Raw genomic sequence first — 55,302 nt, forward strand, 5'->3', positions numbered from 1 at the left:
TCTTGTCGGGATCCTTCACCGGCTCGCCGCGCTTGATCTTGTCGACGTTCTCCATGCCCTCGGTGACCTTACCCCAGACCGTGTACTGGCCGTTGAGGAAGGAGGCGTCGTCGAAACAGATGAAGAACTGGCTGTCGCCGGAATCCGGATTGGCGGCGCGGGCCATCGAGGCGGTCCCGCGGACATGCGGTTCCTTGTTGAACTCGGCCTTCAGCTTCTTGCCGGAGCCGCCCATGCCGGTGCCCTGCGGGCAACCGGTCTGCGCCATGAAGCCGTCGATCACGCGATGGAACACGATGCCGTCGTAGAAGCCTTCGCGCACCAGCTCCTTGATCCGCGCGACGTGACCGGGCGCGAGATCCGGGCGCATTTCGATCGTGACCGGGCCCTGGGTGGTTTCGAGGATCAGAGTATTTTCGGTAGCAGCCATGCTCGCTTCTCCTGGCTTCGGGGTGGATATTTCTTGTTCCGGAACGGGATCGCGAATGGACGACCCGCCACCGCGCCGCCCAGGCTCTCGGTAAATGGCATCGGCGTGCAGCGTTGCAACGCCTCCATCACGGCGACCCGGTACGCGATCCGGTCGTTGTCGGTCGCCTCCTGCGATTCATAGCTGATCCTGGGATGCCCGAGGATCGCGCCCTCACGGTTGAAGCTGACAATGACGGTAATGTCGATCGGAGCGGCCTTGTCCGCCGCCGGCGGCCGCCAGCAGCGATGGATCGCCAGAACAACGTCCCGGATCGTATTGAGTTGCTCCGGCTCCGCCGCCGCCGATCCGGTCAGCGCAAGCCACAGCACCAGCGGCGCGGCGAACCAGGCAAATGGTTTGCTGCGCGCCGCCATCGCCGATCACTTGATGTCGGATGCGACCTGCACCTTCACCATCTTGTCGGGATCGGTGACGGCGCCGCCGGGAGAGCCCGCGGGAGCCTTCTTCAGCTTGTCGACCACGTCCATGCCCGACACCACCTCGCCGACCACGGTGTACTGGCCATTGAGGCTCGATCCGTCGGCGAACATGATGAAGAACTGCGAATTGGCGCTGTCAACACTGTCGCCGCGCCGGGCCATGCCGACGATGCCGCGCTTGAACGGGACCTGCGAGAATTCCTGCTTCAGGTTCGGATATTTCGAGCCGCCGGTGCCGTTGAAGTTCTGGCCGTCGCCGGTCTGCGCCATGAAGCCATCCATCACGCGATGGAACGGCACGTTGTTGTAGAAGCCCTCGCGCGCCAGCTGCTTGATGCGCTCGGCATGCTGGGGCGCGATGTCGGTGCGCAGCTTGATGACGATGCGGCCCTTGGTGGTGTCGATCACGATCGCATTGGCCTTGTCGAGATTGGCAGGCAGCGGCTGCGCGACCGCAGGCACGACGCAGAGCAGCGCGGCAACGAATGCAAGAATGCGGATCATGGAAACTCCGGACCTCTGGACGTTCTGGGTGTGGCAGGCCGCCGGCATCAGCCGGCGAACTTGGCCTTCAGGCTAGCGGCGACTGATGACGGCACGAATGCAGAGAAGTCGCCGCCCATCTGGGCGATTTGGCGCACCAGTGTGGCGGTGATCGGGCGGACCGCGACCGATGCCGGAACGAACACGGTATGCACCTCGGGCGCCATCGCCTCGTTCATGCCGGCGAGCTGCATCTCGTAGTCGAGATCGGTGCCGTCGCGCAGGCCGCGAATCATGATGGTGGCGCCGAGCTTGCGCGCCGCCGTCACCGTCAGATTGTCATAGGTGGTGCAATCGAAGGCGCAGCCCGTCTGCTGGGCGATCGGGCCGCACACCTCGCGCAGCATGTCCAGCCGTTCCTCGGTCGAGAACAGCGGCTTTTTGCCGGCATGAATGGCGACGGCGACGACCAGGCGGTCGCACAGGCCGACGGCCTGCCGGACCACGTCGAGATGGCCGTTGGTGACGGGATCGAAGGAGCCGGGATAGAGCGCGATACGGGACATGGTCCCTCCTAACCCGCCCGGCTCTCCCCGGCAAGCCGCCCGGGTTCCGTCCGTCGCGCGAAATAAATACCTGCTCGTCCAGTGAACGAGTCCTGGGATGCCAGCGTCTACGTGGGTGAATGTTTCGTCGGCCGCTGGCGGACGAAACAAAACCGGCCGGCGATGAAACCATTTTCCACCCTGGCGAAGACACCAGGAAACCTGCGGCCGGTAGACATTGGACAACGAAACGACGGGCCCGGGGGGTCCGATCATATGGGGACCGTCATGATCAAGGCACTTTCCGCCATCGCCGTTGCCGCGTTCATTGCCGCCGCGCTCACCGTTCTGCCGGGCTTTGCGCCGCAGGTCGCAGCCTCCACCCCGCAGCCGCTGGCCAAGAGCGATCGTCTCGACGTCCACCCGGTCGGCAAGGAGTGCTCGCAGCAGGCCTGGCCGAATTTCGAAGCCTCCTGCCTGCGCAGCGCCGGCAACAAGACGGTCGTTCGCGAAGCCCGCCTCGTCACTGCCGACCGCACTCCGTAGGTGATTTGAGGACGGTGGGCACTGGTCCAGGTGCAGACGATGAATCCCGACAACCTGCATGGGGCGTTGCCAAAATATCGAAAACAACCCCATGCAAAGTAGCTGCCCATCGCAGCAACTCGAAGCGATCGCCTTGCCGCTCCGGCGCGATCGGGCCCGAAACCGGCCCGTCAGTTCGGTGTAAGCTCAGTCCGTCACACAAAACCCAATGGTAATTTGCGACGTCCCGTCGCAGACTATCGTCTAAGGCGCCCGACCGGATGACCCGGCGGGCGCAAGCCATCGGGGGATTGCCGTGACCAGTACGCCCGCCATCGTTTCTTCTGGCCATCCTCCAACCAGCCCGATTCCGTTTGCCGTCACGCTCGGTGCCCTGGGTGTCGTCTATGGCGACATCGGCACCAGCCCCCTCTACGCCCTGAAGGAAGCCGCCAAGGCCGCCGCCCATGGCGGGCCACTCAGCCAAACTGCCGTGCTGGGCACGGTCTCGCTGATCCTGTGGGCGCTGATCCTCATCATTTCAGTCAAATACGCCATGCTGATCCTGCGCGCCGACAACCGCGGTGAAGGCGGCATCGTCGCGCTGCTGGCGCTGCTCTCGGCACGCAACGCGGCGCCCGGCACCTGGCGCGCCCATTTGCTGGTCGTCGGCCTGGTCGGCGCTGCCCTGCTCTATGGCGACGGCGCGATCACGCCGGCCATTTCCGTGCTGTCGGCGATCGAAGGCCTGAAGGTCGACGCGCCCTCGCTGGCCCCTGCGGTAGTGCCGCTCACCGTCGTGATCCTGATCGGCCTGTTCTTCATGCAGAAGCAGGGTACGGGCTTCATCGGCAAGATCTTCGGCCCGGTGATGCTGTTCTGGTTCGCGGTGCTCGCAGCGCTCGGCATTCACGGCATCGTCAAGGCGCCCGGCGTGCTGGTCGCACTGAGCCCGTTCTATGCGTTCGATTTCCTGATCCATCAGGATTTCCACGTCAGCTTTGCGATCCTCGGCGCCGCGTTCCTCGCCGTCACCGGCGGTGAGGCGATGTATGCCGACATGGGGCATTTCGGCCGCTTTCCGATCCGGCTCGCCTGGTTCGCGATCTGCCTGCCCGCGCTGGTGCTGAACTATTTTGGCCAGGCAGGTGAACTGATCAACGACCCGGGCTCGATCGACAACCCGTTCTTCCAGCTCGCCCCCGACTGGGCGCATTACCCGCTCGTCCTGCTCGCGACCGTTGCCACCGTGATCGCCTCGCAGGCCATCATCTCCGGTGTGTTCTCGCTGACCCAGCAGTCGATCCAGCTCGGCTTCCTGCCGCGCATGCATATCCGCCACACCACAAGCGATGCGATCGGACAGATCTACGTGCCGCTGGTGAACTGGCTGCTCGCGGCCGCAACGCTCGGCGCCGTGCTCGCCTTCGGCACCTCGGACGCACTCGCCGGCGCCTACGGCATCGCCGTGTCGCTGTTGATGGCGATCACCACGCTGCTCGCTGCGCTGGTCGCGATCCAGTGGGGCTATTCACCGATCATCGTGATCGCGGTGAACGGCTTCTTCTTCATCATCGATGCGATCTTCTTCGCGGCGAACACCGAGAAACTGCTCGAGGGCGGCTGGTTCCCGCTGCTGCTTGCGGCCGCGGTGGCGTTCCTGATGATGACCTGGCGCGGCGGCGTCAAGCTGGTCGAAAGGGCGCGCGGCAAGCTGCGCCAGCCCGAGGAGGATCTGATCGAGACCGCGGTCAACAAGTGCAGCGCCCGCCTGCCCGGCACCGCCGTGTTCCTGGCCTCGGCCCCCAACGGGGTGCCGCTCGCACTGACCCAGTTCGTCAAGCACAATCACGTGCTGCATCAGCGCGTGCTGTTGGTCACCGTGCAGATCGAGGAGCGGCCGCGGATTCCCGACGAGGAACGCGCCGACGTCAACGAGATCAGCCCGGGCATCACCCGCATCATCCTGCACTACGGCTTCATGCAATACCCGACGATCTACGAAGGGCTGCAGCTCGCCTGCCGGCAGGGCAAGCTGCCCGGCGTCGATCTCTCCGACGTGACCTACTATATCGGCCGTGAAACCATCATCCCGCGCGAGGACGTTCCAGGCATGTGGGTGTGGCGGGAATCGCTGTTCGCCTTCCTGCAGCGCAACGCCGAGCGCTCCGCGGCGTTCTTTGGCGTGCCGACCGGTCAGGTGGTGGAGTTCGGCACCGAGATCGAGATTTGATCGAGCGGCTCGCGTAGCCCGGATGTCTCTGCGTTACATTCCGGGCTACGGACGGCAAAGCAAGCCTCGTTTGATTTAGGCCGTTGCTGGCCAACGATCATGCAACATGCGGCGGGGCCGCAAGCACCGTCGCCGGGCTGACGGGCTGGTTCACCACGAGTGTACCTCCATGGCCGTCGCTGGAGGCGACGAAGGTTGACGCAATGTAGTTGCCCAGCAACGCGATGTTCGCAGCATGCGTCCCATCGGTCAAACTGAGCGTCCCGCCCGTGCTGTCGCCCGAATAGCCCGGGACTACCGCCTTCGAAAACGCGATGTCGGCGAAATCGATGGCGTCGCGCCCCGTCATTCCCGCAACCGTTCCGGTGAAGGTCTGGGAGTTGTCCAGTTTCAACGTGCCGCCATCTGACGCAAAGTAAAGATCGGCAGCGCTCGCCGAAGGCAGATCGAGCGTTTGTCCTGGCGCGATCGTCGAGGGGTCCTGAACCGTGAACGGGCTCGACCAGTTTCCCCAGACCGTGCCATCGAACGCGCGAATCCAGAGCGTGTCGCTGCTTGAACCGACCTTGTAGGTCAGCTGCGCGAGTTGAGACGCCGATACATAGTTGTCCTGGTTCGGTGCCAGTGCCACCCCATTGAGGAAGAACGCGCCGCCGCCAACTCCGGTGTCCCATACGTCATACCGCGTTGCCGCGCTCCCGAATGGGTCGGAATAGGTAAAGAGCACCGAGCCGGGATAGATCTGGCCCTGGATGGATGTCACCGTCGGGTTGACCGGCGTGACGACTGGGCCGGTGTCGATCGGCGCGTTGACCGTGAATGCACTGGACCATGCGCCCCAAACCGTCCCGTCATTGGCGCGCACCCAAAGCGTGTCGGTTCCCGATCCCGATTGGTAGGTCAGATACGGAAGCTGTGCTGCAGAAAAAATATTGTCGCCGTTGGGCTGCAGCGCCTGCCCGTTGAAGACGAAATGCCCGCCGCCACCACCGGTGTCCCACACGTCATACTGCGTGGCCGCGCTCCCGAACGGATCGCTGTAGGTAAACAGCGACGATGCGGCGTAGCTTTGCCCATGGGTCGCGTTCAGATTTTGCACGATCTCGACGGGGCCGGGATCGATCGGGGCCGAAATGGTAAAGGCGTTCGACCAGGCTCCCCAGACGGTCCCGTCATTTGCCCGTATCCAGAGCGTGTCGATGCCCGATCCGGATTGATAGGAGAGCGATGAGAGTTGGGCGGCCGTGATGTAGTTGTCCCGGCCAGCCTGAAGCGCGACGCCATTGAGCGAAAAATGGCCGCCGGTGACGCCGCTGTCCCAGACATCGTACGCGACTGCGGCACTTCCGAAGGGATCGCTGTAGGTGAACAGCGACGATACGGCATAGTTCTGGGCATGAACAGCCGCATGGTTGGCGACAGTTTCGACGGGACCGCTGTCAAGCGGGGCAGTCACGGTAAACGCTGCCGACCAGCTACCCCACAAGGTCCCGTCATTGGCACGTACCCACAGCGTATCCGCGCCGGAACCCGACTGATAGACAAGCTGCGAGAGTTGCGCGGCCGTGATTATGTTGTCCGCGTTGGGGTTGAGCGTCACCCCGTTCAGAACGAAATGCCCGCCGCCGGTGCCACTGTCCCAGAAGTCATACTGCGTGGCGCCGACCCCGAACGGATCGCTGTAGCTGAACAGCGTGCTGGCGGCGAAGCTCTGGCCATGGGTCGCCTGGATGGATGCGACGGCCTCCACCGGTCCGGTATCGATCGGGCCGACCACGGTGAAGGCATTCGACCAGGAGCTCCACACGTACCCGTCGAACGCACGGACCCACAGCGTGTCGGAGCCGGAGCCGGCCGTGTACGTCAGGCTGGCGAGCTGGCTCGCATTGATGATGATGTCCTGGCCGCCGGCATAGGGAGCAAGCGCGTCGAGCTGGAAATAGCCGCCGCCAGATCCTGTGTTCCAGAAGTCATATTGCGTGGCGGCGCTGCCCAGCGTGTCGCTGTAACTGAACAACGACGCGGCGCTGAAGATCTGGTTGTGCGTAGCGGTCTTGGCGACCCCCACGACACCAGGCGTATCGACGGGGGCCGTGATCTGAATTGGCTGCCAGGAGCCCGTGACGCTCCCGTAGACGTACTGGACCCAAAACGTGTCGCTGCCGGAGCCCGCAAAATAGGTAGCCTGCGCCAATTGTGCAGCGGTCAGGCCGACCGTCACGCCGTTCGGCTGGACCACCCCGTTGACGGTGACCTTCGCCCCGCCGCTGCCGGTCTCCCAGATATTGTAGAGCGTGATTGTGCCGCTCCCGGATGCTGCTCCCCCGGATACCAGGTTCGCCAGCGGCATGCTGCCCGCGTGCGCGAAACCGAAGGAGGAAACGTTCAGTGATCCGTACGTGTCTGCGTCAAGGATGTTGTAGTACCCGTGTCCGCTCGTCGACGAGGGATCGCCGGACCAGCGGCTGACCGCCGTAAAGCCGCTGACCGTGACGCCCCCGGATGCTCCGTTCACCGCCCAAGTCGTGCTTGCGCCGTTGATGGCGAGTTGCACGATGCCAAAGTCGATCGCGCCCGCAGAAACCGGCTGGCCGTTGAGGAAATAGACCGGCGTGTCCCATTCGGTGGCGATCTGCGACAACACCTGAACCTCGGAGCCAAGCGCCGAGAAGCCTGCATTCGCCAGCTCGGTTGCATCGTTGGCAAGTTGAGAGCCGATCGCGAGCGGGGACTGTCCGTTTGGTTGCAGCAATGCATTGACCAACGGCTCGATCGCATCGAAGGTGTTCTGAACGCTGTAGCCGTTCGCGATGTAGGCGTTCAACGTCGATACGAATTGGACGTTCGCGGCGATCAAGTTATTGTAATAGGCGAATGCGCCGACTTCGAGTGCGACCGTGATGGCGCTGCCCTGGATAGAGCCGAATGGCTTGTATTGGAGGAGCGTAAAGACCCCGTTGGCGCCGGTTTCATTGAGGTAGTCGACATATTCCGGGTCGGGGATGAGAAGCACGCCGGCGATGGCGTTTGTCGAGACCGTGTAACTCTGCACCAGCGTGGGCGAGGCCGAGATCGTCGTCTGCCAGGCAGGGCCGCCATCGGCGGCGATCAGTGTCGGGCTTCCCAGGATTGAATAAGTCTGTACCGCGTTAGATAGTATGATGAGTGCCATGCAACTGTACCTGCCGTCTAAACCGTAGAGGCAATGACAGTGAATTATCAAATGTTGCGGCGAATTGCGAGAGCCCGGATTTCATCTCGCTCCATCCGGGCTACGGGTGCTGTCAGGGAATGTCAGGCGACGCGCCTCTCCAACTGAAGCCACGGCTGCCGGTCTCGATCGACCAGGCGCAAGCGACAGCATTGGGGGCAGCGAGGAAACTCAGCAAAAGTAGAACGCAATCTCTTCGACCAGTCTTGAATCGGCCCCGCTCATCGCACCCGACCGCGCGGCCTCGAACTCAGCCAAGATTCCTTTGGCCGGGACATCATGCATGGCAACCAGCGACAGCAGGTGGGCCTTCGCGATCTGATCTCACACGTAGGTGTCGATCAACTGTCGGAGGTGCGAACGCAATTCATCTACAGTCATTGGGACCAAACATGGCAACAGCGAGCGTAGTGCACGCGGACCCAAGTCTTGTAGCCCGGATGGACCGAAGCGCAATCCGGGATGCGTGATCCCCTACGGCAACGCCCTGCAAAGCGGATGCGCTGGCCGGTCCCAGTAGAGAACTCGAGAATTCCACCGGCCAGGACGTGGCTCATTGACCCAAATCGGACAAGGACATCCAAGGGCCTTTAGGTCTATTTGCCGATCGCGAGACGACGAACGCCGGATGCAGTCAGGCCGAGTTCACCGAGCCGTCGGACCGCGTAGCCGAGACCGACAAGCCGCTCCCCGTGCAATTGGGGAATCTCCCGTTGGGCGTCGCCCTTGCCGACCTCGACCAGGGAGGCGAACTCGTCCGAACTGAGGGCTTGGGTATCATCCGTCATGACGCGGCCTCGTCGGTCCAGACCTTGAACGAAATCAGCTTGTTTGGCCCAAACGTCTGGGTGATCGGAACGTCGGAGGCATCCCGTCCCTGTGCGATCAGAACCCGGCCGATCCTCGGCACGTTGTTGCGCGGATCGAACATATGCCAGCGGCCGCCGATATAGGCCTCGAACCAGCCGGCGAAATCACCAGCCGCCCAAGGCAACGGGGTGCCGATATCGCTGAGATAGCCGGTGCAATAGCGCGCCGGAATGTTCATGCAGCGGCAGAAGGTAATGGCGAGATGCGCGTAGTCGCGGCACACGCCCTTGCCTTCGTTGAAGACCTCCCACGCCGTCATGGTGGCACGGGCGTGCTGGTAGCCGAAAGCGATGTGGCAATGGACGAAGTCGCAAATGGCCTGGACCCGCGGCCAGCCCGGCGGCGTGCCCTCGAACAGCTTCCATGCGATTTCTGAAAGCCGGTCGGTCTCGCAGTAGCGGCTGCCCAGCAGATAGACCAGCGTGTCCGCCGGCAAGTCCTCGACCGCGTGCTGGCCGGCCGAAGCAAACACCGGATCAGGCTCACCGCTGTCGCGCACGACGCCATCGGCCGCCAGGCGCATCGGACCGGCCGGCGCAACGATACGGCTGCACCAATTGCCGAATCCGTCGCGATACGGCGTGATCGGTACCGCGGGGGTGGTGGTCAGGTGGTCGGGGACGATGATATCGGACGCGCGCGTGAAATGCGTGCCCAGCACCATGATCATGGGCGTCGGCTGGGGGAACTCGTAGTGCATTTCGAATCCGACGCGAAGCTTCATTCGAAACACATTCCCTGTTTGTCCTACCGACATGGCGACGATGCGGTCGAATACAAGGTACGATGTGCCTGATCGGACAAATACCCGTATCGCGCGAGAAAGTGCTGGCTATTTGCTGCAATCGCGCGCAGGAACGACGACGCTTGCCGGCTGGCGCGGCTTGCCAGCGCGAGGCGAACCCGACGAATGTTCCAGTCGGATGGTTGAAAGCCTCCCCCGTGCGTTCGAGACAGATTCAAACGCACTCACCGAAAGACCTTCATGCAAAATCTCTCGCCTCGTCACGTCAAGATTGAAGAGTCCGTGCGCCTCGGCGTGACCTCAGGTTGGTATTCCACAAAAGTCAGCGGAACATTCGTGACCGGCCCGCACGACACCGAAGCCGATTGCCTGCGCAAGATCGCCGAGATCAATCCTCCGCCGCCGAGGAAGAAGAAGTAACTCCTGCCGACCAGATTGGGCGCGCTCGCAAGCGGGCCAACCAAGACGCATGTCGGCAAGATGGCCAAACAAACCCGCGTTCGTCTCCTGGAGGTTATCGTGAGTGCGCAGAAAGAGCCCACTCGCTGGAAATGGCATGTTTTCGAAGGCGGTTTGGAGCTCGTGCACGGCTACGCGTCGTCACGTGAAACAGCGCAACGGGACGGCGATAGCGTTCTGTTCACAATGCTATCTGCCCCCCAGGCGCCCTGAACGGGTCGCCCTTCTAACATAGACGCAAGTTCTCGAAGCCCGCCGAAACGACCCACGGGCGCAGCCCTGCGCGCCCGAGCAATCAGGCATCAATCAACTTGGCGGGGCCCCAGTCAACCTGGCGCGGCCCCAACCTCGAGCCGCACGCAACGAACCACGCTCGGGAACGGCCCTACTCGCCGTTCCCGTTCGCGCCGTTCTCTTCCTCCGGAATGTGCTCGACCGAGACGACATGCTCGTCCTCGGCGGTATCGAACACGATCACGCCCTGGGTCGAGCGGCCGGCGACGCGGATGTCGGCCACCGGGCAGCGGATCAGCTGCCCCTTGTCGGTGACCAGCATGATCTGGTCGGCGTCCTCGACCGGGAACGACGCCACCAGATTGCCGTTGCGGTTGTTGACGCTCATCGCGACGATGCCTTTGCCGCCACGGCCGGTGGTGCGGTACTCGTAGGACGAGGTCCGCTTGCCGAAGCCATTCACGGAGACGGTGAGCACCACCTGCTCGGCCGCCGACAGCTCGGCGTAGCGCTCCTGCGACAGCTGGATCGCGTTCGTCGTCTCCTCGCCCTCGGCATCCGCGGGCTCCTCGGCCGTCGCCTCGCCAGCCACCGCGCGACGCATCTTCAGGTAGGCTGAGCGCTCGTCCGAGGTGGTCTCGACATGGCGCAGGATCGCCAGCGAGATCAGCTTGTCGGCCTCGGCCAGCGCGATACCGCGCACGCCCATCGAGGTACGGCCGGTGAAGACGCGCACATCGGTGACCGGGAAGCGGATGCACTGCCCGCCGGCGGCGGTCAGCAGCACGTCGTCGCGCTCGGTGCAGATCTGCACGTCGACGATCGCCTCACCTTCTCCGAGCTTCATGGCGATGATGCCGGAGCGGCGGACGTCGACGAAGTCAGACAGCTTGTTGCGGCGAACGGTGCCGCTGGTGGTCGCGAACATCACGTCGAGATTGCCCCAGGAGGATTCATCCTCCGGCAGCGGCATGATCGTGGTGATGCGCTCGCCCTGCTCCAGCGGCAGGATGTTGATCAGCGCCTTGCCGCGCGCGTTTGGAGCTGCCATCGGCAGCCGCCAGACCTTCTCCTTGTAGACCTGGCCGCGCGACGAGAAGAACAGCACCGGCGTGTGGGTGGAGGCCACGAACAGCCGCGAGACGAAATCCTCGTCGCGGGTCTGCATGCCGGCGCGGCCCTTGCCGCCGCGGCGCTGCGCCCGGTAGGTCGACAGCGGCACGCGCTTGACGTAGCCCGCATGCGACACGGTGACGACCATGTCCTCGCGCTGGATCAGGTCCTCGTCCTCGACCTCGCCTTCCTGCTCGATGATCACGGTCTTGCGCGGGGTTGCGAACTGCTGCTTCACCTCGGCGAGCTCGGTCTTGACGATGCCCTGCACGCGGGCACGCGAGCGCAGGATGTCGAGATAATCGGCGATCTCGGCCGCGAGCTTGTCGAGCTCCTCGGATATTTCGTCCCGCCCCAGCGCGGTCAGGCGCTGCAGCCGGAGATCGAGGATGGCCCTGGCCTGCTCCATCGACAGCCGGAGCGTGCCGTCATCGTTGATGCGATGCCGGGGATCGTCGATCAGCGTTATCATCGCCTCGACGTCGCGCGCCGGCCAGTCGCGCGACATCAGGGCCTCGCGCGCGGTGTTCGGATCGGGCGAGGTTCGGATGACACGGATCATCTCATCGATGTTGGCGACCGCGATCGCAAGGCCGACCAAAATGTGGGCGCGATCGCGGGCCTTGCCGAGCAGGAACTTGGTCCGCCGGGTCACCACCTGCTCGCGGAATGCGACGAAGATGGTGAGCAGGTCCTTCAGATTCATCGTCTGCGGACGGCCGGAATCCAGCGCCAGGATGTTGGCCGGGAAATTCGTCTGCAGCGGCGTGAACCGGTAGAGCTGGTTCAGCACCACGTCGGGCACCGCTTCGCGCTTCAGCTCGATGACGACGCGATAGCCGTCACGATCGGACTCGTCGCGCAGGTCCCCGATGCCCTCGATCTTCTTCTCTTTCACGAGATCGGCGATGCGCTCGACCATCGTCGCCTTGTTCACCTGATAGGGAATCTCGGTGATGATGATCGCTTCGCGATCCTTCCTGATGGTGTCGATCGCCACCTTGCCGCGCATCACGATCGAGCCGCGGCCGAGATGGTAGGCCGAGCGGATGCCCTGGCGGCCCAGAATGATGCCGCCGGTCGGGAAGTCCGGTCCGGGAATGATATCGATCAACTCGTCGATCGTGAGCGCCGGATTGTCGATCAGCGCCACGCAGGCGTCGACGACCTCGCCGAGGTTGTGCGGCGGGATGTTGGTTGCCATGCCGACGGCGATGCCGCCGGCGCCATTGACCAGGAGGTTCGGGAAGCGGGCCGGCAGAACCGCCGGCTCCTTCTCCGAGTTGTCGTAGTTCGGCTGGAAATCGACGGTGTCCATGTCGATGTCGGCCAGAACGGCAAGCGCCGCCTTGGTCAGCCGTGCCTCGGTATATCGATAGGCCGCCGGCGGATCGCCGTCGACCGAGCCGAAATTGCCCTGGCCGTCGATCAGCGGCACCCGCAGCGAGAAGTCCTGCGCCATGCGGACCATCGCGTCGTAAATCGACTGGTCGCCATGCGGATGATATTTACCGATCACGTCGCCGACGACGCGCGCGGACTTGACGTATTTCTTGTCCGGCGTGTGTCCCTGCTCATGCATCGAATAGAGGATGCGCCGGTGCACCGGCTTGAGCCCGTCGCGCGCATCGGGCAACGCACGGGACACGATCACGCTCATCGCGTAATCGAGGTAGGACTTCTTCATCTCGTCGAGAATGGAAACGGGACGAATATCTGAGGGCACCGGCGGCTCGCCGGGCTTGTCGTCTTCGGGTTCGGACAAAGGGGAAATCCGGTCAGTTCTGCTGGGGAATCATATAGACCATCGAGGGCCTGATAACCACCCTTGCGCGGCTCCGGCAAGCCGTTTTTCCCTTCGTTTTTTCATGCACTTACCGGCCGCATTGCAGATTTGCGACGCGCCCGCTTTGCCCGGCGGTTGCGAGGTCGCGAAGACCTGGTGGAACCGGCCTTCGCTACGCCCTGATCGTCCGATTATTGGCCGAAAATCACCGCGTGCATGATCCGCCCGGGCATGAAGGTGAAAAGCCCCGCAATGACCAGCGCGCCGAAGAAAATGCCCATCATCGTGAACTTGTGGCGGCGGACGTTGTGGCTCCGCGCGGCCGTCACGCCGAGCACCAGCATGACCAGCGAGAAGATCGACAGCAGATGGATCGGGCTCCACGGGCCCACCAGCTTGATCTGATGGATCCAGAACGAGCTCCCGGCGACCACCAGCATCAGGATCACCCAGATCCAGCCCAGCGTCCGGTGCGGCAGCGTGCCTTTCGGTGCGGCGAGCTGGATGGAGCCGAGCACGAAGGCAGCCATCGCGGCAAAGGCATGGAGCGGGATCGCAGGCGCAGCGTCGAGCAATGGCGCGAGGCTCATGATGGCAGCCCTCGAGTGAAGCTCACGACCAGACGTCGCTTGCCGCAGGCCAATGTAAATATCATTCACATTGGCCTGTGTCAAAGTCTGGGGAACTCGCGCTGATTGACATCAGATAAGCACGCTACGGCAGTAGGTTATATAGTTATCCTCATAATTCACATGAGAAAATTATCGTGGCAAATCATAGCGCCACTCCGGGAAATGACCTTCACGGAAACGCCGACCGACGGAATAGTCAAAGCTTCGGCCAACCAGTTGCCCAGAAAGCGCTGCTTCCGTACCTATTCCGACCAACCTCACGCAAAGATGCCCGCACTCAAGTTGGCTTCGACAGCACATGACCAACGTCCTATTCGTCTGCAGCGCCAACCGTCTGCGCAGTCCTACTGCAGAGCAGGTCTTTTCGACGTGGCCTGGCGTCGAGACGGACTCGGCTGGCATCTCGTCCGGTGCAAGCGTCCTGCTGTCCTCCGAACAGATCGATTGGGCCGACATCATTTTTGTGATGGAGAAGACCCATCGCAACAAGCTCAGGAGCCGGTTTCGGTCTCACCTGAACAACAAGCGCGTCATCTGTCTCGACATTCCCGACGACTATGAGTTCATGGATCCGGTCTTGGTCCGGATGCTTGAAAATCGTGTCGGTCGCTTCATTGCTCAGGCCGCACCGACCACACGAGACGAGCCGGACGAGCCCGCCCCGTAGGCCGTTTTGCGAAACGAACATCAGAACGGGATGTCGTCGTCCATGTCGCTGTTGCGGCTGCCGCCGCCGGCGGCGACCGCTCGGCGCGGCGCCGAGCTGACCGGACCGGACGAGCCGAAATCGCTGCCGCCGCCATCATCGGCGAAGCTGCCGCCTCCGCCGCTCCGCCCGTCGAGCATGGTGAGGTTGGAGTTGAAGCCCTGCAGCACGACCTCGGTCGAGTACTTCTCGACGCCGCTCTGGTCGGTCCATTTGCGGGTCTGCAACTGACCCTCGATGTACACCTTGGCGCCCTTCTTCAGATACTGCTCGGCGACCTTGCAGAGGCCTTCGTTGAAGATCACGACGCGGTGCCACTCGGTCTTTTCCTTGCGCTCGCCGGTGCCCTTGTCGCGCCAGGTCTCCGAGGTGGCGATGGAAAGATTTGCGATCGGACGGCCGTCCTGCGTCCGCCGGATCTCCGGATCCTTGCCGAGGTTTCCAACCAGGATCACCTTGTTCACGCTTCCTGCCATCGCATCATCTCCACTCAAAAACCGGGCGCCGGACATCGGCAGCCACTCTCAACCATCGCCACTTACTTGCAGGCGTCGCGAATGATCTATACGGCCGGTGCCGGCTCGATGCCCTCGCCGTCGCGCGGTTATCCACGATTATCGAGATATAGCACCGCAGCCGACGCTGTTCCAGTTTTGTTCGCCACAACCAGCCGTAGAAGCGGCCGATGGCCATGGCGTGGCTGCCGATTTCGCTCCCAGTCACCAGCGGGCTCCGACGCCTTACAAAAATGTAAGTTAAATCAAAGCCTTGACTTGCAGATACTTCTTCCGCGAGTGTTGCATTTGGGAGACGGCGTTTGCGGTTGAATCAGCGTATAGCTACCACCTATCAGATGGGCGCTCGCGTCTGAGATCGCGCTTCGGGACCTTTGGAAGCCGATTGGGGAGCTGGGGTTTGATTATGAAGAAGTTTTTGCTCGGTACGGTTGCTCTAATTGCGTTTGCCGCGCCCGCCGCGGCTGCCGATCTCGCGGCGCGCCCCTACACCAAGGCGCCGCCGATGATTGCTGCCGTCTATGACTGGAGCGGCTTCTACATCGGCGCCAACGGCGGCTGGGGCTCGAGCCACAATTGCTGGGACCAGGTCCCGGCCGGCATCTTCATCGGCTCGGATGGTTGCCATGATGCGACCGGCGGCGTTGCCGGTGGCCAGATCGGCTATCGCTGGCAGGCTGGCGCCTGGGTGTTCGGCCTCGAAGCGCAGGGCGACTGGGCTGACCTGAAGGGCAGCAACAACAGCGCGATCTTCCCGGGTCTGTTCACCAACCAGAGCAAGATCGACGCGTTCGGCCTGTTCACCGGCCAGATCGGCTACGCCGTCAACAACGTGCTGCTGTACGCCAAGGGCGGTGCGGCGTTGACCGACAACCGCTTCAGCACCTACTTCACGCCGACCGGCGTACTTGCCGGTCGCGCGAGCGACACGCGCTGGGGCGGCACCATCGGCGCCGGCATCGAAGTCGGCTTCGCGCCGAACTGGACCGCTGGTGTCGAATACGACCATCTGTTCATGCAGGACAAGACCTACAACCTCACCACCCCGACCGGCGCGCTGTTCAGCAGCATCCGCGATCGCCAGGACGTCGACCTCGTCACCGTCCGCGTGAACTACAAGTGGGGTGGCCCGGTGGTTGCGCGCTACTGATCGCGCGACACGGATTTGATCCAGACGAAAGGCCGGCCTCGCGCCGGCCTTTTTTGTTTGCCTGGTCGGCTTGTTTGTGTGGTCGGTGCGCTCCGCCGCAGCTGTGGTTCGTCAACGGCGGCGCCGCCGTCGGCGACATCCTGCATCGCTACAATGCAGGGCTCGCGCCGCCCTCGGTCTCGGCCAGCGACACGCGCTGGGGATGGACCGCCGGCGCCGGCGTCGAATACATGTTCGCCGCCAACTGGTCGGCCAAGCTCGAGTACAACTACATCGATCTCGGCAAGGTCGCGCCGATCCAGTACACGCCCGCGATCAACGATCGCTCGGAGTGGAAGGACACGTTCCACACCGTCAAGCTCGGCATCAATTACCACTTCAAGGCGGCGAGCCCGGTCGTATCAGCAAAATACTGAGCTACCGGCGGCCGCGCGGCGCATCTGCACAGCGAACACAGGAGCCGGCCTTGCGCCGGCTTTTTCGTTGCGTGCAAGCGCGCGCCTCGCGCGGGCCATTTTCCGTGCATTGTGGTTTCACGGATACACAACTTCCAAGATTTCTATGTAGAAACACCTGATCGTCACACGACACTGCTGTGACGTTCCCTTCAATGTTTGAAGGGACAACGAGAAAATGGGACTGGGACTTTGAAAATCAGGAATGCTTTGCTGGCATCGGCCGGCATGTTTGCCCTCAGCGCAATTGCACCGGCAATGGCCGCCGATATGGCGGCCCGCGCGCCTTACGTGAAGGCTCCGCCGCCGGCCGCGATCTACAACTGGACCGGCTTCTACATCGGCGGCTTCGGTGGCTATGCCAGCGAGGAATCCGGCAACCCGAAGATGGAAGGCGGCTTCGCCGGCGGCACCATCGGCTACAACTGGCAGACCAGCAACATCGTGTACGGCCTCGAGGCCGACGGCGCCTGGGCTGACGTCGACGCTTCGGCCAGCACGCTCGGCGTCACTGTGAAGAGCAAGGTCGACGCGCTCGGCACCGCGCGCGGCCGCATCGGCTTCGCCGTCGACAAGGTGCTGTTCTACGGCACCGGCGGCTACGCCTGGGTCGACAACAAGATCAGCGTCAGCGCGCTCGGCGTGACCGCTTCGCAGAGCAACTTCCACTCCGGCTGGACCGTCGGCGCCGGCATCGAGGCGTTCATCGCGCCGCAGTGGTCGGTCAAGGGCGAGTACCTGTATCGCAGCCTCGGCAGCGAGACCTACTTCGGCGTGCCTTCCCCCGACCTCAACCTGCACAGCGTCCAGTTCGGCGTGAACTATCACTTCGGCGGCCCGATCGTCGCCAAGTACTAAGCCAAGTACTAAGTTCGATCTGCGATCAGATCACACGGAAAGGCCGGCCTCGCGCCGGCCTTTTTCCGTCGGAGCGTTTTCGAGCGAAGTGGATCCCGGTTCGCGTAAAAGAAAACGCGTCAAAAGGGCTCTGGCGGAACCGGACCCTGCTGACGGCTGCTGCCATCAGGCAAACTATCCGTTGATGGACGCGACTCAGCACTGGAAATTGTCGGCCGTTCTTCCTACGTTCCAGTCTTCTCACCCATCGGCGCAAGGTCCCGGCAGCACCGGCGATGCGCGCCCAAAAGGCGCCCGATCATGCGCCCGGAAATGTCGCTATGGATGAAGTGCTCAAGGCGAAGCGCCAACAGAACGCCGGCTCCTCATCGCGCGCCATCACGATCCGCGGCGCGCGCGAACACAATCTGAAGAACATCGACGTCGAGATTCCGCGCGACAAGCTCGTGGTGTTCACCGGCCTGTCCGGCTCCGGCAAGTCGTCGCTCGCATTCGACACCATCTATGCCGAGGGCCAGCGCCGCTACGTCGAGTCGCTGTCGGCCTATGCGCGCCAGTTCCTCGAGATGATGCAGAAGCCGGATGTCGACCAGATCGACGGCCTGTCGCCCGCGATCTCGATCGAGCAGAAGACCACGTCGAAGAACCCGCGCTCCACCGTCGGCACCGTCACCGAGATCTACGACTATATGCGCCTGCTGTGGGCGCGCGTCGGCGTGCCCTATTCGCCGGCCACGGGCCTTCCGATCGAGAGCCAGACCGTCTCGCAGATGGTCGACCGCGTGCTGGCGCTGCCGGAAGGCACCCGCCTCTATCTGCTGGCGCCGGTCGTGCGCGGCCGCAAGGGCGAGTACAAGAAGGAGCTCGCCGAGTATCTCAAGAAGGGCTTTCAGCGCGTCAAGATCGACGGCACCTTCCATGAGCTGTCAGAGGCGCCCGCGCTCGACAAGAAATTCCCGCACGACATCGACGTCGTGGTCGACCGCATCGTGGTGCGCCCCGATCTCTCCCAGCGCCTCGCGGAAAGTTTTGAAACCGCGCTGAAGCTCGCCGAGGGCCTCGCCGTGATCGAGTATGCCGATGCGCCGGCGGCGGCACCGGCCGAGGACAAGAAGAAGACCGCAAAAATCCACGACAAGAGCGGGCCCGAGCGCATCCTGTTCTCGGAGAAGTTCGCCTGCCCGGTTTCCGGCTTCACGATCCCCGAGATCGAGCCGCGCCTGTTCTCGTTCAACAACCCCTATGGCGCGTGCCCTGCCTGCGGCGGCCTCGGCGTCGAGCAGCATATCGACGAGGACCTGGTCATCCCCGACAAGGAGCTGACCTTGCGCAAGGGCGCGATCGCGCCGTGGGCGAAATCGTCCTCGCCCTATTACATCCAGACCCTGACCGCGCTCGGCAAGCACTACAAGTTCACGCTCGACACCAAGTGGAAGGACCTGACCAAGAAGGTGCAGGCCGCGCTGCTGCACGGCTCCGGCGACGACGAGATCAAGTTCTCCTATGAGGACGGCGTCCGCTCCTACGACACCAAGAAGCCGTTCGAGGGCGTCGTCACCAACATCAACCGCCGCTACCGCGAAACCGAGAGCGAATGGGCGCGAGAGGAGCTCGGCAAGTATTTCTCCGACGTGCCCTGCGCCGGCTGCAACGGCTATCGGCTGAAGCCGGAGGCGCTGTGCGTCAAGATCGGCGGCAAGCACATCGGCGAGATCTCGGAGCTCTCGGTCAGGCGCGCCGGCGAATGGTTCGAGACCGTGCCGGAGGCGCTGAATGCGCAGCAGAACGAGATCGCGACGCGCATCCTGAAAGAAATCCGCGAGCGCCTGACCTTCCTGCTCGACGTCGGCCTCAACTATCTGACGCTGTCGCGCTCGTCGGGCACGCTGTCCGGCGGCGAGAGCCAGCGCATCCGCCTGGCCTCGCAGATCGGCTCGGGCCTGACCGGCGTGCTCTACGTGCTGGACGAGCCGTCGATCGGCCTGCACCAGCGCGACAACGCCCGCCTGCTCGACACGCTGAAGCGGCTTCGCGACCTCGGCAATACCGTGGTCGTGGTCGAGCATGACGAGGACGCCATCCGCCTCGCCGACTACGTGCTCGATATCGGGCCCGGCGCCGGCATGCATGGCGGCCACATCGTCGCCGAAGGCACGCCCGACCAGATCATGCGCAACCCGAAATCGCTGACCGGCAAATATCTCACCGGCGAGCTTTCGGTGCCCGTGCCCGACCGGCGGCCGCCGAACCACCGGCGCACCATCAAGGTCATCAATGCCCGCGGCAACAATCTGAAGAACGTCTCGGCCGAGATCCCGCTCGGCCTGTTCACCTGCGTGACCGGCGTCTCCGGTGGCGGCAAGTCGACCTTGCTGATCGACACGCTCTACAAGTCGATCGCGCGCAAGCTGAACAACGCCAGCGAAGGCGCGGCCCCGCACGACCGCATCGAGGGCCTCGAGCACATCGACAAGATCATCGACATCGACCAGTCGCCGATCGGCCGCACCCCGCGTTCGAACCCCGCGACCTATACCGGCGCCTTCACGCCGATCCGCGAATGGTTCGCCGGCCTCCCCGAGGCGAAGGCGCGCGGCTACGAGCCCGGGCGCTTCTCCTTCAACGTCAAGGGCGGCCGCTGCGAGGCCTGCCAGGGCGACGGCGTCATCAAGATCGAGATGCACTTCCTGCCCGACGTCTACGTCACCTGCGACACCTGCAAGGGCAAGCGCTACAACCGCGAGACTCTGGAGGTGCTGTTCAAGGGCAAGAGCATCGCCGACGTGCTCGACATGACCGTCGAGGAAGCCGCCGAATTCTTCAAGGCGGTGCCGCGCGTGCGTGAGACCTTCCAGACCCTGCACCGCGTCGGCCTCGACTACATCCATGTCGGCCAGCAGGCCACCACGCTGTCCGGCGGCGAGGCCCAGCGCGTCAAGCTGGCGAAGGAGCTGTCAAAGCGCGCCACCGGCCGCACGCTCTACATCCTGGACGAGCCGACCACCGGCCTGCACTTCCATGACGTGGCAAAACTTCTGGAGGTGCTGCACGAACTGGTCGCCCAGGGTAACACGGTCGTGGTGATCGAGCACAATCTCGAAGTCATCAAGACCGCCGACTGGGTCATCGACCTCGGCCCCGAAGGCGGCGACGGCGGCGGCGAGATCGTCGCCTGGGGCCCGCCGGAGGACATCGTCAAGGCGCCGCGCAGCTACACCGGCAAGTTTCTGGCCCCGGTGCTGAAGAAGGCGAACAGCAAGCCGAGGAAGAGCTCGGCGAGCGAGGCGGCGGAGTAGTTTAGGAAGCCCCCTATTCCGGGGTCAATCGTGGATATCCTCAGTGCGCCAAAGCGTTTTTGACTGGTCTTAGAATGGGCGTCGACTGGTTTCGCAAGCAGTCTTGGTCGCAAGAGGATCAAACCGAATTTTGGCGGCGCTTGAACAGAGCGCGGGAGACAAATCGGGCGCAGTACGTCTTCGTTCAAGGCTTCACTCTGATGGAAATCGGGCAGCGATACGACGCCGATGCGATAGCTCTCTTCAACCACGTGATCGATCGCTACCCTAATTCCATTACCGTCGTGCAAGCGCTCTCCGCAAAAGCCGACTGTCTTTTAAGGTCAAGAGACATTGAGGGCGCGCTGACTTACTATGAGCATGCGATCCAGAGGATGCGTGTCAAGCCGAGTGTCCAGACATGGGCGTGGCTTGAACTTGCGTGGGTCGTCGCGACTAACGAACTCTCGAACCGCTATGAGACTGCCCTTGCGGTCCTTGATGAGTTCGGGAATCGAGCAGCATTGTTTCCCGTGGTAGTATTCCGCGTCTACGGTAGCCGCGCCCTCATCATGAACACCTATGGATTGACCGACCTTGCCGCGAACAACGCACGCACAGCGCTTAGTGCGGCCGACCAGGAAGAGTCCGGACTTCGATACCGTCCGAAGATCGGTGTTGTGGGACCAAGGTACGATGACATCCGGGCACGCTTAGCGGCAATTGCGTCCGCGTGAAATTCGGTACCGGGCACGCTGGTAAGCAGCGCGGACCAGCGCGTAGGATGGGTAGAGCGAAGCGAAACCCATCAACTCATCCTGCGGCCCGAATGATGGGTATCGCTTCGTTCCACCCATTCTACGGATTCCCTCGGTAAGTGGCTATCTGCCAGACGTTCGCCCATGTATCCCGGACCATCGCGCGCCTGTCGCCATAAGGCGTATCCGCAGGGGTCTCGACCGATTCGGCGCCAGCGGCGATCGCTCGCCGGTAGGTCTCGTCCGCATCCTGAACATACACATAGAGAAAGGCCGGCATGGCCTCGCGGACGCCTCCGCCGTCGCTGATCAGGACGATCGAGTCTCCGATCCGAATTTCCGTTGGCGCGCCGGACCGGACTTCGCCTTTCGCATCAAAAACGTCTCGCAGGAATCTGGCCAAGCTGGTGAGGTCGCGCGTGACAATTCGCGGTATGACGGAAGGCCAGCCGGCGGGCTTGAACTGGGGCATGCGTCTGTCTTTGCCTAGGCCACGACGATGCGTCGTAGATTAGAGCAGTAGCCCGGATGAGCGAAGCGATATCCGGGAGCCTTCTCGTAGTCGTCGACCTCTGTCCCGAGCCTATCATCGGGCGCGCGTTCGCGCGACCCGTTGGCTCGTGCGGGCTACCAACCGTCCCCTGCCACCGCGCTACACCGCCCAATAATTCGGGTGCGTATAGGCGTGCGAGCGGTCGCCCCAGTCGAATTCGTCACCGTCGAACTCGGATGGGCCGGTGCGCAGATCGTCCAGCGTGACCTCGGCCTCGAAGGCCTGGCGCGCGGGGTCGAATTTCAAGGCCGTCCACTTGACCGGATAATGGTGGTGGCTGCTGAGCACGCCACCGGTTTTGATCACGGCGTACGCCACCGTTCCGCTCACCTTGTCGAGCATCAGCCGCTCGATCGATCCGAGCTTTGAGCCGTCGCGCCCGAACACGCAGACATGCTCGACGCGGTCGCTGGGCACCAAGGTATGATGCATGGCATCCTCCCTGTTTTCCCTGGTTCAACTGACATTATAGCACCAGAGCACGCCCGATGTGCAGAGATCGCATCCACCCCGGCGCGCCAAACCCGCTTGCTCACCGCCGCGACTTCACCCACCGCAGCCAGTCCCGGTAGCGGTCGCCCCGATGCCTTCGCGGCGATACCCGACCTTGAGCCGTCAAGAAAATTCGGCTGCGCCTTGATCCAGCGCAAACTCCGGGACGGTCTTTTCGTCTACTGATTTATTCAGCTTTCTGCGTGGATCACTGCCATGATCATCGACATTCTGTCCCGGGAACACCGCAATATCGAGCGGCTGCTTACCGTACTTGAGCACGAGCTGGATATCTTCGATCACGCCGGCCGGCCGGACTACGAGGTGATCGGCAGCATCATCGCCTATTTCGAGGTCTACACAGAACTTTACCATCACCGCCAGGAAGATCTGATCTTCGCTAGGCTCCAGCTCCGCGATCCGGTCGCCGCCGCGAAAATCGGCGATCTCGCGCGCGAGCATCAAAAGGGCTCCGATCGCCTGCACAGCGTCGCGCACGCCGTCGCCAATGTGCGCGCGGGGGCCGAGATTCCGCGCGAGAATGTCGACGCCATCATCCGCGATTTCCTGGCCCACGAACGGCGGCACATCATGATGGAAGACCGCGATTTCTTCCCGACCGCGATCAAGGTATTGACGGCGCAGGACTGGGCCGAAATCGCGTCCGCCCGCTCCCCGCACAAGGATCCGCTGTTCAGCGATGTGACCGAAGCGCGGTTCGACGTCCTGCGCAACCACATCATGGAGCTGGAGAAGGAGGCGGAAGCCGAGCGGCATTAGTCACCGTGCCGGGCGGCTGCCGGCACATCGACCCACATTCTCACCGATTGCAATCCAATCCATTTCCGGAGACTCTCATGATGGGAATGAAATTCGGCGCCGCCTGCTCTGTCGGCAGCGTTGCGCTCGCCGCCACCTTGCTCGCAACGTCCCCCGCGCCGGTCCGGGCGATGGACGGTGACCCGATCGCGGGCCAGGCCATCTTCCAGCGCACCTGCGTGAACTGCCATTCGCTCGACGTCGGCGTGAACAAGGTCGGCCCGAGCCTGTGGCACATCGTGGGCCGCCAGCCGGCGTCGGTCCAGGGCTTCGACTATTCGGACGCCATGCGCGGCAAGAAGACCCCCTGGGACGCAGCAGCGCTGGATACCTACCTCGCCGATCCTCGCGGCGACGTTCACGGCGTGAAGATGTTCTTCAAGGGGCTGCCCGACGCTCATGATCGCGCCGACGTCATTGCCTATCTGAAGACCGCGCGCTGAATCTCGCAGCGCGCGTGCGATGAAGGAGCCGGCATGTCGCTTCGCTCATGCGGGCTACCGGCCACAGCTACTCCGTCCGTCTCAGGAACGCCCCGAACGCGCGCGGGCCGTCACCGACCTTGACCTCACCGACCACCTTCATCTCGGCGACGTCGATCACGCTCAGCGTATTGCTCTCCCAGTTCGCGACCACGATGCGCTTGCCGTCGGCTGTTGCCTCGATGCCTTCGGGGTAGTCGCCGACCGTGATCCGCTTCATCGGCTGCATTGTCGCGAGGTCGAACACGCTGACCTTGCCGTCATACTGGTCGGTGACGAATCCGCGGCCCTGCGCCAGCGCCACCGCATAGGGGCGCAGGCCGACATGGACGCGGCCGATCTCGTGGGCGGTTAAGATGTCGATCACGGAGACGTCGTTGGAGCCGACATTGGCGGTGTAGGCGCGCTTGCCTTCGGCATCGATGGTGACGCCGAACGGACGGGTCCCGACCTTCACGACCCCTCGCCGCTCGTGCGCGGAAATGTCCGTTATCGACACGCTGTCGTCGTCGCGGTCGGCCGAGAGCAGCAGCCGCCCGTCCGGCGTCACGGCCAGCCCGGACGGCGATGCGCCGACCGCAAGACTGGCGACGACGCGCTGCTCCCTGGCATCGATCACCCGCACCGCGGCGGCGTACCAGTCGGCGACATAGACGGTCGCGCCGTCGGGCGCCACCGCGATGCCGAGCGGCCCGCCGCCGACGTCGATCCGGCCGACCACCATTCGCGCCGACGCGTCGACCACCGTGACAGCCTTGGCATCGGGGCTCGTGACATAGGCGAAGCGGCCGTCATGGCTGACCGCAATGCCCGCGGGCTTGCCGCCGATCGGGATCGTCGCGACTGGCTTCGAGGTCGCAAGATCGACCACCGTCAGATCGTCGCTGAGCTGGTTGGTGACGAACGCCTCCTCGGCGCGCGCGCCGCTGAAGCCGGCGAGCAGCGCCAGCAGCGCGACCGCGCGCATGCTCAGCTTCCGCTCTCGATCTTCTTCTTCAGCGCCGCCAGGCCGCCCCTGTACAGCTCGCTCACCGCCTTCACCGCAGCCTCGTCGTTCAGCTCCGGCGGCGGATCGTTGTTCGGAAAGCCGCGATAGAACGCGCCGGCCCATTCCAGCTTCGCCTTGCCGCCGGGCGCCGGCGACACCGACAGCGTCGAGGAGTAATTGGTGACCGGCAGCACCTTCACGTCGACCGCCGTGATCCGGTACGAATAGCTCATCATCTCGGGCTCATATTTGTAGAGCTCCTCGTCAATGGTAATGCCGGGCGCCAGTGTCAGCCGCCGCGTGGCGCCGATCTCGTTGCCCTTCTCGCCCTCGGTCTTGGCGACGCCGGCAAGCCAGCTCATGTCCTGGAAATTGCCGATCACGGCCCACACCTTGGCCTGCGGCGCGTCGATCTCGATGGATTCCCGCACCTTCTGGCGGGTCGGCCCATGGGCCCAGGCGGCCCCCAATACGGCCAATGCCGCCACCACCACGCCAGCCTTCGCGATCGTCAGCCTCATCCTTGTTCCTCTCCCGATGTCTGTCGGCCCCGCGCCGCCTGGCGCATCCCGCAGTTTATGGTTCGAGCTTCTAGACTAGATCGTGGGCCGGCTTCTTGCACCAGAGCGAAGTCGCCTGCGCCGGCTTCCCCGGGAGACAAGCCCGCCGGGATCGGCGTCAATCCTCGATCGCCGCCTCGACGAACCCCTTCGGGTCGTCGCAGAACTCGCGCATCAGCCGGTAATGATCGGTCTCGCGCAGGCTGACCGGCTCGAGGCCGTATTTACTCAGCCGCAGCAGCGTCGCGTCGGGATAGGCCATCAGGACCGGCGCATGCGTGGCCATGATCACCTGGCAGTGGCCGGTGCCGTTCATCCGGTGCAACAGCTTGAGGAATTCAATCTGCCGTGACGGCGACAGGGCGGATTCCGGCTCGTCGAAGATGAAGATGCCCTGCCGTTGGCAGCGTTCCTCGAAAAAGCGCAGGAAGCCCTCGCCGTGGGAATAGGACAGGAAGTTCGGCGGCAGGTCTCGGACGTCGATCGCGGCCTGATCCAGATAGCGGGCGACCGAAAAGAAGCTTTCCGCCCGGAAGAACCAGCCGTTGGTGATCTTGGGCAGCCAGCTCGCGCGAAGCGCTGACGCAAGCGAGCCGCCCATCTTCTCCACGGCATTGCTGTGGTCGACCGCGCGATAGCCCTTGCCGCCGCCGGCATCGTCATAGCCCGCCATCACTGCGATACCTTCCAGCAGCGTCGACTTGCCGGTGCCGTTCTCGCCGACGATGATGGTGATCGCCTTGTCGAAGCTGAGTTCGAATTCGTCGCGCAGCAGCGGCAGCACGAACGGATATGCGTTGCGATTGGGAATGTGCTCGGGATCGAGCCAGACGCGCCGGAGATACGGCGCGGGCATGTTGATCGGGCGATGTCGTCCTCTGGCCATTCGTTCTGCTTCCGGCACTCTGCGGCGGCGCCAACCACGATCCCAGATAGAGGTGAATCCGTCAAGAACACAACGGGAACACGCGGCCTGGTCTGGCGCACACGTCGGCGCACAATGCTAGGTTCAACGTCCCGCGCATACGACGCGGAATCAGCAAGCCTTGTTGGGATTCCCGAAATGACAACCTCGCCTCCAGAAGGGTTCAAGCTCCTGCCGAGCCGCCCAGGGTTTATCGACCATAATGGCCCCTACTACTGGCGCGAGACCGGCGACGCCGCGCCCGAATGGGGGTTTCAGAGCGACGACCGGCACGGCAATCCCTACGGCTACATTCACGGCGGGGCGATCCTCGGCTTTCTCGATACCGCCCTTGGCAGTGCCGTGTTCATGGCAACGAAACGCAAATGCGCGACCGTTTCGCTGGACACCCGCTTCGTCGGCGGCGTCGCGCCTGGTCCATGGATCATCGGCCGCACGACCGTGAAGAAGGTGACGCGGACCTTCGCCTTCGTCGATGCTGAGGCCTTCGCCGACGACAGACTGCTGGTGACGGCCGCGGCCGTCTTCCGCGTCTTCGACGAATGAGCGCATGCCAAGCCGCGCCTACATGCTGTTCCGCAAAGCGGTCCTCACCGAGCAGCAGGTGGTCTGCATCTATGACGGCCGGCCGCGCGAGCTCTGCCCGGCCACAACAAGAGCGGTGAAGAGGTCGTGCTGGCCTGGCAGTTCGCCGGCGAGAGCTCCGGCAAGCTGCCGCAATGGCGCTGCCTGCGGCTTGCCCAGGTCAGCACGATCAGCTTGCGCAAGGGCCACTGGCACGAGGGCGGCTCGCACCGCACCGAGCAGACCTGTGTCAGCGCGATCGACCTCGACATCAACATCCATGTCCGCAAGCGCAGATGAACCCGGCGCGTCGCGGTCGCATCAGATAAACTTTCCGGGCTTGGCCATGAACTGATCAATAGCGGTCTTCAGTTTGCCCTCCAGCTCGCTTTGACCGCTCCAGAACAGCGTCGGCACGTCGAACACGTCGAACGGCAGCTTGGTTCCCGCGTAAGCCGTCTGGATGACGGCCTTGCCGCTGGCGCGCGCGAAGCCCAACTCGTAGAAGACATTCGGACGTGCGCCGCTGACCTCGGCGATGACAAAGGCCGCACGCCGAATGCCGGCAAAGATCGCCGGAACGATACGTTCATTGCTGTCGAGATGGTTGTCGACCTTGACCGCCGAGAAGCCCTTCTCGCGGCAGACCCGGCCGAATGTCGCGTAGGCGTCCGTCAGGTGCGGAACGTTCTCGAACGACATCACGACGAACACTTCGGTCGACAGGATCGCGCGTTCGGCCAGCGTGACCACCTCGGCCGCGTACTGCTCGACCACCTCGTCGTTCTCGTCGGTCATGAAGCGGTTCAAGGCCTGGTAATCCTCGCGCGAAAGGTTCGAGACCCCTCGTCGCTCGAACGACGCCAGTTCGTCGACATGGATGTCCGTCGCCGCGCCGCCGAATGTCGCGACCGCCAGGATTGGCTTGTTCGCGAACCGGCCCCAGCTTGCGGCGTGCTGCGTCCCGTCCCACCCGCCGATGATGATCATCGCGTCGCATTCATGCACCGGCTCGGGAAACGCGAATCCGCGCGGGACCTGGGACCAGTCGCCGAGCTGCGACCGCGTGATCTCGCCGATTCTGTGGATCGGCGTCGTGGTGCGGGTGACCCAGGAATGGATCACCTTGTTCGGATCCAGCCTCCTGGATTGCGCTGCGGCTGAGGCGGCTTGCGCAACGACGAGATCGAGCTGGGTACGGCAACCACCGAGCAGCGCATGGCCTCTCAGCACCGTCTGTCGACCAAGCGCTTCGGCGAAGCGCCTGCGCATCGGCCCTGTCTCATCCTTCTCGTACAGACCGCCCGCCACCAGCAATTTGGCCATGGTCTCTTCCCCAATATGTCTCGCTCAAAAATAAACCCGACCTCGCTCCTGTCGGCGCAATGACGCAACAATAAAGGCGTTTCTCGATCAACTCAATTCTAACGTGCAGAGATTTTCAGAAACAGCTTGAATACGGGCTCCGGTTCCCGCGAAGCCCAACATGTCGCGAAACTGCGGATGTATGTCTCACAGGCGGCGCCACACACTCGCTGTCGTCCCGGCCTAGTGCGCAATTGCGCACCGGGGCCGGGACGACAGCGGAGGACGCGGCGCGATATCGACTCTGGCGAACGCCGGGACGACCGTGGAGGAAGGGTGTACCCCGCCCCTACGGCCGCTCCGCCTCTTCCAGCACTTCCAGCGCCAGCTCCATCGTCATCAGCACGGGATTGTCGCCGCGCACCAGGCGTCCCTCGGCGATGCCGCCGAGATAGTCGACCAGCGCGACGTCGAGGCTGGCGCGCACCCGACGGTTGGCGTCAGGCCCGATCTGCCCCGCGATCACCGCGAGCTCGGTCGCGAACGGCACCACGCTGTGGCCATCGCTGAAGACCGCGCCAATGGTCGAGCCGACGCCGCCATGCAGCCGTGCACGCAAAATGCCGTGCTGGCGGCAGAAGCCCTCCAGCGCACAGGCGAAATCCTGGTTCGGCCGCAGCCGCAACGCGAAAGCATGGCTCGTGGCCTTCGCCCCGCGCGGCGCGCTGGCGACCGGACCGAACAGCTTGAAATTGGTCTCGCTGTCGGGCTCGGCCACAAACGTCGCGCCGTCGATGCCGAACGCGCTGACCTCGAACGGCTCGGCGACGATGGTCTCGTCCGGCAGCATGTGTCCGCCGTTGAAGCGGCCGTCGGCCTCGGTCCACAACCCGTGGCAATGGAAGAACGGTGCGCCGTCGCGTTCGCCGAAAGTCAGCGCCGCGAGCTTGAGCCGCGTCACGCCATCGGGACGGAACGTATCGCTGTAGAACGCAGCGTTGACGCCGTCCTTCGACAGCGCCGGCATCACATAGGCGAACGGCCCGAGCGCTCCACGCGTGGCGCTCAGCACGCCGCTGGAAAATCCTTCCGTCGCAAAGCCGCGGCGCACGGCGTCGAGCAAGGGAATGCCGGCCTCCAGCACGAAGGAAAAGGCGCGGCCGCGCGCGGCGACCCATTGGATGCGCTCGGGTATCGGAGCGCCGGGCTGGGCGATGCTGCGCATCGCCTCACGCGCCCGTCGATTTGGCAATCACCTCGAGCAGCCCGCGCGCCTCGAGCTCGTCGCGGATCAGCCGCTTCGGCACCTTGCCGTAACCGGACTTCGGCAGCGCCTCCCAGAAGAAGAAGCGTTTTGGCATCTTGTAGCGCGGCACCTTTGGCGCAAGGTACGCCGCAAGCTCCGCCTCCGCGACGGCCTCGGTGCCCTCGCGCGCGACGCAGACGGCGACACCGACCTCGCCCCAGAACGGATCGGGCACGCCGAGCACGGCAACCTCGCCGACCGCGGGATGGGTCAAGAGCTTCTCCTCGATCTCGCGCGGATAGATGTTGGAGCCGCCGGAGATGTACATGTCGGAGGCGCGGCCGGTGATGTAGACAAAACCCTCCTCGTCCATGTGGCCGAGGTCGCCGGTGCGAAACCAGCCGTCGCGAAACGCCTTCGCGTTGGCTTCGGGGTTGTCGTAATAGCCGGCGAACACGCCGGGGCCGATCACGCAGATCTCGCCGGTCTCGTGCGCCTTCAGCTCGCTTCCGTCGTCGCCCTGGATCGCAACCTGCATGCCGGTGCGTTCGAAGCCGCAGGTTCCGATCCGCGCATGCGGTCCGTCCTCGGGATCGTGCAGGCCAGGCGGCAGCACCGTGATGTTGCCGGTCACCTCGCCGAGGCCGAAATACTGCACCAGCACACCGCCGAGCTTGTTCAGCGCCGCCTTCTGGTCCTCGCGATACATCGGCGCGCCGGCATAGATGATGTAGCGCAGCGAGGAGTGGTCGTGCTGGTCGGCGGCGGGATGCTCGACCATCATCTTCAGGATCGTCGGCACCGTGAACATGTTGCTGACGCGGTATTTGGCGATCAGCCGGAAGGCCTCCGCGATGTCGAACTTCTCAGACGGCAGCAAGATGGTCGGGACGCCGCGCGCGGTCTGCACCAGCTGGTGCACGCCGGCGCCATGCGACAGCGGCGCCACCACCAGCGAGGCGTCCCGTTCGGTGGTGCCGGGCATCAGGTCGGCGAGATGGTTGGTGATCACGAAGGCCATCTGGCCGTGGGTCAGCACCGCGGCCTTGGAGCGGCCGGTGGTGCCGGAGGTGAAGAAGAACCAGCAGGGATCGTCGTACTCGACCGGCGTGTTCTCGACCGCGGCGCTTGCGTGCTTGGCGATCACGTCGCCGACGGTTGCCTCGCCGAACGTGCCCTCCTCGCCGATCCGCCAGACGAATTCGAGCGCGGGATTGAGGGCCGCCTTGGCATGTTCGGGGAAATCGGCGTGGCACAGGAACGCCTTGGCGCCGGAGGCTGCCGCCAGATAGGCGACCTCGTCCGGCATCAGGCGGAAATTGGTCGGCACCCAGACCGCGCCGAGCCGGAAGGCCGCGAACATCGACCAGAACATCTCATCGCAGTTCTTGGAATGCACCAGGATGCGGTCGCCTTTGCCGATGCCGCGCGCGGCCAGCGCCGCCGCCAGCGCCGAGACGTTCTGGTCGATATGGCGCCACGACCAGGTCTTCTCGTTCCAGATGAAGCCGGGACGGTCGCCGTGGCGGCGGGCATTCTGGGTCAGGATGTAGGCGAGGTTCATCACCCGGCGCGACACCCGCGCGATCCCGCCGCGCGGCGCGGTCACCTCGGTCCCGCTCATTGCCGCCCCGCCGATACGCACAACAGACAGAGCATGGTCAGGACGGTCATCGGGTGTTTCCTCGGTCAGAACCGGGCGTCTTCAAGCGCCGCAAGGGATTGGTGCCCCCCGGTTTATCGCCAAGCCGCGCGCCTCGGCAAGGCCCGTCAGGCGCGGCACGATGCTACCGCGCCGGCGGCCGCCATTCCCGACAATGCTTGGCCCGACAATGCCTGGCCGGAGGCCGCTATTGCGGATGCTTGGCCAGGTCCTGCTCGCTCAGGTTCCAGTCCTGCCAGAGCTGCAAGGCGCCGATCAGGGCGACCAGCCCGCCGAGCAGGATGTGCCAGAGCTGCAGCGCCTGGTCTTCCGAGTAGCCGAAGATGTTCGGCGACGCGACCAGCCAGAGGCCGAGCACGATGCTCGCCACCTCCTCCCAGCGATGCAGCGCGACATATTCGAGCTGGGCGAGGCCCAGCACCAGCATGCCGACCACGAAGCTGTTGAGCACCAGGTGGCTGCGCTCGACATCGACGACGTCGCTGACCTGGATCGGAAACCAGGGCGAGACCATGATCAGCACGCCGAGCAGCATGCCGAGCCAGTCCTCCCAGGGGCGGTGTGTGCCGAAGAAACGATTGTCCGACATGACGAACCTCCTTGCGACAAGGGGCATACGTCAGCGGCCGGCCTCACCACTCGGTACCAAACGACCATTGGGCCGCATCCGGGGGCGTATGTCTGGGAACAAGCCTAATCGAATTGCATCGGCCCGCAAGGCCCGATCGGCGTATGTGCGATGCGGCAGGATCGAGGGCGCCCGGCACCGCGCGTCAGCGCGCCCCACCGAGCCGCGCCAGCGCCTCCTTGGCGGACTTCAGATCGGGCTGCAGCTCCAGCGCCTTGCGAAAATCGGCCGCCGCGCCCTTCTTGTCGCCGAGCCGCAGCTTGGCCTGGCCGCGGTTGTTCCAGGAATAGACGTCGGCGGGATCGTATTGCAGCGCCTTGTCATAATCGGCGAGCCCGCCCTTGTTGTCGCCCTGGAAGAGCCGGATCATGCCGCGGTTGCGCCAGCCGCGTGCGTCGGTCGGCGCAATCTTCGCCGCCTCGCCGTAATCCGCGGCAGCGCGGTCGAGCTGCTCGGTATCGCGATAGACATTGCCGCGGTTGATGTAGGCGAGCGCGTTGGGCTCGAGCTTGATCTCGGTGGTGTAGTCGGCGATCGCATGGGCCGCATCGCGCTTGCGGTAATAGACGAAGCCGCGATTGCCATAGGCCGTGGCGAGCTGCGGGTTGTATCTGATCGCGAGGCTGAGATCGGCCAGCGCGCGGTCGAGATCGCCCTTGTTGAGCCAGGCATCGCCGCGATTGTTGTAGGCCAGTGCGAAGGCCGGATCGATGCGGATCGCCTCGTCGTAATCGGCGATCGCATGATCGAGATCGCGCTTGAAGGCGTAGACCCGGCCGCGGTTGGTGTAGGCACAGGCATAGGCGGGATCGAGCTTGATCGCCTCGTTGAGGTCGGCGAGCGCGGCGTCGAGTTCGCGCTGCTCGGTCAGCCCGTGGCCGCGGTTGCAATAGGCGCCGGCCAGCCGCCTGCCGGTTTCGGTCTTGCCGTCGATCACCGTGGTGCAGGCGGACACACGGTCGCCGGGCGCCGTCGTCAGGCCGACGCAGGCCTGCCAGCTCGGATCATCGCCAGCGACGGCTCGCGGAGGATTTGGCAGCGTCAACGCAGCGCCGAGCAATGCGGCGGTCAGGCAGGCCAAAATGCGCATCTCGTCAATCCACAAATGCCAATTTGCGGGTTGGTCGCGGCTTTGCACCGGCGGGTTCACGGGCTTAGATCAAGGCCAGTGAATCAACCGGGATTTTGCGATGGCTGCCGTCCGCGACAACAAGGCCGAGAGGCGCTTCGAACTCGATACCGAGGACGGCACAGCCTTTGCGAATTACCGGCAGACGCCCTCGGCCGTCATCATCACCCATACCGAGACACCGCGCGCCCTGCGCGGCCGCGGCATCGCATCGGAGCTGGTCAAGGGCGCGCTGGAGCTGATCCGCGCCGACGGCCACAAGGTGATCGCCGGCTGCAGCTTCGTGGTGGACTACCTCGACAAGCATCCGGAATACGCGGATCTTGCGGGTTAGCGCCGCGTTCGTCAGACGATCTTGATCGACATGTCGGGCAGGCCCTCGAGCTTGCAGAGCAGCACGTCGCCCTTGACGACCGGGCCGACATTCTCCGGCGTTCCGGAATAGATGATGTCGCCGGCCTTGAGCTCGAATGCCTCGGAGAGCTTTGCGATCTGCTCGGCGACGCTCCAGATCATGTTCTTCAGATCCGAGCTCTGCCGCACCGTGCCGTTGACCGCGAGCGAGATCGCGCCTTGCGTGAAATGGCCGGTCTTATCAGCCGGATGGATCGGCCCGAGTACTGCGGCATGGTCAAAGCTCTTGCCGATCTCCCACGGCTTCTTCTCCGCGGCCATGCCGTTCTGCAAATCGCGCCGCGTCATGTCGAGGCCGAGCGCGTAGCCATAGACGTGATCGAGCGCCTTGTCGGCGGGGATGTTGGCGCCGCCGGACTTCAGCGCGGCGACCAGCTCGACCTCGTGATGATAGTTCTTGGTCAGCGACGGATAGAGATGATCCGCGACCGTGCCGATCGCGACATTCTGGATCGCATCCGTCGGCTTCTGGAAGAAGAACGGCGGCTCGCGGCTCGGATCGGAGCCGCGCTCGATCGCATGCGCGGCGTAGTTGCGGCCGATGCAGTAGATGCGGCGGACCTGGAACACCTCGGTGGCGCCGACGATCGGGATCGTCACGGCCGGGACCGCAAACATCGCCTTGGGCGCGGCCTCGGCGTGGGCCGGCACAGATTGCGCGGCGGCGCCGGCCAGTGCGAGGGCGCCGGTCGCAAGCATCGTCCGGCGATCGAGATCAGTCATGGGAGTTTTCTTGGGAGTTTTCATGGGCGTTCTCCTTCTTGTCCGCCGATCTATAGATGCTCACCGGTCCATAAAAAAGGGCCCGCGCTGGCGCGGGCCCTGGCCGTGTGCGGGATGATGATCCCGTCAGTGCTTGATATCCGGGGGCAGCTTGCCGCCATTGGCCGCGAGCTTCGTCATCACCTGTTTGTGCAGCCAGATGTTCATGCTGGCGGAATCGTTGGTGTCGCCGGTGTAACCGAGCTCCTTGGCGAGCTCCTTGCGCGCCGACAGGCTGGAGTCGATGTCGAGCGCCTTCATCAGGTCGACGATCGAAGTCCGCCACTCGAGCTTCTCGCCCTTCGCGGCTACCGCCTTGTCGAGGATGGGGGCGACGTCAACGGACTGCGCGGGCGCCGCACCGGCGGGTACCGCGGCAGGCGACGGCGAGGCGCTACCGGATCCACCGGCGGGAGCTGCGCTTGTGGCCGTTCCGCCGGCGGGCGCGGCGCTGGCGCTGCTGCCGAAGATCGCGCCCATGATTTTTCCGAAAATGCTCATCGTTCGCTCCCAAGAGAGTTGAGATGTGAAGGCCACGCGGCAACGCGCCGGCTGACCGAGATCGCAGTTCAAGTGTATCGCTCCCTCAATACCTTGCCAATGCGACATTCACCTAAGCGTGAGTGCTTTTGCCGCGGTTTGGGAGTACCCTCAATGCACAGTTCGCGACACGGCCAGTTCCCTGCTCTGTCTTTCGCGTCTGGCTTGCTCGTGATCGCTTCGAGAGGCGGTACGTTTGTGCCCGCGTGCCGGGCGCAGAATGCGCCCGCCGAGGGAGACAACGACCATGGCCACTCCATACCAAGGCAATGTCACATCGATGACGCAGAGCGGACAAGGTCCCGCATCTGCGCCGGTTATCCGCACCATCGGCCTGTCCGATTTGCATCAAGCGCTGCGTCTCGGCTGGGAAGACTTCAAGGCTGTGCCAAGCCACGCCATCATCCTGTGTCTGATCTATCCCGTGCTCGGCATTGTGCTTGCGCGCACCGTGCACGGTTATTCCGTGCTGCCCCTGCTGTTTCCGCTGGCCGCGGGCTTTGCCCTGCTCGGCCCGTTCGCCGCGATCGGCCTCTACGAGATGAGCCGTCGGCGCGAGGACGGCGGTGAGGCATCCGCATGGGACGCCATGCAGGTATTCCGCTCGCCGTCATTCGGCGCGATGCTCGGGGTCGGAACGTTGCTGTTCGCACTGTTCGTGACCTGGATCGCCACCGCACAGGCGATCTACACCGCGGTATTCGGCTATCAGACCGCAGCCAACATTCCCGATTTTGCCGAGCGCGTGCTGACCACCCCGCAAGGCTGGTGGTTGATCGTGGTCGGCTGCAGCGTCGGCTTCCTGTTCGCGCTCGTCGCGCTGTGCATCAGCGTGGTCGCCTTCCCCATGATGCTCGACCGCCAGGCAACCGCCGGCGAAGCCATGGTGACGTCGATGCGCGCCGTCGCACAGAACCCGGTGCCGATGGCGGCCTGGGGCCTGATCGTCGCGGTGTTGCTGGTGCTCGGCACGATCCCGTTCTTCCTCGGGCTCGCCGTCGTGATCCCGCTGCTCGGTCACGCCACTTGGCATCTCTATCGCGAGGTCATCGTCAAGGATCCGAACGCGCAGCCGGTGATCCCCGAGCCGCGTGAGCGCAAGCCCGCCGCCGACTTCCCGGCCAACCTGTTCCCGTGGCGGCGCAGCGATCGCGGCTAAGCGCCAGTCACCTCGAACGCGTAAACGCCAAAGCAACCGCCGGCCGATTATATTCGGCCGGCGGTTTGTCGTTCCGGATCGTCAAATGGGTGTGAAATTGGCGTGGCATTTGCAGCATTGCCTGAGATAAACGGCTCGATCACGAGCCTTGTTTTAGCCGCTGTTGCCGCGAACATACCCGCCGGGTTTCGCGACCAATCGATGACATCGCAGACTCCGGAGTGAAATTGCCTATGACCTCGCGCTTTTCCTTTCACACGCTCGCCGTCGGGGCGTGGCTGTTGACCTCGACCGCGTCTGCGCTCGCCGCCCAATGCGGCACGGGCACGTTCGAGTCCTGGCTCGACGATTTCAAGAAAGAGGCTGTGACGAAGGGCATTTCGCAGAACGCGATCCAGGCCGGCTTGAGTGGCGTCACGCAGGACAAGGCGATCCTGGCGCGCGACCATTCGCAGCAGGTATTCAGCCAGACCTTCGAGCAATTCTCGGGTCGTATGGTGCCGCCGCGGCTCAATCGTGGCTCCGACATGATGAAGCGCTACGGTTCGGTGCTGTCGCGGATCGAGGAGGCCTACGGCGTGCCGGGCGAAATCCTGGTCGCGATCTGGGGGCTGGAGACCGATTTCGGCGTCAACACCGGCAAGTTTCAGACCATGCGCTCGCTTGCGACGCTGGCCTATGATTGCCGCCGCTCCGACATGTTCAAGGCCGAGTTGATGGATGCGTTGCGCATTGTGGAGCGCGGCGATCTCGCGCCGCAGGAGATGCGCGGCGCCTGGGCCGGCGAGATCGGCCAGACCCAGTTCATGCCGTCGTCCTATATCAAGTTCGCGGTCGACTTCGACGGCAACGGCAAGCGCGACCTCTTACACAACGTGCCTGACGTGCTGGCCTCGACGGCGAACTTCCTGAAGAGCTACGGCTGGAAGAAGGGCAAAGGCTGGGAGCCCGGCAGCGAGAATTTCGCGGTTATCCAGCAATGGAACAAGAGCGAGGTGTACGCCAAGACGATCGGCTACTTCGCCACCCAGCTCGCCAAGGCTCCGTAGCGCGGTGGAGTTGCGTAGCGGCGAGAAGCCCGCACGTCGGCTCCGCTTCGATCAGAACCGCTCCCGCTCCGGGATGAATCAAAAAGGGCCGATTGCCCCAGGCAATCGGCCCTTATGCCATGATCAAAAGCTTACTTCGCCATGCTCTCTTCGGCGGCCTTGCTAAGGTGCGCGCCGCATGCGCCCCACTTGTTGTTCAGCATCGCGTCCTGGGCGAGCGAGACTTCCTTCTCCGCCGCGAATTTGACCTCATTGTCGGCCATAGCTTCGACGGCAGCTTCCGTCTTGCCGAAATTGGCACCGCTGCAGCCGACGCCCATATGATGGCGATGAGCGGCCTGGGCGGGAGCAGCGACAGCATAAGCAACGGCAGCCATGCTGGCTGCGGCGATGAATGTTTTAATCATGGGATGATCCATCTCTTGTTCTTGGACAGATCCCTGCGTGATTGCGGAATCTGCAGCGCAATTATTCGCTGTTCCCGGCGCCATTCAGAATGAACTTCGCGCGATACGAATGTGATGAGCGCTGCACGCGGATCGCGCATGCGTTGCATAGTGTTTCGATTACATGTCGGTAAGGAAGCGGCGCCGCATTAGCTTTGCTGCCAACGTTCACTTCAATCGAAATGCATTTCCGATAATCCTCAGCGCATTCCACGCGACACGCCGGACGCGACGGAGATCCGCACAGCGCGGAGGACCGAATTACCTCTCGCGTCAATGCGACCGATTGACGCTCCGCCCATTCATGGACGCTCGCACCAACATATGAACAAAAAATCATTTCAATGCCATCTTGTCGCATGCGAATCACGCATGGAACACATCGATGTGATCCGGTGAGCGAGGGCGCGGAAAAACTTGATTGGGCGGTCTTTAATTACCATATATTCAACCTGATCGAGCTTGCCGCAATTCTATCAACCATTTGATTTCAGAAATATTTTTGCGACATACCACGTGTCGACGGAACTTTCATTTACAGACCTGCTCGGCAAGTGCCCAACGGTTAACCAGACCTTACCGCCGCCATGCGTTTTGGGTCTAGCTGCATCGCACCATTGGAACTACCGCGCCGCACCATATCATCTATATTCACTTCAACGATGAGGCTTTTGAAAAGCTGAATCTGAATTACTAGGAGACTACCATGTTGCTCTCGCTCATCCGCATGATCCAGGCTTTCCGGGATTATCAGCGCAATGTCAGCGAACTGTCCCAGCTCAGCGATCGCGAACTGGCCGATATCGGCCTCGACCGCTCGGACATTCCGCGCGTTGCCGCCGGTACCTACAACGGCTAATCGGCCGCAAGCCATCTGATGAACGGATAACGCCCGCTTCCACAGCGGGCGTTCTCGTTTCAGAGCCCATCCCGTTCCGACGGCATCGGAACTGGATGGCCTCTGGTCCTGGGTTTGACGCGTTTACTTCACGCGAACCGGTATCCACTTCGCTTGAAAACGCTCTGCTGCAGTTTCAGATGCATATGGAATCAAAACGCGCTAACGCTGCGCGATGACACCGCATCAATCCTCTTCCCAACCCGTGCACATCGTGGGCGCGGGGCTCGCCGGCTCGGAAGCCGCCTGGCAGGTTGCCAATTCCGGCGTCCGTGCCGTCCTGCATGAAATGCGCCCGCACCGAATGACGGAGGCGCATCGGACCGAAGGCTGCGCCGAACTGGTCTGCTCGAATTCCTTCCGCTCCGACGATGCCGCCAACAACGCGGTCGGGCTGCTGCACGCAGAGATGCGGCGGCTGGGCTCCCTCATCATGCGCTCGGCCGATGCCAATCAGGTGCCCGCCGGCGGCGCGCTGGCGGTCGACCGCGACGGCTTTTCCGCTGCCGTCACCAAAGCGCTGAACGAACATCCGCTGATCGAGATCAGCCGCGAGGAAGTCGCGGGCCTGCCGCCGGCCGACTGGAGCAACGTGATCGTCGCCACCGGTCCCCTCACCTCGGCGCCGCTCGCCGACGCCATCAGGCAGCTCACCGACGAGAATGCGCTGGCGTTCTTCGATGCGATCGCACCGATCGTGCACAAGGATTCCGTCGACATGTCGGTGGCCTGGTTTCAGTCGCGCTATGACAAGGTCGGTCCCGGCGGCACCGGCGCCGATTACATCAACTGCCCGATGACCAAGGAGCAATATGACGCCTTCGTCGCGGCGCTGCTCGACGGCGAGAAGGTCGACTTCAAAGATTGGGAGACCAACACGCCCTATTTCGACGGCTGCCTGCCGGTCGAGGTGATGGCCGAGCGCGGTCAGGAGACGCTGCGCCACGGGCCGATGAAGCCGGTGGGATTGACCAATCCGCACAATCCGACGGTCAAGGCATATGCGATCGTCCAGCTGCGGCAGGACAACAAGCTCGGCACGCTCTACAACATCGTCGGTTTCCAGACCAAGCTGAAGCATGGCGCGCAGCAGCGCGTGTTCCGCACCATCCCGGGCCTCGAGAATGCAGAGTTCGCCCGGCTCGGCGGCCTGCATCGCAACACCTTCCTGAATTCACCGAAGCTGCTCGATAGCCAGCTGCGCCTGCGCGCGCAGCCGCGGCTGCGTTTCGCCGGCCAGATGACGGGCTGCGAGGGCTACGTCGAGTCGGCCAGCGTCGGCCTGATTGCGGGCCTCTGCGCTGCCGCCGACATGCGCGGCACCGCGCTGACGCCACCGCCCGCCACCACCGCGCTCGGCGCGCTGCTCGGCCACATCACCGGTGGCCATATCGAGACGATCGACGCCGGTTCGCGCTCGTTCCAACCGATGAACATCAATTTCGGTCTGTTCCCGCCGCTGGCCAGCCCTCCGACCAAGAAGCCGGACGGCTCGCGGCTGCGCGGTAACGAGAAGACGGTCGCCAAGAAGCAGGCGATCAGCGCGCGGGCACTCGCCGACCTCGACCACTGGATCGCAGAGCACCTGCGCGTTGCGGCAGCGGCCTGACAGTCATGAGCTTGCCGAAAGACGACGACGCCACCCTGTCGGCGCGATGGAGCCAGGGCGTGCTGCTCAAGCGCGACGTGTTCTCGACCGTCGAGCGCGGCCGCTTCCGGACCGATGACGGCGAGGTCGAAGGCGTGCTGCGCCGGCTCGATCAGGTGCCGTTCTGGTCGTTCGCCGTGGCGCTGCATCTGTTCTCGCGCGAACGCCGCGCGCTGACCCTGGCGCGCGATCTCGACGTCGGCCCCAAGCTGTTGTGGGCAGGCAGGCGCGCGCTGGTGCGCGGCTTCATCGACGGCGCGGCGCTGCATCTGGCGAAGCCGCATGGCGACGTCGCCTACTTCCGTTCCGCCAAGGCCGCGTTACGCAAGCTGCATCGTGCCGGCATCTGCCACAACGACCTCGCCAAGGAGCAGAACTGGCTGGTCGGCCGCGACAGCCGCGCCTACCTCACCGACTTTCAGCTTGCTGCCTGCTTCAAGACCCGAAGCCGGCTGTTCCGCATCGCGGCCTATGAGGATCTGCGGCATCTGTTGAAGCACAAGCGCAGCTACGCGCCGGAGGCGTTGACGCCGATGGAGCGCAAGGTGCTCGCGAAGAAGTCCGCGGTCGCCAGCGTCTGGCTCAAGACCGGCAAGAAGGTCTATCAGGCAATCACCCGCGGCATATTCAACTTCACCGACCGCGAGGGCGGCGGCCGGCGGCTGGTCAACGACGCGCCGGTGCTGGTCGATTTGATCCGCAGGAATCCCGACGTGCGCGACACCGCGATCGTCGCCTTTGCCGACCGGCGCGTCGGCGTCGGGCTCTACGCCTTCGTCGAGGCCGACCAGTCCGCGCTGGAAAAGACGCTGCGCAACGAGCTTGCCGCGGCCAAGGGCGTCAAGCCGCCCGAACACATCCAGATCGTGCATGCATTGCCGCGCGATGCGGCCGGCAAGCCACGCACCGAAATCCTGCAGCTCGTCGCCATGAACCAGATCGACCTGATCGAACCGATGATGCGCAGCGACGCCGATCGCGAGTTCCTCAAGGACATCCTCGAGCAACGCAAGAATCTGCGCGATCGCTTCAATTTCGAAGTTGCCGAGATGGATCGGCTGGCGCGCTGAAGCGCGCGCACTCTCGACAAACGCAGCTCGAAGCGCCAATCTTGTGAGGGCTAGCGCGCTCAAGGGACAAGCTTAATGCCACTCACCCGTGGCCGTATCGGGGGATATGATTCCGAACGCCTGGCGTTCGGATTCACCATGATGCACGGCGATCAGGAAATTGAATGTCAGATCAGCGACGCCGCAATGGACGAATTGGCCGGCACGCGCGGAACACCGAGCCTGGCCCGGCAGGCGCAGTTCATTGCGCTGCGCGACGCGATCGAGATGATCGCATCCGACATCTTTGACAGCGGCCCGGTGGTCAAAGGCGCGACGATCCGGATCTTCACCAAGCACATCTCGAAGGAACAGAGCTAAAGCGCGATGAGATTGCGTTGAATCGTCATCGCGCTTTAGATTCTTGTTTTAGCATGATCTTTTCGGAAAACCGCTTCGCACTTTTCCGGATCATGCTCTAGCGACCGAACTCTTCGGTGCGCGCAGCTCGCCACAACGTCCAGAGCGTGCGCAGGCGCGACGCCGGCTTCGGCAGGAACGGATCGTAGTCGGCCCTCCTTGCCCGGTTCAGCTCGCGCCTGATGTGAGCGAGCGGCAGGAAGATCGGCCTCACGCCGGATGGCACATCCGCAAGCAGCCCGAATGCGGTCTTGAGATGGCCCTGCGCCTCGTCCGCAAGCTGATCGATCGCAGCACCGATGTTCGGCGTGGGCTTGCCGGCAAACACCTCCTCCTTGCTGCTGCCGTGCTGCTGCAGCAGCTGGACCGGCAGAAACAGCTGCTGCCGCGAGGCATCGCGGCCCAGCGCCGCGATGACCTGCGCCATGCCTTGCGCGAGGCCGGCATGACGGGCCAGGTGATCGATCGCCTCCGATGGCCGCGCCACCACGCGCGTGGCTTGCGCGAACAGCGCCGATGCCGTGGCGTCGAGGTAGCCCTCGAGCGCGGCCAGCGACGGCATCGGGTCGTTGTAGAGATCGAACTGATGCTCCTCGACCAGGAGCGAGAACGGCGAGACCGGCAGGCGGTGATTGCGGATCGCATACAGCAGCTCCGCTGCGACCGGATTGCCCTCGACGCCGCCGTGTCCGGTCCCGGCCAGCATGTCGGTCCACCATTGCAGCCGCATCTCGCCGGGCAGCGGCTGGCTGACCTGCTCGTGCACGCGCGAGACTTCGATGTTGAAGGCGTAGATCGCGAGCAGCGCCCGGCGCTCCGGACCCGGCATGAACAAGGTCGACGCGTAGCGCACGAAGTCATGGGTTCGCACCAGATCGGCGCAGAATGCCGCGCCGTCGGTCGGCGCCTCCGTCGTGCTCATGGCACCGCGATCAGCGCCGCCGCGACGCGACGCCGCTCGCCCAGCATGATGTTGTAGGTGCGGATCGCGGGGCCCGTCTGCATCGGGTCGAGCACTACCCGCACCGCGCGCAGGGCTTCGCGCAGGCCCTTCGGCGGCACCCAGACCTCGGTGCCGGTGCCGACGATCAGCGTGTCGATCGCATTGGCGGCCGCGAATACCTTCTGCAGCGCGTATTCGTCGATGTCCTGCGGCCTCGTCACCGGCCAGGCCCAGATCGCATCGGGCAGGCACAGCAGCGAGCCGCGGTGCGACATATCGGCAAACGCGAAGCCGCCCTTGCCGTAGGCCTCGATCGGCGCCGACCTCGGAAGATGGGGAGCGTCCGAGGAGTTGCTCATGACCGGCTACTTCTTGGCTGCCGCGTTCGGCTTCTTCTCCGATTCATCGTCGGCGGCGTCGCGCCGCGTGGTGCCGACGCCGAGATAGATCAGGATCGGTGCCGCGATGAAGATCGAGGTATAGGTGCCGACCAGCACCACGCCGAACATCATGACGGCGGTGAAGCTGTGAATCGCCTGGCCGCCAAACAGCAGCAGCGCGAGCAGTGCCAGCGTCACGGTGACGTGGGTGATGATCGAGCGCGACAGCGTCGAGTTGATCGATTCATTCAGCAGCTGCGGCATCGGCATCTTCTTGTAGCGCCGCAGCATCTCGCGGATGCGGTCGTAGATGACGACGGTGTCGTTGAGCGAGTAGCCGAGAATCGTCAGCAGCGCCGCGATGCTGGTGAGATCGAAGTCGACCTGGGTGATCGACATGAAGCCGATCGTCAGCACGATGTCGTGGACGTTGGCGATCATGGCGCCGAGCGCGAATTGCCACTCGAACCGGAACCAGAGATAGATCAGGATGCCGACGATCGCGAGCATCAGGCCGAGCATGCCGTAGGCGAGCAATTCGCCGGAGACACGCGGTCCCACCACTTCGACGCGGCGGTAGTCGACGGAATCGCCGAGCGCGCCGCGAACCTTCGTCACCGCGTCCTGTTGTGCCTGATCGCCGCCGGGTTGCTCGGCGACGCGGATCAGGACTTCGGCCGGACCTCCGAACTGCTGCAACTGCACCTCGCCGAGGCCAAGGCCGTTCAAGGTCGTGCGCATCGCGGCAATGTCGGCGGTGCCGGACTTGGCCCGTACCTCCAGCAATGTACCGCCCTTGAAGTCGATGCCGAAATTCAGGCCGTGGGTGAAGAACAGCGTGATCGCAACGATCGAGAGCAGCGCCGAGATCGGGAAGCTGATGCGGCGAAAGCGCGTGAAGTCGAAATGCGTGTCGTCGGGCACGATGCGCAGCGCCGGCATCAGCCCGAGCGCCGCGACCACGGTCAGCACGGCGATCAGGATGCCAAGGCCAATCAGAACGGTATGAGTCACAATAGGCCTCTCAGATCGGCACGGTTTGCGGCCGCTTCCACCGCACCCATGCCGCGACGATCAGGCGCGTCAAGGTAAAGGCGGTGAACACCGTGGTGATGATGCCGATGCCGAGCGTCACGGCAAAGCCGCGCACCGGTCCGGTGCCGATGTAGAACAGCACGGCGGCGGCGATGAAGGTGGTGATGTTGGAATCGAGGATGGTTGCCAGCGCCCGCTTGAAGCCGGCGTCGATCGCCGAGATCGCGTTGCGGCCGCCGCGCAATTCCTCGCGGATGCGCTCGTAGATCAGCACGTTGGAGTCGACCGCGATGCCGACCGTCAGCACGATGCCGGCGATGCCGGGCAAGGTCAGCGTGGCGTTCAGCAGCGACAGCAGCCCGAAGATCATGGCGACGTTGATGGCCACCGCGATGTTGGCGAACACCCCGAACAGCCGGTAAGTGATCAGCATGAACACGATGACCAGGATCGAGCCGACATAGGCCGCAAGCTCGCCCTTTTCGATCGAGTCCTGACCGAGGCCGGGACCGACGGTGCGCTCCTCGACCACGGTCAGCGGCGCCGGCAGCGCGCCGGCGCGCATCAGGATCGCCAGATCGTTGGCCGACTGCACCGTGAAGCTGCCGGAGATCTGGCCCTGTCCGCCGGTGATCGGCTCGCGAATCACGGGTGCCGAGATCACCTTGTTGTCGAGCACGATCGCAAACGGCTGGCCGACATTGTCGGCGGTCGCCTGAGCGAACTTGCGGGCGCCCGATGTATTGAACTTGAAGCTGACGATTGCTTCGCCGGTGCGCTGGTCGAAGCCGGGCTGGGCGTCGGAGAGTTCACTTCCGGAAACCAGCACCTGCTTCTTCACAATGTACGGAACCGGTGGCGGCGACGCGCTCACGAGCCGCTCCGAATCCGCCGGCACCGTGGCCTGATCGGGCGACGCCGTGGTGTCGACCATGCGGAATTCCATCTTCGCGGTCTTGCCGAGCAGCTCCTTCAGATGGGTCGGGTCCTGCAGGCCCGGCACCTGCACCAGGATGCGGTCGGTGCCCTGACGCTGGATCAACGGCTCGACGGTGCCGAGCTCGTTGACGCGGCGCTCGACGATCTGGATCGACTGCTCGATGGTCTTGCGCATCCGCTCGATCATCGCGGGCTGCGACACGGTCAGGCGGATCAAGCCGCCGCCCGCGTCCGTCACATCAACATCGCGCTGGCCGCCGGAGCCGAGCAAGCCGCCGATCGGCTGCGCGATCTCGCGAAGTTTCGCCAGCGCCGCCGGAACATCGGCTTCCTTCGCGATCCGGGCCTCGACGGCGTCGTTGCGGATCGTGATGCCTCCGGTGAAGCCGATCCGGGCGTCACGCAGCGCCTTCCTTGTATCGTCGCGAACCTGTTCGAGCTTTTCCTTCTTCACATAATTGGCGTCGACCTCGAGCAGCAGATACGAGCCGCCCTGCAAATCGAGGCCGAGGACGAGGCGCCGCTGCGCCCAGGCCGGCCAGGTCTTGACCTGCGCCTCGGGGAAGAAATTGGGCACGGCGCACAGGCAGACCACCAGCGCTGTCAGGATAATCCCCAGCGCTCGCCACCGCGTGAAATACAACATCGAATTGACCTGTCAGATTCGGCAAAGGGCTCCGCGGCAATCAGCTCGCGGACGCCTCGTCCTTGGCATCGCCCTTCGCCGGCTCGCCCTTGGTCCGCACGCCCGAAATCATTTGGCGCATCTGCCGCACGCGAACGCCGTCCGAAATCTCGAACTCGATCTGGTCGTCGTCGACCACCTTGGTCACCTTGCCGACGAGGCCGCCGGTGGTCACCACGGTGTCGCCGCGGCGGATGTTCTTCACGAGGTCGGCATGATCGCGCACCTTCCGCTGCTGCGGGCGCAGAATCAGGAAGTACATGATGACGAAGATCAGCGCGAATGGCAGCAGCGACATCAACATGCTGTTGGTATCAGTGCCAGCTCCAGCCTGAGCAAACGCAGGAGTAATCAGCATTCGGACGATCCTCGGATAAGACGGGAAAGGACCGGCAGTGCCCTCGGGTTCGGGGCGGTATGGCGGTCCGGACAAATTCGCGCGGACTATAGCGGCCGCGGTCCCAATTGCAACGTTAACGGACCTTCATTTAGGGCGCTTGCGGGACCGCCGCCAGCCCGATAAGGCTGCGCCGTCAGGAACTGGACAAATGCCGAAAAAAGCCAAGAAAACTACCAGTAAAACAGCCCGCAAAACCGTCCCTCAAGCTGCCGCCAAGCGTACCGCAAACGCCGCGACAAAACGCCCGGTAATGCCGCTCGACGGCGCCACTGCCGAGCGGATCGCGAACGCCCTGGAGACCATTGCGAGCCGCCTTGCGGCCGCCTCCCCGGCCCCCGATCCGGCCGAGTCGTTCGGTGCCGCGGACGCCTTTGTCTGGCATCCGGACGGACGGCTCGCCCCGGTGCCGCGCGTCAGCCGCGTCGAGATAGGCCTGCTCAAGGGCGTCGACCGGATGCGCGATATCCTGATGGAGAATACCGAGCGCTTCGCCAACGGACTGCCCGCCAACAATGCGCTGCTGTGGGGCGCCCGCGGCATGGGCAAGTCGTCGCTGGTCAAGGCGACGCATGCCAGCCTCAATGTCGATCGCAAGCCGGCTGACCGGCTGAAGCTGATCGAGATCCACCGCGAGGACATCGAGAGCCTGCCCGGCCTGATGGAGCTGCTGCGCAGCTCCTCGTTCCGCTTCATCGTGTTCTGCGACGACCTCTCCTTCGACGGCAACGACGCCTCGTACAAATCGCTCAAGGCGGTGCTGGAAGGCGGTATCGAGGGACGCCCCGAGAACGTCATCCTCTATGCGACCTCGAACCGGCGGCATCTCTTGGCGCGCGAGATGATCGAGAACGAGCGCTCGACCGCGATCAATCCCGGCGAAGCGGTCGAGGAGAAGGTGTCGCTGTCGGACCGCTTCGGTCTCTGGCTCGGCTTCCACCGCTGCAGCCAGGACGAGTATCTCGCGATGGTGAAGGGCTATTGCGACCATTACGGCATCAGGATCGCAGAGGACGAACTCGAGCGCGAGGCGCTCGAATGGTCGACCACCCGCGGCTCACGCTCGGGCCGCGTCGCCTGGCAGTACACGCAGGAACTCGCGGGTCGACTCGGCGTGCGGCTGAGCGGGGCTTAGTACGCCCCGCACCTCCGGCAAGCCGCGGGCCTTCTGGATTCGGTGCGGCATGGGTACACTCGACGCATGCCGGCCGAACCCAGCACGACTGCGAGACAATGTGGCGAGTGCACCGCTTGCTGCGATGGCTGGCTGAAAATCCGGATACGTGGCCACGACGTCCATCCAGGGCAGCCGTGCCCGTTCAGCAGCGCCGGCAAATGCACGATCTACGACGAGCGTCCGGTCGATCCGTGCCGGAAATTCGTCTGCGGCTGGCTTACGCCGACAAGCCCGCTGCCCGACTGGATGCGCCCGGATAGATCCGATGTCATCTTTCTTCCGGCAAGCTTTGTCTGGCGCACAATTCCGGTCGACGTTGCGGTTGCCATCGGCGCTCGTCCGAAGGCCAAGGCGCGCGCGTGGCTGGAAGCCTTTAGCCGCGACGCGCGCCGTCCGCTGCTGCTGCAATCGGACGGGGACTGGCACGCGTTTGGACCGCCGCAATTCCTGAGCGACATGGTCGAGCGTCTCTCAGACGAGCGAGACCCCTGGCAGCCAGTCTAGGTCTCCGGCCAAGCGCGAGTTCGCTTCGAACTCGGCAGAAACTGGCATCCATTATTCCAAACCAAACTTGCGTTTCTGCACTGCAATATTTTATATCAGCATTGCTGTCCTAATTTTTAGATTTGATTTTTGATCGGATATTCAATCACATGCATGTAAGTCAAATCTTATTCCAAAATTTAAGATGCGACAAATTGATGCAGTGCAATAGTATCATAGTACCATTTAAGTCACATCGGGTGTTTATCTGCCTTAGCTCGCCCGCATCCATGTATCTGGTGTGTGGTATACATTAACGTTCCTCCACTTTGTGACCCTCAGCACACCGCTGAGGCGCTCTGACAAAGGGGGGATTAGATGAAGAAGGGACTTCTCGCCGGAACCGCGCTCGCGGCGATCGGCCTGGCGCTCACGCAACAGCCGGTGCAGGCAGCAACGCTCGACGACGTGATGGCGCGTCTGGATGCGCTCGAACGAAACAATGCGAAGCTCGCGAAGGAGAATGCACAGCTCCGGGATCGCGTGAACAACATCACAAGTCGCAGCGCCGCGCCCCCTGCGGCAACCACAACGCCAAAGGGCAACCCGGTGCAGCATGCCGGCGTCGCGCCATCCCCGAAGCCACCGGCTCCCGAACATGCCGTCGTCAGCATCGGAGGCGCGCCGCTCTACAGCAAGGCGCCGGGTGGCAACGCCTTCGTCGACAACACCACCGTCACCCTTTACGGCCACGTGGATCTATCCGGCGACGTCTTCAACGCCGGCGTGTTCGATCAGGGCACCAAGTTCGGTGTGGCAAGCAACCTCACCTTTTTCGGTGTCCACGCGCGTCACGATCTCGCGCCGTATGGCTTCGCCGGGTGGGCTGCCGTCGCCCAGTTTGAATCCCTCGTCGAGGTCGCCGCGGTTCCGACCGAGCGTGCCGCGCTCGGAACGCGCGACAGCTTCATCGGGATGGCAACGCCGTGGGGCACGATCAAGGCTGGCAAATCGGATACGCCCTACAAGAAAGCCACATCGAAGTTCGATCCGTTCTCGGCGACGCTCGGCGACTACAACTCGATCATGGGCAATACCGGCGGCGACCTGCGCGCGGAGTTCGATTGGCGTGCGGCCCATGCGCTCTGGTACGAATCGCCGGTCTGGAACGGCTTCCAGACCACGCTGATGATCTCGCCCGGGCAGAACACCGCAAAGGACAACAGCGATTTCGCACTCGGCGACTTCAACTGCCCCGCCACGTCCGCGCGGGGCAGCGGCAGCGGCTTCCCGCTGACGGCGGCGCCCGAAGGCTGCACCGACGGCTCCTATGGCAACCTGTACAGCGCCTCGCTGACCTACAATCAGGGGCCGTTCACAGCCGTCGCCGCCTACGAGATGCATGAGGGCACCAACCGCACCGGCGATGAAGCCGTCACGCCGTTGAGCAACGGCGGCGTGCTGATCGTTCCGCCGGGATCCGTCGGCATCGCCAACGAATGGGCCGCGAAGATCGGCGCCGGGTATCGCCTCGACGACGGCATCGGCAAGCTGCAGCTCTACGGCATCTACGAGGTGATGCGGCGCGAGAACACCGTGGCCGACTTCAACGAGCGGTCGCGCGACGGCTACTTCTTCAGCGCCACCCAGAGCGTCGGCGCCTGGGACGTCAGCGCGTCATGGGCCCACGCCAACGCCTCACCCGGCTCGCCCGGCACCGGCGTCTTCAACAACTACACCGTCACTCCGGCACCGGGATCGGCCGACTTTGCGCTCAACACGCTCGACAGCAGCGCCGACCAGTATGCAGCGGGCATCAAGTACCACTTCAGCCCGTTTGCGACCTGGTACCTTGTCGGCAGTTACCTGCGCAACGGCCCCGGCGCGCATTACTGCCTCGGCGTGAGCGGTCATGGGTATGGCATATGCGGCCGCGACGCCAACAACAACGTGGTCGCAGGCAACAAGGCGAGCGCCGTGACGACAGGCATGACCTTCGACTTCTAGATCAAACAAAACGGGGGAGGCTTGCGCCTCCCCCGTTGTCTTTGTTGTGAGACTTGGAAGTCCCGGCGCGCAGCTTACGCGCCGTTGAGGAACTGGAGCGGATCGACCGGAGACGATCCCTTGCGAATTTCGAAGTGGAGCTGCGGCGAGCCCGCCTCGCCCGACTGGCCCGACTTGGCGATCACCTGGCCGCGCTTGATGGTATCGCCGCGCTTCACCAGGATTTCGCTCGTGTGGGCGTAGGCGGTGACATAGCCGTTCGAATGGCGAACCAGCACGAGATTGCCGTAGCCTTTCAGCTCATTGCCCGAATAGGCGACGACGCCGTCCTCGGCCGCCTTCACCGGCGTGCCTTCAGGCACCGCGACATTGATGCCGTCATTGACCTTGCCGTTGGTCTTCGAGCCGTAGGCGGTGATGACCTTGCCGCGCACCGGCCAGCGGAACGTCGGCAACGCGCCGGTGGCTTCGCTCGACTTGGTGACAACGGGCGCTTCTGCGGCGGCCGCCGGCTGTTCGACGGTCGCGGTCGGCTGAACCAGCCGCGCGCTCTGCTGCGGCAGCGCCGTCGCGACGACCTTCGGGGCCGCCATGGCCGGTGCCGGGGCAACCGCAACCGGTGCGGCAGCAACGCCTTGCGCAACCGGCGCCGGAGCCGCCATCGCAGTCTTGGCGCCGGGCACCACCAGCTTCATGCCAAGGCTCAGCCGGGCCGACTGATCGAGATTGTTGGCGCGGGCAAGCTCAGCCACGGGAATGTGGTGCTGGCGCGCGATGCTGTGCAGCGTGTCGCCGCGATTGACATAGTGGACGCCGGCAGGCGCCGCTGCCACGGCAACGGGCCGGGTGGCCGGCGCAGCCATCGCCGGTGCTGCGGCGGCCGCCATCGGGCGCGGAATGACCAGCTGCTGGCCGGGCGACAGCGCGCGCGGTCCCTTGTAGCCATTGGCGCGCAGGATCTCGGCAGTCGAGACGTTGTAGCGGCGCGCCAGCAATTCGAGCGTATCGCTGGTGCCGACGATGATGGTGGTGCCGCTGTGTCCGGCGTGCGCAGCCGCGACCGATTGCGGAACGGTGCCGGTGGCCTCGATCTGCGGGCGCGCCGGCGGCGGCGTGTAGGACGAAAGCCCGCGTCCTCCTCCGGAAACGCCAGCATTGGCGACCGGGTAGGACTGTGGCGCCGCAACCGGCGGCGGCAACGGCTGTGACTGGTACTGTGAATATTGCGGTTGCGTTCTTGGCCGCGCGTATTGCGGCAGCTCGCGCGGCGGCGCTGCCTGCACGGTGCCGGTCGGCTGCGGATCAAACGCAAACGGATTTTGTGAGTAGGAGTTTTGCGAGAAGCGCGACGACATGTCGGCGCTGCAACCGGCAAAAGCCATGGACATCAGCGTCAGCACCGCAACCTGCGGTACGCGACGCGAGCGAAGCAACTCGACAACCCCAGACATGGTTACTCACTCGTACGCAACAAAAGACTGTTTTGAGTAAACACCTCGCGAGTAAATAACCGCTTAACCCTGCGAATAAGGCGTTGGCGCCAAGCGGCAAATCGCCAAATTACAATTCGCGGGCGATTCCCGGCAGCGCCGGCACAAAGCGGACGTCGACCAATTCCTTGCGGTCGAAACCGCTCTGCGTCCGCACCACGCGGACCAGGGTCTGGGTACCCTGATGCGGTCCGACCGGGGCGATCAGGACGCCGCCGGGATTGAGCCGCTCTAATAGCTTCTCCGGGATCTGCTCCATCGCCGCGGTGACGATGATACGGTCGAAATCGCCGGCCCCGGCCGGAACGTCGAAGCCGTCGCCGAGCAGCACCTCGATGTTGTAATAGCCCAGCTTTTCGAGGCGCTTGCGGGCACTGTCGGCCAGCGTCCGATAGCGCTCGATGGTCAGAACCTGCTTGCACAGCCGGGACAGCACGGCCGCCTGATAGCCCGAGCCGGTGCCGATCTCGAGCACGCGGTGGTCCTTCTGCAGCTGCAGCTGCTCGGTCATGTAGGCGACGACGAAAGGCTGGCTGATGGTCTGCCCGCAGGCGATCCCAAGCGCACTATCGCGGTAGGCTTCGTTGCGATCGCGCGGATCGACGAACACCTCGCGGGGCACCTCCTCCATGGTGCGCAATACCGCCTGATCGCTCACCCCTCGCCGCCGCAGGGTGAGCTGAAACATCATCTTCTCGGTCGGATCGGGCTTCACGGCCATGTTCATCAGCGTCTCTAGGCGGCAGCGCGGAATCTTGCCCTGGCTTGATGCCATTGAAATCCGAAATACCGCGTTAAGGAAAAATTTCCCGTCACCATTTGTTCCCGGTCAGGAACCAGCAGTCCGATTTCGTGTTGGCGCCAACACGGTAGCTTCCCATATAATCGACCGAGATGCGCGGTTAACGCCCAGGCGCGGGGGCTCTGGTTGTACGGTTTGCACCCGGTCGGAGACTGGACGAATCCTGCGCAACAAGTCAGTCAGAACGATCCGGCGACGCAGCGTCGCGTGCTGGAAACCGACTAATTCCCAAACGTTTGCATTGCGCCTTATAGTGTTATTTGCGAGCCTATTTCAGGGACGGGCAAGGATTCCATCATGACAGCGACACGGCCGGCGGGCTGTTCAGTTTTCCTCGTGGAGGACGAGGTCATGATCCGGATGATGGTCGCCGACATGCTGGAAGAGCTCGGCCACAGCGTCGCGGCCGAGGCCGGCGAGATCGGCGAAGCCGTCAAGCTCGCGCAATCGACCGAATTCGACCTCGCGATCCTGGACGTCAACGTCAACGGCAAGGTGATCACGCCGGTCGCCGAGCTGATCAACGCCCGCAACCGCCCCTTCATCTTCGCGACCGGCTATGGCTCGTCCGGCCTGCCCCCGGAGTATCGCGATCGTCCGGCGCTGCAAAAGCCCTTCCAGCTGGAAACGCTGGCGCAGGTGATCACGAGCGCAATGCGGAGCGCGCCGGTTTAAATCTCACCCGCATTCGTAGCCCGGATGCAGCGAAGCGCAATCCGGGACCGCTCTCTATGCGCTAAAGATTTCCCCGGATTTCGCTGCGCTTCATCCCGGCTACAGATTCCCCTGCATCACTTCAACGTCGCGGTCAGCGCTTCCGAAAATGCCTCATCGGTGCGGTCGAGCCGCAGCGGCGTCACCGAGACGTAGCGCGCGGCAAGCGCGGCGAGATCGGTGCCTTCGGCCGGCGCGTCCATCATCGCCGCGCGCTCGAAGCCGATCCAGAAATACGGATTGCCGCGTCCGTCGTGACGGCGATCGATCTTCAGGAAACCCTGATTGCGCTTGCCCTGCCGCGTGATCCGGATGCCCTTGACGTCGTCGGGCATGCAGGACGGGAAGTTGACATTGATGACGGTGTTCCGGGGAACGCCTGCGCCGATGACCTTGCGGATGATGTCGGGTCCGAATTTCAGCGCGGTCTCCCACAGCGGCGCGTTGCGCGTCTCGATCGAGAACTCCTGCGACAACGCAAATGACGGAAAGCCCAGGATGGTGCCTTCCAGCGCGCCGGCGATGGTGCCGGAATAGACCACGTCCTCGGCGACGTTGCGGCCCTTGTTGACGCCGCTCAGCACGAGATCGGGCAGCTTGTCTCCGAGAATGTGGCGGGCGCCCATGATGACGCAATCGGTCGGCGTGCCGCGCACCGCGAAGTGACGCGGGCTGACTTCGCGCAGACGCAGCGGATCGTTGAGCGACAGCGAATGCGAGACGCCGGACTGGTCGAGCTCGGGGGCGACGATCCAGACGTCGTCGGACAATGAGCGTGCGATCTGCTCGACGACCTGCAGGCCGGGGGCGTGGATGCCGTCATCATTGGTGCAGAGAATTCGCATCCGTCAAAGTGCCCCTTGTTTCGATCCGACGCGGGTTTCTTGGGCGGCGGCTCCTGATTTGATTGCCGTCTTAACCGGCTAGGACCGTGGAGGCAAACCCGGCCCCTGCCATCGCGCCGAGGCGACGCGCCATGGATGCACGAATCTGCCGCTGCCGGCGATCTTGCGGTCGAACACCGGCCAGGCCGGCCGCCGAACGGACGTGAGGCCTGATGGTGAGGGCGGCGGCGTAGGCGCCTCCGGCTCAACCGGCGCAGCCTGGCGAGCTTCGGGAGGTTCGGGAGCTTCGGACCTGATCGGCTCGGTCTCTGAAAGCTCAGGCTTCGGAGCCTCGCGTTTTGCAGGCTCGCCCCCGAGCGATTCAACCCCGGGTGATTCAGCCCTCCGAGCTTCAGGCCTGAGCGGCACGGCAGCGTCCGGGGCAATCTGGCCGAGTTCCGGCTTGGACGGTTTCGGAGGCTCAGACCTGAGGAGCTCGGCCCCGGCGGGTTCGGTCTTGCCAGGTGCAGACGTGAGAGGTTCAGGTCTGGGCGGCCGCGCGGGCACCTCTTCGGCCGGCTTTACGACGGGCGCGGCCGCAACCGATTTCGATTTCAGCCTCGCCAGCAGCTCCTCGATCGAGGGCACCGATTCCGCGTCAAGCGGAGCACGCGGCGCGGTCGGCGGCACGGCCCGGACCGGAGGCGGCGGCGACGCGACGGCTGCCGGCGCGGGCAGATCGGCCGGCGCCAGTTGAGCGAACTTGCCGCGCGCGATCTCCAACGCCTTGTCGAAATCGGGCCTGTCGATCCAGACCTTCGATTGTATCTCGGTCACGCGGGCTTCCCACAAGCGCGCGGCCTCGATGTCGTAATAGCCCATCTGCTTCTGATTGATCAGCTGCAGACCGTGGCCCGTGACGGCCCATTGTCGACCAAGCCAGTGGATGTCCCGATGGAGCGGCATCACACTGGCCCTCGCCTCACATGCCGTGCTCGATGACTTTGAGCCCGCCCATATAGGGCTGCAGCACATCGGGCACCGCGATCGAGCCATCCTGCTGCTGATAGGTCTCCATCACAGCGATCAGGGCGCGCCCGACCGCCGTGCCGGAGCCGTTCAGCGTATGCACGAAGCGCGGCTTGCCGTCGGGGCCGCGATAGCGCGCGTCCATGCGACGCGCCTGGAAATCCCCGCACACCGAGCAGCTCGAAATCTCGCGATAGGCACCGCCATCGCCCTGCCCCGGCATCCACACCTCGATGTCGTAGGTTTTCTGCGCGGAGAAGCCCATGTCGCCGGCGCACAGCGTCATCACGCGATAATGCAAATCGAGCTTCTGCAGAACCTGCTCGGCGCAGGACAGCATGCGCTCGAGCTCGTCCTTGCTGGCTTCGGGCGTCGTGATCGACACCAATTCGACCTTCGTGAATTGGTGCTGCCGGATCATGCCGCGCGTATCGCGTCCCGCAGCTCCAGCTTCGGCGCGGAAGCACGGCGTCAGCGCCGTGAGCCGCATCGGCAGCTCTTTTTCGTCGAGGATGGACTCGCGCGCGAGGTTGGTCAGCGAGACTTCCGCGGTCGGAATCAGGCCGAGGCGCTCGCTGCGCAAATCGGCATTCGGCGCCGCGAGCAATTCGCCCTTGATCGCCCAGAACTGATCGTCCTCGAATTTCGGCAACTGGCCGGTACCGAACATCACGGCGTCGCGCACCAGCAGCGGCGGATTGATCTCGGCGTAGCCGTGCTCGCCGGTGTGCAAATCGAGCATGAACTGCCCGATCGCACGCTCGAGCCGCGCCAGGCCTTTCTTCAGCACGACGAAGCGGGCGCCGGACAATTTCGCCGCCGCCTCGAAATCCATGTAGCCGAGCGCGGTGCCGAGATCATCATGCAGCTTCGGCGCAAAGCCGTAGTCGCGCTTCTTGCCGAACACATGGTGCTGGACGTTGCCGTGCTCGTCGGTGCCGTCGGGCACCTCGTCGAGCGGCAAGTTCGGAATTGACGACAGCTCATTCGTCAGCTCGTCGTCAAACGATTTCGCGGCAGCCTCCAGCTCCGGCATCGTGGTCTTGAGCTCGGCGACCTCGGCCATCAGTTTGGCCGCGCGCGCTTCGTCCTTTGCCTTCTTGGCGTCGCCGATCTCCTTCGAGGCCGCGTTGCGTCGCGCCTGGGCCTGCTCGGACGCCAGGATCGCCGCACGCCGCTTCTCGTCGATCGCC

56 protein-coding genes and 1 pseudogene (2 of these 57 cut by a window edge) are annotated in these 55,302 nt (G+C 63.9%); 24 read left to right on the top strand and 33 right to left on the bottom strand.

What is annotated here, in order from left to right; all coding sequences use genetic code 11:
* The 4 genes in view from JQ573_RS35980 to coaD are tightly spaced (at most 47 nt apart) and all read right to left on the bottom strand, a layout consistent with a single transcriptional unit that may run on beyond the window.
* Positions 1-430: the 5' portion of a peptidylprolyl isomerase gene (locus tag JQ573_RS35980; protein ID WP_016846097.1), read on the bottom strand. Its footprint begins 35 nt before the window's first position; only the first 430 of its 465 coding nucleotides appear in the window; its start codon is at positions 428-430; the stop codon falls past the left edge of the window.
* Complete coding sequence (locus JQ573_RS35985; protein WP_212319675.1) at positions 406-846, bottom strand: hypothetical protein; 441 nt, start codon at positions 844-846, stop codon at positions 406-408. Before JQ573_RS35985 ends, JQ573_RS35980 begins: the two co-directional genes overlap by 25 nt.
* 6 nt (positions 847-852) lie before the next feature.
* Entirely contained in the window at positions 853-1,416 is a 564-nt protein-coding gene (locus JQ573_RS35990; protein WP_173643492.1) for a peptidylprolyl isomerase, read from the bottom strand.
* Positions 1,417-1,463: 47 nt separating this feature from the next.
* Positions 1,464-1,961 (bottom strand): pantetheine-phosphate adenylyltransferase, encoded by a 498-nt coding sequence (gene coaD, locus JQ573_RS35995; protein WP_212319673.1) that lies wholly within the window; start codon positions 1,959-1,961, stop codon positions 1,464-1,466.
* Between the two features lie 267 nt (positions 1,962-2,228).
* On the opposite strand from coaD, the gene JQ573_RS36000 reads away from it, so the two are divergent.
* Both JQ573_RS36000 and JQ573_RS36005 read left to right on the top strand, forming a co-directional pair.
* Positions 2,229-2,486, top strand: coding sequence for a hypothetical protein (locus JQ573_RS36000; protein ID WP_212319671.1), 258 nt, complete (start codon positions 2,229-2,231; stop codon positions 2,484-2,486).
* A gap of 313 nt (positions 2,487-2,799) precedes the next feature.
* The gene (locus JQ573_RS36005; RefSeq protein WP_212319750.1) at positions 2,800-4,698 is read left to right on the top strand and encodes a KUP/HAK/KT family potassium transporter; all 1,899 of its coding nucleotides are present in this window, start codon (positions 2,800-2,802) and stop codon (positions 4,696-4,698) included.
* 97 nt (positions 4,699-4,795) lie between these two features.
* Here the strand turns inward: JQ573_RS36005 and JQ573_RS36010 are convergent, their stop codons facing one another.
* The 3 genes from JQ573_RS36010 to JQ573_RS36020 all read right to left on the bottom strand — a co-directional run bounded on the left by JQ573_RS36010 (position 4,796) and on the right by JQ573_RS36020 (position 9,503).
* Positions 4,796-7,870: a hypothetical protein gene (locus JQ573_RS36010; protein WP_212319669.1), complete on the bottom strand. Its 3,075-nt coding sequence runs from the start codon at positions 7,868-7,870 to the stop codon at positions 4,796-4,798.
* 635 nt (positions 7,871-8,505) lie between these two features.
* Positions 8,506-8,697 carry a hypothetical protein gene (locus tag JQ573_RS36015; RefSeq protein ID WP_212319667.1) on the bottom strand — a complete coding sequence of 64 codons (192 nt, stop codon included), beginning with the start codon at positions 8,695-8,697 and terminating at the stop codon, positions 8,506-8,508.
* Positions 8,694-9,503 (bottom strand): transglutaminase family protein, encoded by an 810-nt coding sequence (locus JQ573_RS36020; RefSeq protein ID WP_212319665.1) that lies wholly within the window; start codon positions 9,501-9,503, stop codon positions 8,694-8,696. The genes JQ573_RS36015 and JQ573_RS36020 overlap by 4 nt, the downstream gene beginning before the upstream one ends.
* Before the next feature lie 261 nt (positions 9,504-9,764).
* Between JQ573_RS36020 and JQ573_RS36025 the strand changes: the two genes are divergently transcribed.
* Complete coding sequence (locus JQ573_RS36025) at positions 9,765-9,944, top strand: hypothetical protein (protein ID WP_173643488.1); 180 nt, start codon at positions 9,765-9,767, stop codon at positions 9,942-9,944.
* 424 nt (positions 9,945-10,368) lie between these two features.
* Here the strand turns inward: JQ573_RS36025 and gyrA are convergent, their stop codons facing one another.
* Entirely contained in the window at positions 10,369-13,095 is a 2,727-nt protein-coding gene (gyrA, locus tag JQ573_RS36030) for a DNA gyrase subunit A (protein ID WP_212319663.1), read from the bottom strand.
* Positions 13,096-13,307: 212 nt separating this feature from the next.
* Positions 13,308-13,706: a DUF2306 domain-containing protein gene (locus JQ573_RS36035; protein WP_212319661.1), complete on the bottom strand. Its 399-nt coding sequence runs from the start codon at positions 13,704-13,706 to the stop codon at positions 13,308-13,310.
* A 340-nt stretch (positions 13,707-14,046) separates the two neighbouring features.
* On the opposite strand from JQ573_RS36035, the gene JQ573_RS36040 reads away from it, so the two are divergent.
* Positions 14,047-14,415 (top strand): low molecular weight protein tyrosine phosphatase family protein, encoded by a 369-nt coding sequence (locus JQ573_RS36040; protein ID WP_212319658.1) that lies wholly within the window; start codon positions 14,047-14,049, stop codon positions 14,413-14,415.
* A 20-nt stretch (positions 14,416-14,435) separates the two neighbouring features.
* Here the strand turns inward: JQ573_RS36040 and JQ573_RS36045 are convergent, their stop codons facing one another.
* Complete coding sequence (locus tag JQ573_RS36045; protein WP_092114064.1) at positions 14,436-14,930, bottom strand: single-stranded DNA-binding protein; 495 nt, start codon at positions 14,928-14,930, stop codon at positions 14,436-14,438.
* 445 nt (positions 14,931-15,375) lie between these two features.
* Between JQ573_RS36045 and JQ573_RS36050 the strand changes: the two genes are divergently transcribed.
* From JQ573_RS36050 to JQ573_RS36070, 5 genes and pseudogenes are all read left to right on the top strand, one after another.
* A complete protein-coding gene (locus tag JQ573_RS36050) occupies positions 15,376-16,119 on the top strand; it encodes an outer membrane protein (RefSeq protein ID WP_212319656.1) in 744 nt (247 codons plus the stop codon).
* A gap of 80 nt (positions 16,120-16,199) precedes the next feature.
* Positions 16,200-16,535 (top strand): annotated as a pseudogene (locus JQ573_RS36055) (outer membrane protein); the annotation flags it as partial.
* A gap of 237 nt (positions 16,536-16,772) precedes the next feature.
* A complete protein-coding gene (locus JQ573_RS36060) occupies positions 16,773-17,432 on the top strand; it encodes an outer membrane protein (protein WP_212319748.1) in 660 nt (219 codons plus the stop codon).
* 320 nt (positions 17,433-17,752) lie between these two features.
* A complete protein-coding gene (gene uvrA, locus JQ573_RS36065) occupies positions 17,753-20,728 on the top strand; it encodes an excinuclease ABC subunit UvrA (RefSeq protein WP_212319652.1) in 2,976 nt (991 codons plus the stop codon).
* A gap of 74 nt (positions 20,729-20,802) precedes the next feature.
* Positions 20,803-21,444 carry a tol-pal system YbgF family protein gene (locus JQ573_RS36070; RefSeq protein ID WP_212319650.1) on the top strand — a complete coding sequence of 214 codons (642 nt, stop codon included), beginning with the start codon at positions 20,803-20,805 and terminating at the stop codon, positions 21,442-21,444.
* 121 nt (positions 21,445-21,565) lie between these two features.
* On the opposite strand, the gene JQ573_RS36075 is transcribed toward JQ573_RS36070, so the two are convergent.
* Together JQ573_RS36075 and JQ573_RS36080 are read right to left on the bottom strand one after the other, a co-directional pair.
* A complete protein-coding gene (locus tag JQ573_RS36075) occupies positions 21,566-21,937 on the bottom strand; it encodes a glyoxalase/bleomycin resistance/extradiol dioxygenase family protein (RefSeq protein WP_212319648.1) in 372 nt (123 codons plus the stop codon).
* Positions 21,938-22,117: 180 nt separating this feature from the next.
* Positions 22,118-22,450, bottom strand: coding sequence for a PRC-barrel domain-containing protein (locus JQ573_RS36080; RefSeq protein WP_050400497.1), 333 nt, complete (start codon positions 22,448-22,450; stop codon positions 22,118-22,120).
* 276 nt (positions 22,451-22,726) lie between these two features.
* Between JQ573_RS36080 and JQ573_RS36085 the strand changes: the two genes are divergently transcribed.
* Together JQ573_RS36085 and JQ573_RS36090 are read left to right on the top strand one after the other, a co-directional pair.
* Positions 22,727-23,290, top strand: coding sequence for a hemerythrin domain-containing protein (locus JQ573_RS36085; protein ID WP_212319646.1), 564 nt, complete (start codon positions 22,727-22,729; stop codon positions 23,288-23,290).
* A 77-nt stretch (positions 23,291-23,367) separates the two neighbouring features.
* Entirely contained in the window at positions 23,368-23,772 is a 405-nt protein-coding gene (locus JQ573_RS36090; protein ID WP_249132683.1) for a cytochrome c family protein, read from the top strand.
* A 67-nt stretch (positions 23,773-23,839) separates the two neighbouring features.
* Here JQ573_RS36090 and JQ573_RS36095 read toward each other — a convergent pair whose 3' ends face one another.
* From JQ573_RS36095 to JQ573_RS36105, 3 genes are all read right to left on the bottom strand, one after another.
* On the bottom strand, positions 23,840-24,778 hold the full coding sequence (locus JQ573_RS36095; RefSeq protein ID WP_212319643.1) for a cytochrome D1 domain-containing protein: 939 nt from the start codon (positions 24,776-24,778) through the stop codon (positions 23,840-23,842).
* Positions 24,779-24,780: 2 nt separating this feature from the next.
* Positions 24,781-25,320 (bottom strand): SRPBCC family protein, encoded by a 540-nt coding sequence (locus tag JQ573_RS36100; RefSeq protein ID WP_097672157.1) that lies wholly within the window; start codon positions 25,318-25,320, stop codon positions 24,781-24,783.
* A 157-nt stretch (positions 25,321-25,477) separates the two neighbouring features.
* Entirely contained in the window at positions 25,478-26,245 is a 768-nt protein-coding gene (locus JQ573_RS36105; protein ID WP_212319641.1) for an AAA family ATPase, read from the bottom strand.
* A 177-nt stretch (positions 26,246-26,422) separates the two neighbouring features.
* Here JQ573_RS36105 and JQ573_RS36110 point away from each other — a divergent pair, with 177 nt between their 5' ends.
* Positions 26,423-26,830, top strand: a complete 408-nt coding sequence (locus JQ573_RS36110; protein ID WP_212319639.1) for a PaaI family thioesterase — start codon at positions 26,423-26,425, stop codon at positions 26,828-26,830.
* Between the two features lie 126 nt (positions 26,831-26,956).
* Positions 26,957-27,148 (top strand): hypothetical protein, encoded by a 192-nt coding sequence (locus JQ573_RS36115; protein ID WP_212319637.1) that lies wholly within the window; start codon positions 26,957-26,959, stop codon positions 27,146-27,148.
* Positions 27,149-27,169: 21 nt separating this feature from the next.
* Here JQ573_RS36115 and JQ573_RS36120 read toward each other — a convergent pair whose 3' ends face one another.
* The 5 genes from JQ573_RS36120 to JQ573_RS36140 all read right to left on the bottom strand — a co-directional run bounded on the left by JQ573_RS36120 (position 27,170) and on the right by JQ573_RS36140 (position 32,780).
* A complete protein-coding gene (locus tag JQ573_RS36120; RefSeq protein ID WP_092114046.1) occupies positions 27,170-28,174 on the bottom strand; it encodes a hypothetical protein in 1,005 nt (334 codons plus the stop codon).
* Between the two features lie 328 nt (positions 28,175-28,502).
* Positions 28,503-29,378 carry a DUF296 domain-containing protein gene (locus tag JQ573_RS36125; RefSeq protein ID WP_212319635.1) on the bottom strand — a complete coding sequence of 292 codons (876 nt, stop codon included), beginning with the start codon at positions 29,376-29,378 and terminating at the stop codon, positions 28,503-28,505.
* 4 nt (positions 29,379-29,382) lie between these two features.
* The gene (locus tag JQ573_RS36130) at positions 29,383-31,023 is read right to left on the bottom strand and encodes an acyl-CoA synthetase (protein WP_212319633.1); all 1,641 of its coding nucleotides are present in this window, start codon (positions 31,021-31,023) and stop codon (positions 29,383-29,385) included.
* A 226-nt stretch (positions 31,024-31,249) separates the two neighbouring features.
* Entirely contained in the window at positions 31,250-31,651 is a 402-nt protein-coding gene (locus tag JQ573_RS36135) for an SPW repeat protein (RefSeq protein WP_212319631.1), read from the bottom strand.
* A gap of 184 nt (positions 31,652-31,835) precedes the next feature.
* On the bottom strand, positions 31,836-32,780 hold the full coding sequence (locus JQ573_RS36140; protein WP_212319629.1) for a tetratricopeptide repeat protein: 945 nt from the start codon (positions 32,778-32,780) through the stop codon (positions 31,836-31,838).
* 100 nt (positions 32,781-32,880) lie between these two features.
* On the opposite strand from JQ573_RS36140, the gene JQ573_RS36145 reads away from it, so the two are divergent.
* Positions 32,881-33,153, top strand: coding sequence for a GNAT family N-acetyltransferase (locus JQ573_RS36145; RefSeq protein WP_212319627.1), 273 nt, complete (start codon positions 32,881-32,883; stop codon positions 33,151-33,153).
* Positions 33,154-33,164: 11 nt separating this feature from the next.
* On the opposite strand, the gene JQ573_RS36150 is transcribed toward JQ573_RS36145, so the two are convergent.
* On the bottom strand, positions 33,165-33,956 hold the full coding sequence (locus JQ573_RS36150; RefSeq protein WP_212319625.1) for a fumarylacetoacetate hydrolase family protein: 792 nt from the start codon (positions 33,954-33,956) through the stop codon (positions 33,165-33,167).
* Between the two features lie 126 nt (positions 33,957-34,082).
* The gene (locus JQ573_RS36155) at positions 34,083-34,496 is read right to left on the bottom strand and encodes a DUF3597 domain-containing protein (protein WP_092114034.1); all 414 of its coding nucleotides are present in this window, start codon (positions 34,494-34,496) and stop codon (positions 34,083-34,085) included.
* A gap of 286 nt (positions 34,497-34,782) precedes the next feature.
* On the opposite strand from JQ573_RS36155, the gene JQ573_RS36160 reads away from it, so the two are divergent.
* Positions 34,783-35,694 (top strand): DUF2189 domain-containing protein, encoded by a 912-nt coding sequence (locus JQ573_RS36160; protein WP_212319623.1) that lies wholly within the window; start codon positions 34,783-34,785, stop codon positions 35,692-35,694.
* 233 nt (positions 35,695-35,927) lie between these two features.
* Positions 35,928-36,743, top strand: coding sequence for a lytic transglycosylase domain-containing protein (locus JQ573_RS36165; protein WP_212319621.1), 816 nt, complete (start codon positions 35,928-35,930; stop codon positions 36,741-36,743).
* Positions 36,744-36,874: 131 nt separating this feature from the next.
* Here the strand turns inward: JQ573_RS36165 and JQ573_RS36170 are convergent, their stop codons facing one another.
* Positions 36,875-37,162 carry a hypothetical protein gene (locus JQ573_RS36170; protein WP_092114028.1) on the bottom strand — a complete coding sequence of 96 codons (288 nt, stop codon included), beginning with the start codon at positions 37,160-37,162 and terminating at the stop codon, positions 36,875-36,877.
* A gap of 733 nt (positions 37,163-37,895) precedes the next feature.
* Here JQ573_RS36170 and JQ573_RS36175 point away from each other — a divergent pair.
* From JQ573_RS36175 to JQ573_RS36190, 4 genes are all read left to right on the top strand, one after another.
* A complete protein-coding gene (locus JQ573_RS36175) occupies positions 37,896-38,048 on the top strand; it encodes a DUF1127 domain-containing protein (RefSeq protein ID WP_016846063.1) in 153 nt (50 codons plus the stop codon).
* 214 nt (positions 38,049-38,262) lie between these two features.
* Positions 38,263-39,696 carry a methylenetetrahydrofolate--tRNA-(uracil(54)-C(5))-methyltransferase (FADH(2)-oxidizing) TrmFO gene (trmFO, locus tag JQ573_RS36180; RefSeq protein ID WP_212319619.1) on the top strand — a complete coding sequence of 478 codons (1,434 nt, stop codon included), beginning with the start codon at positions 38,263-38,265 and terminating at the stop codon, positions 39,694-39,696.
* Positions 39,697-39,701: 5 nt separating this feature from the next.
* On the top strand, positions 39,702-40,805 hold the full coding sequence (locus tag JQ573_RS36185) for a serine/threonine protein kinase (RefSeq protein ID WP_212319617.1): 1,104 nt from the start codon (positions 39,702-39,704) through the stop codon (positions 40,803-40,805).
* A gap of 75 nt (positions 40,806-40,880) precedes the next feature.
* The gene (locus JQ573_RS36190) at positions 40,881-41,165 is read left to right on the top strand and encodes a DUF1488 family protein (protein WP_212319615.1); all 285 of its coding nucleotides are present in this window, start codon (positions 40,881-40,883) and stop codon (positions 41,163-41,165) included.
* Between the two features lie 97 nt (positions 41,166-41,262).
* Here the strand turns inward: JQ573_RS36190 and JQ573_RS36195 are convergent, their stop codons facing one another.
* From JQ573_RS36195 to yajC, 5 genes are read right to left on the bottom strand one after another with little or no spacing between them, the layout of a single operon-like run.
* On the bottom strand, positions 41,263-42,126 hold the full coding sequence (locus JQ573_RS36195) for a phytoene/squalene synthase family protein (protein WP_212319613.1): 864 nt from the start codon (positions 42,124-42,126) through the stop codon (positions 41,263-41,265).
* A complete protein-coding gene (locus tag JQ573_RS36200; RefSeq protein WP_212319611.1) occupies positions 42,123-42,506 on the bottom strand; it encodes an Mth938-like domain-containing protein in 384 nt (127 codons plus the stop codon). Before JQ573_RS36200 ends, JQ573_RS36195 begins: the two co-directional genes overlap by 4 nt.
* Before the next feature lie 6 nt (positions 42,507-42,512).
* The gene (secF, locus tag JQ573_RS36205; protein WP_212319609.1) at positions 42,513-43,541 is read right to left on the bottom strand and encodes a protein translocase subunit SecF; all 1,029 of its coding nucleotides are present in this window, start codon (positions 43,539-43,541) and stop codon (positions 42,513-42,515) included.
* 10 nt (positions 43,542-43,551) lie between these two features.
* Entirely contained in the window at positions 43,552-45,147 is a 1,596-nt protein-coding gene (gene secD / locus JQ573_RS36210) for a protein translocase subunit SecD (RefSeq protein ID WP_092114010.1), read from the bottom strand.
* Between the two features lie 40 nt (positions 45,148-45,187).
* Positions 45,188-45,544: a preprotein translocase subunit YajC gene (yajC, locus tag JQ573_RS36215; RefSeq protein ID WP_212319607.1), complete on the bottom strand. Its 357-nt coding sequence runs from the start codon at positions 45,542-45,544 to the stop codon at positions 45,188-45,190.
* Between the two features lie 190 nt (positions 45,545-45,734).
* Between yajC and JQ573_RS36220 the strand changes: the two genes are divergently transcribed.
* The 3 genes from JQ573_RS36220 to JQ573_RS36230 all read left to right on the top strand — a co-directional run bounded on the left by JQ573_RS36220 (position 45,735) and on the right by JQ573_RS36230 (position 49,250).
* Entirely contained in the window at positions 45,735-46,718 is a 984-nt protein-coding gene (locus tag JQ573_RS36220) for an ATP-binding protein (RefSeq protein WP_212319605.1), read from the top strand.
* Positions 46,719-46,784: 66 nt separating this feature from the next.
* Positions 46,785-47,264 carry a hypothetical protein gene (locus tag JQ573_RS36225; RefSeq protein ID WP_212319603.1) on the top strand — a complete coding sequence of 160 codons (480 nt, stop codon included), beginning with the start codon at positions 46,785-46,787 and terminating at the stop codon, positions 47,262-47,264.
* A 357-nt stretch (positions 47,265-47,621) separates the two neighbouring features.
* Positions 47,622-49,250, top strand: a complete 1,629-nt coding sequence (locus JQ573_RS36230; RefSeq protein WP_212319601.1) for a porin — start codon at positions 47,622-47,624, stop codon at positions 49,248-49,250.
* 74 nt (positions 49,251-49,324) lie between these two features.
* On the opposite strand, the gene JQ573_RS36235 is transcribed toward JQ573_RS36230, so the two are convergent.
* Both JQ573_RS36235 and JQ573_RS36240 read right to left on the bottom strand, forming a co-directional pair.
* Entirely contained in the window at positions 49,325-50,701 is a 1,377-nt protein-coding gene (locus JQ573_RS36235) for a LysM peptidoglycan-binding domain-containing M23 family metallopeptidase (protein ID WP_212319599.1), read from the bottom strand.
* A gap of 109 nt (positions 50,702-50,810) precedes the next feature.
* A complete protein-coding gene (locus tag JQ573_RS36240) occupies positions 50,811-51,467 on the bottom strand; it encodes a protein-L-isoaspartate(D-aspartate) O-methyltransferase (RefSeq protein WP_212319598.1) in 657 nt (218 codons plus the stop codon).
* 372 nt (positions 51,468-51,839) lie between these two features.
* Between JQ573_RS36240 and JQ573_RS36245 the strand changes: the two genes are divergently transcribed.
* Complete coding sequence (locus JQ573_RS36245; RefSeq protein ID WP_212319596.1) at positions 51,840-52,217, top strand: response regulator; 378 nt, start codon at positions 51,840-51,842, stop codon at positions 52,215-52,217.
* Between the two features lie 116 nt (positions 52,218-52,333).
* Here the strand turns inward: JQ573_RS36245 and surE are convergent, their stop codons facing one another.
* The 3 genes from surE to serS all read right to left on the bottom strand — a co-directional run.
* Entirely contained in the window at positions 52,334-53,101 is a 768-nt protein-coding gene (surE, locus tag JQ573_RS36250) for a 5'/3'-nucleotidase SurE (RefSeq protein WP_092113995.1), read from the bottom strand.
* Between the two features lie 78 nt (positions 53,102-53,179).
* On the bottom strand, positions 53,180-53,962 hold the full coding sequence (locus JQ573_RS36255; RefSeq protein WP_212319594.1) for a hypothetical protein: 783 nt from the start codon (positions 53,960-53,962) through the stop codon (positions 53,180-53,182).
* A gap of 100 nt (positions 53,963-54,062) precedes the next feature.
* Positions 54,063-55,302, bottom strand: partial view of a serine--tRNA ligase gene (serS, locus tag JQ573_RS36260; protein ID WP_212319592.1) — the 3' portion only. It continues 92 nt past the right edge of the window; the window shows 1,240 of its 1,332 coding nt (coding positions 93-1,332); its start codon lies off the right edge, out of view — the gene reads right to left on this strand; the stop codon is at positions 54,063-54,065.

Source organism: Bradyrhizobium sp. AUGA SZCCT0105 (assembly GCF_018129565.1).
Classification (GTDB): Bacteria; Pseudomonadota; Alphaproteobacteria; order Rhizobiales; family Xanthobacteraceae; genus Bradyrhizobium.

Bases quoted from the DNA above. Each gene is read 5' to 3' on its own strand.
- JQ573_RS35985 (WP_212319675.1), bottom strand. From the start codon at position 846: ATGGCGGCGCGCAGCAAACCATTTGCCTGGTTCGCCGCGCCGCTGGTG.
- JQ573_RS35990 (WP_173643492.1), bottom strand. From the start codon at position 1,416: ATGATCCGCATTCTTGCATTCGTTGCCGCGCTGCTCTGCGTCGTGCCT.
- coaD (WP_212319673.1), bottom strand. From the start codon at position 1,961: ATGTCCCGTATCGCGCTCTATCCCGGCTCCTTCGATCCCGTCACCAAC.
- JQ573_RS36000 (WP_212319671.1), top strand. From the start codon at position 2,229: ATGATCAAGGCACTTTCCGCCATCGCCGTTGCCGCGTTCATTGCCGCC.
- JQ573_RS36010 (WP_212319669.1), bottom strand. From the start codon at position 7,870: ATGGCACTCATCATACTATCTAACGCGGTACAGACTTATTCAATCCTG.
- JQ573_RS36015 (WP_212319667.1), bottom strand. From the start codon at position 8,697: ATGACGGATGATACCCAAGCCCTCAGTTCGGACGAGTTCGCCTCCCTG.
- JQ573_RS36020 (WP_212319665.1), bottom strand. From the start codon at position 9,503: ATGAAGCTTCGCGTCGGATTCGAAATGCACTACGAGTTCCCCCAGCCG.
- JQ573_RS36025 (WP_173643488.1), top strand. From the start codon at position 9,765: ATGCAAAATCTCTCGCCTCGTCACGTCAAGATTGAAGAGTCCGTGCGC.
- JQ573_RS36035 (WP_212319661.1), bottom strand. From the start codon at position 13,706: ATGAGCCTCGCGCCATTGCTCGACGCTGCGCCTGCGATCCCGCTCCAT.
- JQ573_RS36040 (WP_212319658.1), top strand. From the start codon at position 14,047: ATGACCAACGTCCTATTCGTCTGCAGCGCCAACCGTCTGCGCAGTCCT.
- JQ573_RS36045 (WP_092114064.1), bottom strand. From the start codon at position 14,930: ATGGCAGGAAGCGTGAACAAGGTGATCCTGGTTGGAAACCTCGGCAAG.
- JQ573_RS36050 (WP_212319656.1), top strand. From the start codon at position 15,376: ATGAAGAAGTTTTTGCTCGGTACGGTTGCTCTAATTGCGTTTGCCGCG.
- uvrA (WP_212319652.1), top strand. From the start codon at position 17,753: ATGGATGAAGTGCTCAAGGCGAAGCGCCAACAGAACGCCGGCTCCTCA.
- JQ573_RS36070 (WP_212319650.1), top strand. From the start codon at position 20,803: ATGGGCGTCGACTGGTTTCGCAAGCAGTCTTGGTCGCAAGAGGATCAA.
- JQ573_RS36075 (WP_212319648.1), bottom strand. From the start codon at position 21,937: ATGCCCCAGTTCAAGCCCGCCGGCTGGCCTTCCGTCATACCGCGAATT.
- JQ573_RS36080 (WP_050400497.1), bottom strand. From the start codon at position 22,450: ATGCATCATACCTTGGTGCCCAGCGACCGCGTCGAGCATGTCTGCGTG.
- JQ573_RS36085 (WP_212319646.1), top strand. From the start codon at position 22,727: ATGATCATCGACATTCTGTCCCGGGAACACCGCAATATCGAGCGGCTG.
- JQ573_RS36090 (WP_249132683.1), top strand. From the start codon at position 23,368: ATGATGGGAATGAAATTCGGCGCCGCCTGCTCTGTCGGCAGCGTTGCG.
- JQ573_RS36095 (WP_212319643.1), bottom strand. From the start codon at position 24,778: ATGCGCGCGGTCGCGCTGCTGGCGCTGCTCGCCGGCTTCAGCGGCGCG.
- JQ573_RS36100 (WP_097672157.1), bottom strand. From the start codon at position 25,320: ATGAGGCTGACGATCGCGAAGGCTGGCGTGGTGGTGGCGGCATTGGCC.
- JQ573_RS36105 (WP_212319641.1), bottom strand. From the start codon at position 26,245: ATGGCCAGAGGACGACATCGCCCGATCAACATGCCCGCGCCGTATCTC.
- JQ573_RS36110 (WP_212319639.1), top strand. From the start codon at position 26,423: ATGACAACCTCGCCTCCAGAAGGGTTCAAGCTCCTGCCGAGCCGCCCA.
- JQ573_RS36120 (WP_092114046.1), bottom strand. From the start codon at position 28,174: ATGGCCAAATTGCTGGTGGCGGGCGGTCTGTACGAGAAGGATGAGACA.
- JQ573_RS36125 (WP_212319635.1), bottom strand. From the start codon at position 29,378: ATGCGCAGCATCGCCCAGCCCGGCGCTCCGATACCCGAGCGCATCCAA.
- JQ573_RS36130 (WP_212319633.1), bottom strand. From the start codon at position 31,023: ATGAGCGGGACCGAGGTGACCGCGCCGCGCGGCGGGATCGCGCGGGTG.
- JQ573_RS36135 (WP_212319631.1), bottom strand. From the start codon at position 31,651: ATGTCGGACAATCGTTTCTTCGGCACACACCGCCCCTGGGAGGACTGG.
- JQ573_RS36140 (WP_212319629.1), bottom strand. From the start codon at position 32,780: ATGCGCATTTTGGCCTGCCTGACCGCCGCATTGCTCGGCGCTGCGTTG.
- JQ573_RS36145 (WP_212319627.1), top strand. From the start codon at position 32,881: ATGGCTGCCGTCCGCGACAACAAGGCCGAGAGGCGCTTCGAACTCGAT.
- JQ573_RS36150 (WP_212319625.1), bottom strand. From the start codon at position 33,956: ATGACTGATCTCGATCGCCGGACGATGCTTGCGACCGGCGCCCTCGCA.
- JQ573_RS36155 (WP_092114034.1), bottom strand. From the start codon at position 34,496: ATGAGCATTTTCGGAAAAATCATGGGCGCGATCTTCGGCAGCAGCGCC.
- JQ573_RS36160 (WP_212319623.1), top strand. From the start codon at position 34,783: ATGGCCACTCCATACCAAGGCAATGTCACATCGATGACGCAGAGCGGA.
- JQ573_RS36165 (WP_212319621.1), top strand. From the start codon at position 35,928: ATGACCTCGCGCTTTTCCTTTCACACGCTCGCCGTCGGGGCGTGGCTG.
- JQ573_RS36170 (WP_092114028.1), bottom strand. From the start codon at position 37,162: ATGGATCATCCCATGATTAAAACATTCATCGCCGCAGCCAGCATGGCT.
- JQ573_RS36175 (WP_016846063.1), top strand. From the start codon at position 37,896: ATGTTGCTCTCGCTCATCCGCATGATCCAGGCTTTCCGGGATTATCAG.
- trmFO (WP_212319619.1), top strand. From the start codon at position 38,263: ATGACACCGCATCAATCCTCTTCCCAACCCGTGCACATCGTGGGCGCG.
- JQ573_RS36185 (WP_212319617.1), top strand. From the start codon at position 39,702: ATGAGCTTGCCGAAAGACGACGACGCCACCCTGTCGGCGCGATGGAGC.
- JQ573_RS36190 (WP_212319615.1), top strand. From the start codon at position 40,881: ATGCCACTCACCCGTGGCCGTATCGGGGGATATGATTCCGAACGCCTG.
- JQ573_RS36195 (WP_212319613.1), bottom strand. From the start codon at position 42,126: ATGAGCACGACGGAGGCGCCGACCGACGGCGCGGCATTCTGCGCCGAT.
- JQ573_RS36200 (WP_212319611.1), bottom strand. From the start codon at position 42,506: ATGAGCAACTCCTCGGACGCTCCCCATCTTCCGAGGTCGGCGCCGATC.
- secD (WP_092114010.1), bottom strand. From the start codon at position 45,147: ATGTTGTATTTCACGCGGTGGCGAGCGCTGGGGATTATCCTGACAGCG.
- yajC (WP_212319607.1), bottom strand. From the start codon at position 45,544: ATGCTGATTACTCCTGCGTTTGCTCAGGCTGGAGCTGGCACTGATACC.
- JQ573_RS36220 (WP_212319605.1), top strand. From the start codon at position 45,735: ATGCCGAAAAAAGCCAAGAAAACTACCAGTAAAACAGCCCGCAAAACC.
- JQ573_RS36225 (WP_212319603.1), top strand. From the start codon at position 46,785: ATGCCGGCCGAACCCAGCACGACTGCGAGACAATGTGGCGAGTGCACC.
- JQ573_RS36230 (WP_212319601.1), top strand. From the start codon at position 47,622: ATGAAGAAGGGACTTCTCGCCGGAACCGCGCTCGCGGCGATCGGCCTG.
- JQ573_RS36235 (WP_212319599.1), bottom strand. From the start codon at position 50,701: ATGTCTGGGGTTGTCGAGTTGCTTCGCTCGCGTCGCGTACCGCAGGTT.
- JQ573_RS36240 (WP_212319598.1), bottom strand. From the start codon at position 51,467: ATGAACATGGCCGTGAAGCCCGATCCGACCGAGAAGATGATGTTTCAG.
- JQ573_RS36245 (WP_212319596.1), top strand. From the start codon at position 51,840: ATGACAGCGACACGGCCGGCGGGCTGTTCAGTTTTCCTCGTGGAGGAC.
- surE (WP_092113995.1), bottom strand. From the start codon at position 53,101: ATGCGAATTCTCTGCACCAATGATGACGGCATCCACGCCCCCGGCCTG.
- JQ573_RS36255 (WP_212319594.1), bottom strand. From the start codon at position 53,962: ATGGGCTATTACGACATCGAGGCCGCGCGCTTGTGGGAAGCCCGCGTG.